The 57,671-nt window shown below is 58.9% G+C and carries 48 protein-coding genes (2 of these 48 running past the window's edge); 28 read left to right on the top strand and 20 right to left on the bottom strand.

The annotated features are described in order from the left end of the window. Positions 1-2,659, bottom strand: the 5' portion of a protein-coding gene (gene acnA / locus AK821_RS26195) for an aconitate hydratase AcnA (protein ID WP_064392842.1). The gene continues 83 nt to the left of window position 1, outside the view; only the first 2,659 of its 2,742 coding nucleotides appear in the window; the start codon lies at positions 2,657-2,659; the stop codon falls past the left edge of the window. Between the two features lie 222 nt (positions 2,660-2,881). Here acnA and rlmM point away from each other — a divergent pair, with 222 nt between their 5' ends. Further along, the gene (gene rlmM, locus AK821_RS26190; RefSeq protein ID WP_064392841.1) at positions 2,882-3,955 is read left to right on the top strand and encodes a 23S rRNA (cytidine(2498)-2'-O)-methyltransferase RlmM; all 1,074 of its coding nucleotides are present in this window, start codon (positions 2,882-2,884) and stop codon (positions 3,953-3,955) included. Positions 3,956-4,121: 166 nt separating this feature from the next. Further along, a complete protein-coding gene (gene tusA / locus AK821_RS26185) occupies positions 4,122-4,373 on the top strand; it encodes a sulfurtransferase TusA (protein WP_007910424.1) in 252 nt (83 codons plus the stop codon). 137 nt (positions 4,374-4,510) lie between these two features. Here tusA and AK821_RS26180 read toward each other — a convergent pair whose 3' ends face one another. Further along, the gene (locus AK821_RS26180) at positions 4,511-5,920 is read right to left on the bottom strand and encodes an MATE family efflux transporter (RefSeq protein WP_064392840.1); all 1,410 of its coding nucleotides are present in this window, start codon (positions 5,918-5,920) and stop codon (positions 4,511-4,513) included. 212 nt (positions 5,921-6,132) lie between these two features. Between AK821_RS26180 and pdxB the strand changes: the two genes are divergently transcribed. After that, entirely contained in the window at positions 6,133-7,275 is a 1,143-nt protein-coding gene (gene pdxB / locus AK821_RS26175) for a 4-phosphoerythronate dehydrogenase PdxB (RefSeq protein WP_064392839.1), read from the top strand. A gap of 160 nt (positions 7,276-7,435) precedes the next feature. On the opposite strand, the gene AK821_RS26170 is transcribed toward pdxB, so the two are convergent. Then, entirely contained in the window at positions 7,436-7,615 is a 180-nt protein-coding gene (locus AK821_RS26170; protein WP_064117840.1) for a PA1571 family protein, read from the bottom strand. Between the two features lie 255 nt (positions 7,616-7,870). Between AK821_RS26170 and AK821_RS26165 the strand changes: the two genes are divergently transcribed. Next, positions 7,871-9,655, top strand: a complete 1,785-nt coding sequence (locus tag AK821_RS26165; protein WP_064392838.1) for an ABC transporter transmembrane domain-containing protein — start codon at positions 7,871-7,873, stop codon at positions 9,653-9,655. Between the two features lie 153 nt (positions 9,656-9,808). Here AK821_RS26165 and AK821_RS26160 read toward each other — a convergent pair whose 3' ends face one another. After that, complete coding sequence (locus AK821_RS26160; protein WP_064392837.1) at positions 9,809-11,737, bottom strand: transglycosylase SLT domain-containing protein; 1,929 nt, start codon at positions 11,735-11,737, stop codon at positions 9,809-9,811. 214 nt (positions 11,738-11,951) lie between these two features. On the opposite strand from AK821_RS26160, the gene AK821_RS26155 reads away from it, so the two are divergent. After that, positions 11,952-13,874, top strand: a complete 1,923-nt coding sequence (locus tag AK821_RS26155) for an ATP-binding cassette domain-containing protein (RefSeq protein ID WP_064392836.1) — start codon at positions 11,952-11,954, stop codon at positions 13,872-13,874. A 174-nt stretch (positions 13,875-14,048) separates the two neighbouring features. Here the strand turns inward: AK821_RS26155 and AK821_RS26150 are convergent, their stop codons facing one another. Continuing rightward, positions 14,049-14,486, bottom strand: coding sequence for a universal stress protein (locus AK821_RS26150; RefSeq protein ID WP_007910454.1), 438 nt, complete (start codon positions 14,484-14,486; stop codon positions 14,049-14,051). 103 nt (positions 14,487-14,589) lie between these two features. On the opposite strand from AK821_RS26150, the gene AK821_RS26145 reads away from it, so the two are divergent. The 7 genes from AK821_RS26145 to AK821_RS26115 all read left to right on the top strand — a co-directional run bounded on the left by AK821_RS26145 (position 14,590) and on the right by AK821_RS26115 (position 22,989). Next, positions 14,590-15,027 (top strand): hypothetical protein, encoded by a 438-nt coding sequence (locus AK821_RS26145; protein ID WP_064392835.1) that lies wholly within the window; start codon positions 14,590-14,592, stop codon positions 15,025-15,027. A gap of 518 nt (positions 15,028-15,545) precedes the next feature. Next, the gene (gene fadB, locus AK821_RS26140; RefSeq protein ID WP_064392834.1) at positions 15,546-17,693 is read left to right on the top strand and encodes a fatty acid oxidation complex subunit alpha FadB; all 2,148 of its coding nucleotides are present in this window, start codon (positions 15,546-15,548) and stop codon (positions 17,691-17,693) included. A gap of 32 nt (positions 17,694-17,725) precedes the next feature. Beyond that, positions 17,726-18,901, top strand: a complete 1,176-nt coding sequence (gene fadA / locus AK821_RS26135; RefSeq protein ID WP_007910465.1) for an acetyl-CoA C-acyltransferase FadA — start codon at positions 17,726-17,728, stop codon at positions 18,899-18,901. A 98-nt stretch (positions 18,902-18,999) separates the two neighbouring features. Continuing rightward, positions 19,000-19,236 carry a DUF1653 domain-containing protein gene (locus AK821_RS26130; RefSeq protein WP_064392833.1) on the top strand — a complete coding sequence of 79 codons (237 nt, stop codon included), beginning with the start codon at positions 19,000-19,002 and terminating at the stop codon, positions 19,234-19,236. Positions 19,237-19,350: 114 nt separating this feature from the next. Next, positions 19,351-21,981: a type I DNA topoisomerase gene (topA, locus tag AK821_RS26125; protein ID WP_064392832.1), complete on the top strand. Its 2,631-nt coding sequence runs from the start codon at positions 19,351-19,353 to the stop codon at positions 21,979-21,981. A 143-nt stretch (positions 21,982-22,124) separates the two neighbouring features. Next, positions 22,125-22,649, top strand: a complete 525-nt coding sequence (locus AK821_RS26120; protein ID WP_064392831.1) for a DUF6586 family protein — start codon at positions 22,125-22,127, stop codon at positions 22,647-22,649. Positions 22,650-22,755: 106 nt separating this feature from the next. Next, complete coding sequence (locus AK821_RS26115) at positions 22,756-22,989, top strand: hypothetical protein (RefSeq protein ID WP_064392830.1); 234 nt, start codon at positions 22,756-22,758, stop codon at positions 22,987-22,989. Positions 22,990-23,087: 98 nt separating this feature from the next. Here the strand turns inward: AK821_RS26115 and sulA are convergent, their stop codons facing one another. After that, complete coding sequence (gene sulA / locus AK821_RS26110) at positions 23,088-23,561, bottom strand: SOS-induced cell division inhibitor SulA (RefSeq protein WP_064392829.1); 474 nt, start codon at positions 23,559-23,561, stop codon at positions 23,088-23,090. Positions 23,562-23,571: 10 nt separating this feature from the next. Continuing rightward, positions 23,572-24,180 (bottom strand): transcriptional repressor LexA, encoded by a 609-nt coding sequence (lexA, locus tag AK821_RS26105; RefSeq protein WP_064392828.1) that lies wholly within the window; start codon positions 24,178-24,180, stop codon positions 23,572-23,574. Between the two features lie 229 nt (positions 24,181-24,409). Here lexA and AK821_RS26100 point away from each other — a divergent pair, with 229 nt between their 5' ends. The 3 genes from AK821_RS26100 (at position 24,410) to AK821_RS26090 (ending at position 27,042) form a co-directional block, all read left to right on the top strand. Next, positions 24,410-25,117 carry a TetR/AcrR family transcriptional regulator gene (locus AK821_RS26100; protein ID WP_016986747.1) on the top strand — a complete coding sequence of 236 codons (708 nt, stop codon included), beginning with the start codon at positions 24,410-24,412 and terminating at the stop codon, positions 25,115-25,117. A 170-nt stretch (positions 25,118-25,287) separates the two neighbouring features. Continuing rightward, complete coding sequence (gene nagZ / locus AK821_RS26095; protein WP_177330983.1) at positions 25,288-26,286, top strand: beta-N-acetylhexosaminidase; 999 nt, start codon at positions 25,288-25,290, stop codon at positions 26,284-26,286. A gap of 12 nt (positions 26,287-26,298) precedes the next feature. Further along, a complete protein-coding gene (locus tag AK821_RS26090) occupies positions 26,299-27,042 on the top strand; it encodes an S-methyl-5'-thioinosine phosphorylase (protein ID WP_064392826.1) in 744 nt (247 codons plus the stop codon). A 133-nt stretch (positions 27,043-27,175) separates the two neighbouring features. On the opposite strand, the gene AK821_RS26085 is transcribed toward AK821_RS26090, so the two are convergent. From AK821_RS26085 to mfd, 3 genes are read right to left on the bottom strand one after another with little or no spacing between them, the layout of a single operon-like run. After that, positions 27,176-29,866, bottom strand: coding sequence for a DEAD/DEAH box helicase (locus AK821_RS26085; protein WP_064392825.1), 2,691 nt, complete (start codon positions 29,864-29,866; stop codon positions 27,176-27,178). A gap of 11 nt (positions 29,867-29,877) precedes the next feature. Next, positions 29,878-30,444: a CsiV family protein gene (locus AK821_RS26080; RefSeq protein ID WP_064392824.1), complete on the bottom strand. Its 567-nt coding sequence runs from the start codon at positions 30,442-30,444 to the stop codon at positions 29,878-29,880. Positions 30,445-30,454: 10 nt separating this feature from the next. Next, on the bottom strand, positions 30,455-33,904 hold the full coding sequence (mfd, locus tag AK821_RS26075) for a transcription-repair coupling factor (RefSeq protein WP_064392823.1): 3,450 nt from the start codon (positions 33,902-33,904) through the stop codon (positions 30,455-30,457). A gap of 354 nt (positions 33,905-34,258) precedes the next feature. Here mfd and AK821_RS26070 point away from each other — a divergent pair, with 354 nt between their 5' ends. Next, the gene (locus AK821_RS26070) at positions 34,259-35,722 is read left to right on the top strand and encodes a glyceraldehyde-3-phosphate dehydrogenase (RefSeq protein WP_064392822.1); all 1,464 of its coding nucleotides are present in this window, start codon (positions 34,259-34,261) and stop codon (positions 35,720-35,722) included. Between the two features lie 170 nt (positions 35,723-35,892). Here AK821_RS26070 and AK821_RS26065 read toward each other — a convergent pair whose 3' ends face one another. Then, positions 35,893-37,194 (bottom strand): MFS transporter, encoded by a 1,302-nt coding sequence (locus AK821_RS26065; protein WP_064392821.1) that lies wholly within the window; start codon positions 37,192-37,194, stop codon positions 35,893-35,895. An 89-nt stretch (positions 37,195-37,283) separates the two neighbouring features. Between AK821_RS26065 and AK821_RS26060 the strand changes: the two genes are divergently transcribed. After that, a complete protein-coding gene (locus AK821_RS26060; protein ID WP_064392820.1) occupies positions 37,284-38,300 on the top strand; it encodes an FAD:protein FMN transferase in 1,017 nt (338 codons plus the stop codon). A gap of 197 nt (positions 38,301-38,497) precedes the next feature. Beyond that, a complete protein-coding gene (gene sthA, locus AK821_RS26055) occupies positions 38,498-39,892 on the top strand; it encodes a Si-specific NAD(P)(+) transhydrogenase (RefSeq protein ID WP_007984277.1) in 1,395 nt (464 codons plus the stop codon). Between the two features lie 42 nt (positions 39,893-39,934). Here the strand turns inward: sthA and AK821_RS26050 are convergent, their stop codons facing one another. Together AK821_RS26050 and AK821_RS26045 are read right to left on the bottom strand one after the other, a co-directional pair. Further along, entirely contained in the window at positions 39,935-40,657 is a 723-nt protein-coding gene (locus AK821_RS26050) for a glycerophosphodiester phosphodiesterase (RefSeq protein ID WP_008087738.1), read from the bottom strand. A 14-nt stretch (positions 40,658-40,671) separates the two neighbouring features. Further along, complete coding sequence (locus AK821_RS26045; RefSeq protein WP_064392854.1) at positions 40,672-41,253, bottom strand: PilZ domain-containing protein; 582 nt, start codon at positions 41,251-41,253, stop codon at positions 40,672-40,674. 94 nt (positions 41,254-41,347) lie between these two features. Here AK821_RS26045 and AK821_RS26040 point away from each other — a divergent pair, with 94 nt between their 5' ends. The 3 genes from AK821_RS26040 (at position 41,348) to AK821_RS26030 (ending at position 44,597) form a co-directional block, all read left to right on the top strand. Further along, positions 41,348-42,598, top strand: a complete 1,251-nt coding sequence (locus AK821_RS26040; protein WP_064392819.1) for a lipoprotein-releasing ABC transporter permease subunit — start codon at positions 41,348-41,350, stop codon at positions 42,596-42,598. Next, positions 42,591-43,289 (top strand): lipoprotein-releasing ABC transporter ATP-binding protein LolD, encoded by a 699-nt coding sequence (gene lolD / locus AK821_RS26035; RefSeq protein WP_007910506.1) that lies wholly within the window; start codon positions 42,591-42,593, stop codon positions 43,287-43,289. The genes AK821_RS26040 and lolD overlap by 8 nt, the downstream gene beginning before the upstream one ends. 63 nt (positions 43,290-43,352) lie before the next feature. Continuing rightward, complete coding sequence (locus tag AK821_RS26030; protein ID WP_064392818.1) at positions 43,353-44,597, top strand: lipoprotein-releasing ABC transporter permease subunit; 1,245 nt, start codon at positions 43,353-43,355, stop codon at positions 44,595-44,597. 108 nt (positions 44,598-44,705) lie between these two features. Here AK821_RS26030 and AK821_RS26025 read toward each other — a convergent pair whose 3' ends face one another. Next, positions 44,706-46,052, bottom strand: a complete 1,347-nt coding sequence (locus AK821_RS26025) for a heavy metal sensor histidine kinase (RefSeq protein WP_064392817.1) — start codon at positions 46,050-46,052, stop codon at positions 44,706-44,708. After that, entirely contained in the window at positions 46,052-46,732 is a 681-nt protein-coding gene (locus tag AK821_RS26020) for a heavy metal response regulator transcription factor (protein WP_064392816.1), read from the bottom strand. The genes AK821_RS26025 and AK821_RS26020 overlap by 1 nt, the downstream gene beginning before the upstream one ends. A gap of 165 nt (positions 46,733-46,897) precedes the next feature. Between AK821_RS26020 and copI the strand changes: the two genes are divergently transcribed. Next, the gene (gene copI / locus AK821_RS26015) at positions 46,898-47,431 is read left to right on the top strand and encodes a copper-resistant cuproprotein CopI (protein ID WP_064392814.1); all 534 of its coding nucleotides are present in this window, start codon (positions 46,898-46,900) and stop codon (positions 47,429-47,431) included. 61 nt (positions 47,432-47,492) lie between these two features. Further along, a complete protein-coding gene (gene queF / locus AK821_RS26010; RefSeq protein ID WP_064392812.1) occupies positions 47,493-48,323 on the top strand; it encodes an NADPH-dependent 7-cyano-7-deazaguanine reductase QueF in 831 nt (276 codons plus the stop codon). Between the two features lie 172 nt (positions 48,324-48,495). On the opposite strand, the gene AK821_RS26005 is transcribed toward queF, so the two are convergent. After that, positions 48,496-48,759, bottom strand: a complete 264-nt coding sequence (locus AK821_RS26005; RefSeq protein WP_007910520.1) for a DUF4404 family protein — start codon at positions 48,757-48,759, stop codon at positions 48,496-48,498. A gap of 108 nt (positions 48,760-48,867) precedes the next feature. Beyond that, on the bottom strand, positions 48,868-49,488 hold the full coding sequence (locus AK821_RS26000) for a hypothetical protein (RefSeq protein WP_064392810.1): 621 nt from the start codon (positions 49,486-49,488) through the stop codon (positions 48,868-48,870). A gap of 198 nt (positions 49,489-49,686) precedes the next feature. Here AK821_RS26000 and AK821_RS25995 point away from each other — a divergent pair, with 198 nt between their 5' ends. Next, entirely contained in the window at positions 49,687-50,376 is a 690-nt protein-coding gene (locus tag AK821_RS25995; protein WP_064392808.1) for an MlaA family lipoprotein, read from the top strand. A 52-nt stretch (positions 50,377-50,428) separates the two neighbouring features. On the opposite strand, the gene AK821_RS25990 is transcribed toward AK821_RS25995, so the two are convergent. Then, a complete protein-coding gene (locus tag AK821_RS25990; protein ID WP_064392807.1) occupies positions 50,429-50,728 on the bottom strand; it encodes a PilZ domain-containing protein in 300 nt (99 codons plus the stop codon). Between the two features lie 276 nt (positions 50,729-51,004). Between AK821_RS25990 and rssB the strand changes: the two genes are divergently transcribed. Next, entirely contained in the window at positions 51,005-52,186 is a 1,182-nt protein-coding gene (rssB, locus tag AK821_RS25985) for a two-component system response regulator RssB (protein WP_064392805.1), read from the top strand. After that, positions 52,186-52,668, top strand: coding sequence for an anti-sigma factor antagonist RssC (rssC, locus tag AK821_RS25980; RefSeq protein ID WP_042560140.1), 483 nt, complete (start codon positions 52,186-52,188; stop codon positions 52,666-52,668). The genes rssB and rssC overlap by 1 nt, the downstream gene beginning before the upstream one ends. A 215-nt stretch (positions 52,669-52,883) precedes the next feature. On the opposite strand, the gene tal is transcribed toward rssC, so the two are convergent. Beyond that, the gene (gene tal, locus AK821_RS25975; RefSeq protein ID WP_064392803.1) at positions 52,884-53,810 is read right to left on the bottom strand and encodes a transaldolase; all 927 of its coding nucleotides are present in this window, start codon (positions 53,808-53,810) and stop codon (positions 52,884-52,886) included. 202 nt (positions 53,811-54,012) lie between these two features. After that, the gene (locus tag AK821_RS25970; RefSeq protein ID WP_064392800.1) at positions 54,013-54,969 is read right to left on the bottom strand and encodes a cellulase family glycosylhydrolase; all 957 of its coding nucleotides are present in this window, start codon (positions 54,967-54,969) and stop codon (positions 54,013-54,015) included. Between the two features lie 293 nt (positions 54,970-55,262). On the opposite strand from AK821_RS25970, the gene AK821_RS25965 reads away from it, so the two are divergent. After that, positions 55,263-55,703 (top strand): low molecular weight protein-tyrosine-phosphatase, encoded by a 441-nt coding sequence (locus tag AK821_RS25965; protein WP_064392799.1) that lies wholly within the window; start codon positions 55,263-55,265, stop codon positions 55,701-55,703. A 39-nt stretch (positions 55,704-55,742) separates the two neighbouring features. Beyond that, on the top strand, positions 55,743-57,671 hold the 5' portion of the coding sequence (locus AK821_RS25960; protein WP_064392797.1) for a polysaccharide biosynthesis tyrosine autokinase. It continues 300 nt past the right edge of the window; 1,929 of the gene's 2,229 nt are visible here — the first part of the coding sequence; the start codon lies at positions 55,743-55,745; the stop codon falls past the right edge of the window.

The following is a 57,671-nucleotide window of genomic DNA, read 5'->3' as shown; positions in this document are numbered from 1 at the left end:
GGCACAGCACATCGATTTTCTCCTGACCCCCGTCCTCACGGGTGATCACCAGCGGCAGATTCATCCGCGGTGTCAGCTCGACGCCGGTCAGGCCCTGGATCTCAAAGGTCTCCTTGCCCGTCAGGTTGAGACTCTTGCGGTTCTGATCGAGCTTGAACTGCAATGGCAGCACGCCCATGCCCACCAGGTTGGAGCGGTGGATTCGCTCGAAGCTTTCGGCGATCACCGCTTTCACCCCGAGTAGATTGGTGCCCTTGGCCGCCCAGTCACGACTGGAACCGGTGCCGTATTCTTGGCCGGCAATCACCACCAGTGGCGTGCCCGAGGCCTGATACTTCATCGCCGCATCGTAGATCGCCAGTTTCTCACCGGTAGGAATGTAGATCGTATTGCCACCTTCCTCGCCGCCGAGCATTTCATTGCGGATACGGATGTTGGCGAAGGTGCCGCGCATCATCACTTCATGGTTGCCACGGCGTGAGCCGTAGGAGTTGAAGTCCCGCGGCTCGACACCTTTTTCACGCAGATAACGCCCGGCCGGGCTGTCGGCCTTGATGTTACCGGCAGGGGAGATGTGGTCGGTCGTCACCGAGTCACCCAGCAGGGCCAATACCCGCGCACCTTTGACGTCCTTGATTGCCGGCAGCGGGCCGGAAATATCGTCAAAGAATGGCGGATGCTGAATGTAGGTCGAATCGTCCTGCCACACGTATGTCGCCGCTTGCGGCACCTCGATGGCCTGCCACTGTTCATCGCCGGCAAACACTTTGGCGTATTCCTTGTGGAACATTGCCGTGTTGACCTGACTGACCGCATCGGCGATCTCTTTGCTCGAGGGCCAGATATCGCGCAGATACACCGGATTGCCCTGTTTGTCCTCGCCCAGCGGTTCGCTGCTGATATCGCTGCGCACGCTGCCAGCCAAGGCATACGCGACTACCAGCGGTGGCGAGGCCAGCCAGTTGGTTTTCACCAACGGGTGGACGCGGCCCTCGAAGTTACGGTTGCCGGAGAGTACCGACGCGACGGTGAGATCGGCTTTCTGGATGGCCTTCTCGATTGGTTCGGGCAGCGGTCCCGAGTTGCCGATGCAAGTGGTGCAGCCATAGCCGACCAGTGAAAAACCGAGCTGGTCGAGGTATTGCGTCAATCCCGCAGCCATGTAGTAATCGGTAACCACTTTCGACCCCGGTGCCAGCGAACTCTTCACCCACGGCTTACGCGTCAGGCCTTTCTCAACGGCTTTTTTCGCCAGCAGGCCAGCAGCCATCATCACGCTCGGGTTGGAGGTGTTGGTGCATGAAGTGATCGCAGCAATGACCACCGCGCCGTTTTTCAGGCGATAGGTGTGGCCTTCGTATTCGTAATCGGTTTCACCGACCAGATCGGCGTTGCCCACTGCCACGCCGCCACCGCCCTCGCTTTCCAGGCGGCCTTCTTCCTTGCTGGTGGGTTTGAATTGCAGATCGATGAAATCGCTGAAGGCTTGCGGTACGTTCGGCAGCGAGACGCGATCCTGCGGACGTTTCGGCCCGGCCAGACTCGCTTCGACGCTGCCCATGTCCAGCGCCAGGCTGTCGGTGAATACCGGTTCCTGAGCGGGCAGACGCCACAGGCCTTGAGCCTTGGTGTACGCCTCGACCAGTTTCACCACTTCTGGCGGGCGCCCGGACAGACGCAGGTATTCCAGTGTCACGTCGTCGACCGGGAAGAAACCGCACGTCGCGCCGTATTCCGGGGCCATGTTGGCGATGGTTGCGCGGTCAGCCAGTGGCAGGTCGGCGAGGCCGTCACCGTAGAACTCGACAAATTTGCCCACCACACCTTTCTTGCGCAGCATCTGCGTGACGGTCAGTACCAGGTCGGTGGCGGTGATGCCTTCCTTGAGTTTGCCGGTGAGTTTGAAACCGATCACCTCGGGAATCAGCATCGACACCGGTTGCCCGAGCATCGCCGCTTCCGCCTCGATCCCGCCAACGCCCCAGCCGAGCACGCCGAGGCCGTTGATCATGGTGGTGTGGGAATCGGTGCCGACCAGCGTGTCGGGGAATGCGTAAGTACGGCCGTCTTCATCCTTGGTCCACACCGTTCGGCCGAGGTATTCAAGGTTGACCTGATGGCAGATGCCAGTTCCCGGCGGCACCACGCTGAAGTTGTCGAAAGCGCTCTGGCCCCAACGCAGGAACGCATAACGTTCGCCGTTGCGCTGCATTTCAATGTCGACGTTCTGCTCGAAAGCGCTCGGCGTGGCGAATTTGTCGACCATCACCGAGTGGTCGATCACCAGATCCACCGGTGACAGCGGGTTGATTCGCTGCGGATCGCCACCGGCCTTGGCCATCGCTGCACGCATGGCGGCAAGGTCAACCACGGCGGGAACGCCGGTAAAGTCTTGCATCAATACCCGGGCCGGGCGGTATTGAATCTCGCGGTCGGAGCGGCGCTCCTTGAGCCACGCGGCAATCGCCTTGAGGTCAGCGCCGGTGACGGTTTTTTCATCTTCCCAGCGCAGCAGGTTTTCCAGCAGGACTTTCAGCGACATTGGCAGCTTGTCGAGATCGCCCAGGCTTTTGGCGGCGTCCGGCAAACTGAAGTAATGGTAGGTCTTGTCGTCGATTTGCAGTGTTTTAAGGGTCTTCAGACTATCGAGGGACGGCATTACGATCACTCCTTTGAATCCGCACGGCTACGGATTGAGGGGACGGGCAGAGCTATCAACGTAGCCCTGTTTTCATTAGCTGGCTAATAACTGGACTCTATGGGCAAGTCCAAGGTTCCGACATCGGCTATCATGCGCCGGTTTTCGTGACAGGCTTTGCTGCAACGCAAGGTCTGGACATCGCGCAGGGGCCGAATGATCGCCCGCTGCCCAGGAGTAAGAATGAACACCCTATTCATGCATTGCCGGCCAGGCTTCGAAGGCGAAGTCTGTTCGGAGATTTCCGACCTCGCCGCCCAACTCAACGTGGCTGGCTACGCCAAGGCCAAAGCGGCCACCGCGTGCGCCGAGTTTGTCTGCACCGAAGAAGACGGCGCCGAGCGCCTGATGCGCGGTCAGCGTTTTGCCGAACTGATCTTCCCGCGCCAATGGGCGCGCGGCGTCTTCATCGATCTGCCGGAAACCGATCGCATCAGCGTGATCCTCGCGCACATGGCCGAGTTCCCGGTGTGCGGCAGCCTGTGGCTGGAGGTCGTCGACACCAATGACGGCAAGGAACTGTCGAACTTCTGCAAGAAATTCGAAGGCCCGCTGCGCAAGGCACTGACCGCCGCCGGCAAACTGGTGGAGGACGCGAACAAGCCGCGTCTGCTGCTGACCTTCAAGAGCGGTCGCGAAGTGTTTCTGGGTATGGCCGATGCCGGCAACTCAGCGATGTGGCCGATGGGCATTCCGCGCCTGAAGTTCCCCCGTGAAGCGCCGAGCCGTTCGACGCTGAAGCTGGAAGAAGCGTGGCACCACTTCATCCCGCGTGATCAGTGGGAAGATCGCCTGCACAGCGACATGACCGGCGTCGACCTTGGCGCCGCACCGGGCGGCTGGACCTGGCAACTGGTCAACCGCGGCATGCTGGTGACCGCCATCGACAACGGCCCGATGGCTGAAAGCCTGATGGACACCGGTCTGGTGCAGCATTTGATGGCCGACGGTTTCACCTTCAAGCCCAAGCAACCGGTGGACTGGATGGTCTGCGACATCGTCGAGAAACCGGCGCGCAACGCGGCGATGCTCGAAGAGTGGATCGGCGAGGGCCATTGCCGCGAGGCGGTGGTCAATCTGAAGTTGCCGATGAAGCAGCGGTATGCCGAAGTGAAGCGTTTGCTTGAGCGCATCGCCGATGGCTTCAAAGCGCGCGGGATCAAGGTCGATATCGGCTGCAAGCAGCTGTATCACGACCGCGAGGAAGTGACCTGCCACTTGCGCCGTCACGACATCAAAAAAACCAAATCCCGCTAAAACACCGCAATACCCTGTGTAGGAGCTGCCGAAGGCTGCGATCTCTTGATCTTAAAAAGCAAAGATCGCAGCCTTCGGCAGCTCCTGCACAGGGTGTGGATTAAAGCTATAGATGACCGAACACCCGGCAGTGCGCGACAATGCCGGCCAGTTTCAGGAGTGAATCATGAGTGAAATGATCGATACCCCGGTCGACGGCACCCTCGACGCCACCGGCCTTAATTGCCCGGAACCGGTGATGATGCTGCACCAACACATCCGTGATCTGGTACCCGGCGGCCTGCTCAAGGTGATCGCCACCGACCCGTCGACCAAACGCGACATCCCCAAGTTTTGCGTGTTTCTCGACCATGAGTTGGTGAGCCAACACGAAGAGGCTGGTACTTACCTGTACTGGATTCGCAAGAAACACGCCTGAGCCCCAGGCGAGCGCAAAACCAAATGTGGGAGCGAGCCTGCTCGCGAAAGCGGTATCTCAGTCACTATTGATGGCGACTGATACACCGCATTCGCCAGCAGGCTGGCTCCCACATTTTTTGTCCCGGTTTAAAGGGTTTAGCCCGCCGAGCGACTGATCCGAATACGTTTGCGCGCGCTGCGCGTCAGACGGATCGACAGCATCAACGCCGCACAGCTCAGGCCAACGATCAGACCCTGCCACAAACCGCTCGGGCCGCGTGGTTCACCGAGCCAATCGGTCAGACCGAGGGCGTAGCCCACTGGCAAACCAATGCCCCAATAGGCGAACAGGGTCAGGATCATCGTCACTCGCGTGTCCTGATAACCGCGCAGCGCGCCGGCAGCGGTGACCTGGATCGCGTCGGAAAACTGGAACAGCGCCGAGTACACAATCAGCATCGCCGCAATGTGAATCACCGTCGGGTCAGCGGTGTAGATCGCCGCAATCGGTTCGCGCAGCAACAGCATCATGCTCGCCGACAGGCAGGCGTAGGCCAGCGCGGTGCCCATACCGACGCCAGCGGCAAAGCGTGCCTCGCGTGGTTCTTCGCGGCCCAGCGCCTGACCGACGCGCACGGTAACGGCCATGCCCAGCGAATACGGAATCATGAACACCAGTGAGCTGACGTTCAGCGCAATCTGGTGCCCGGCGACCACGGTGGCACCGAGGCTGCCGATCAACAGCGCAATCACCGCGAAAATGCTCGACTCGGCAAACACCGCGATACCGATCGGCAGACCAATTGCCAGCAGTCGTTTGATCACTGCCCATTGTGGCCAGTCGAAACGGCTGAAAATTTCGCTGGAACGGTAGGCCGGCGCCCAGCGCTCATACCCGGCCAGCCCCAATGCCATCACCCACATCACAATCGCCGTGGCCCAGCCGCAACCAACACCGCCCATCGCTGGGACGCCGAAGTGGCCATAAATGAAGATGTAGTTCAGCGGAATGTTCAGTGCCAGGCCGCACAGACCCAACACCATGGCCGGGCGGGTACGGCCAATGCCGTCACTGGTGCAGCGCAGGACATGATAGAACGCCACGGCCGGCAGACCGCTGGCGATGCCGTGCAGGTATTGCATGCACGGGCCGATCAGCTCCGGGTCGACCTTCATCAAGTGCAACACCGGCTCGGCGGCCACCAGCATCGCCGTCGCGATCAGCCCGACCACCAGCGCCAGCCACAGCGCCTGACGCACTAGCGGGCCGATTTCGCTGTGGCTGCCAGCGCCAAAACGCTGGGCGACTTTCGGCGTGGTTGCCAGCAATGTTCCGGTCATCAGCAGAAACACCGGCACCCAGATCGAGTTGCCCAACGCCACCGCCGCCAGATCTTTTGGCCCGACACGGCCTGCCATCACTGCATCGACGAAGCCCATGGCCGTGGTCGCCAGTTGCGCGATGATGATCGGCAGCGCCAGGGCGAGCAGGTTCTTGAACTCCAGGCGAATCCGCGCTGGGCGGGTGAGGGAGGTGGCGACAGGTTGGTCAGTTACGGAATTCACAGGCAAAGCGTCCACAGAGGTTGATGCGCAAGGCGCCGCATTCTACGCCGCTGACGCCTTGGTCAGGAAAAATCCTCTGTTGCGCATTTGTAACCTCTAGGAGCTGCCGCAGGCTGCGATCTTTTGACGTTGTTTTTTTAGATCAACAGCAAAAGATCGCAGCCTGCGGCAGCTCCTGCCGTTAAACTGGTTATCCGCCCAAGGAGCCCGCCATGCTGATTGTTGCCGACGAAAATATCCCGCTGCTCGACGCTTTTTTTGCCGGTTTCGGCGAGATTCGCCGCGTGCCTGGCCGCTCGATTGACCGTGCCTCGGTCGAACAGGCCGATGTGTTGCTGGTGCGTTCGGTAACCAACGTCAATCGTGCGCTGCTTGAGGGCAGCAAGGTGCGTTTTGTCGGCACCTGCACCATTGGCACCGATCACCTGGATCTGGATTACTTCAACGAGGCGGGCATCGTCTGGTCGAGCGCACCCGGTTGCAACGCCCGCGGCGTGGTCGATTACGTGCTGGGCAGTTTGATGACGCTGGCTGAAATCGAAGGCGTCGATCTGACGCGACGCACCTACGGCGTTATCGGCGCCGGTGAAGTGGGCGGTCGACTGATCCAGGTCTTGAAGGGCCTGGGCTGGAATGTGAAAGTCTGCGATCCGCCGCGTCAGGCTGCCGAGGGCGGTGATTACGTCAGCCTTGAAGAGGTGATCGAACAGTGCGATGTGATCAGTCTGCACACACCGCTGACCCGTAGCGGTGATGGCGCGACCTGGCATCTGTTTGATCAGCAACGTTTACAGCAACTCAAACCGGGCGCCTGGCTGATCAACGCGGCCCGTGGTCCGGTGGTGGATAACGTGGCCCTGCGCGAAGTGTTGTTGGAGCGTGAAGACCTGCAGGCCGTTCTGGATGTCTGGGAGGCCGAACCCGAAGTCGATGTGGCCCTGGCCGAACTCTGTGTACTGGCCACACCGCACATCGCCGGTTACAGCCTCGATGGCAAACAGCGCGGCACGGCGCAGATCTATCAGGCGTACTGTGAATTTATCGGTCAGCCCGCGAGCATCCAGCTCAGTGACCTGCTACCGGCACCGTGGTTGTCGGAAGTTTCCCTGCACGCCGAGAGCGATCCGGCCTGGGCGCTTGCGATGTTGTGCCGTGGCGTGTACGACCCGCGCCGCGATGATGCGGATTTTCGCCGCAGCCTTGTAGGTAATGTCGGCGAGCAGCGTGCGGCGTTTGATGTGTTGCGCAAGCAGTATCCGGTGCGGCGCGAGATTGAAGGGCTGAAGGTGCGGATTGAGGGGCATTCGCCGGCGTTGGCGAAGATCGTGGCGGCGCTGGGGGCGGTGGCCGTCTAGAAACCGGGTCGGCCCTTTCGCGAGCAGGCTCGCTCCCACAGGAGATCTTCAGAGGTCCATGTGGGAGCGAGCCTGCTCGCGAAGGCCGCGCTACAAATACCTGATCTGCAGACAGAAAAAACCCGGCCAAAGGGGCCGGGTCAGGAAGACGGTGGCTATATCACTCTTGTTCGGCAGGCTTGACCAATCGCTTCTCCAGTTCGCGGCAGGCGTCCTGGATCATGTCTTCAGTGATCGGTACTTCGCGCCCATCCTTATCGATAATCGAGCAACCCAGAGTCTGGCCGGGTTTGGTGCGGATCACTTCAATCTTGTCATCGCTGCTGTGTTGCAAGGACATGGCCTGTCTCCTCATCAGGTTGTACGCCTAAGTTAAAACCGCCACGTGACCGGGCTGTGACAACTCCCTGCGGTCTGTCGATGGTGGCAACTCCACTCCAACAGAAATGACCGCTCGTCTCAACCCGGCCATTAGACCAATAGCAACTATGGCCTAGTCTTTGGGGGCATATTTAACCTGACTCATTGTGATTTACAGAGTTCCGCCCCAAGAAGGTTTAGGCTAGCCCTTTCATCAACACGGATGTGTACCTGAATGACCCCGAAGCTTTCTTCCAGGCACCGGCGCGCCCTGCGTCTGACCAGCCGATTTCTGGCCCCTTACCGCTGGCAGGTCATCGGTGCGCTGCTGGCGTTGATCGTCACTGCTGCCGTCACGTTGTCGATGGGGCAGGGGATCAAATTGTTGGTCGACCGCGGCTTCATGACCCAGTCGCCGCATCAGCTCAACCAGAGTATCGGCATCTTCATGTTGATGGTGCTGGGCCTGGCGGTCGGCACGTTCGCGCGGTTTTACTGGGTGTCGTGGATCGGCGAGCGTTGCGTGGCCGATATTCGCCGCGAGGTGTTCAACCATCTGGTTTATCTGCACCCCGGCTTCTATGAGAACAACCGCAGTTCGGAGATCCAGTCGCGGCTGACCGCCGACACGACACTCCTGCAATCGGTGATCGGCTCATCGCTGTCGATGTTCCTGCGCAACCTGCTGATGGTCATCGGCGGTGTCATCCTGTTGTTCGTGACCAACGCGAAACTCACCAGCATCGTGGTGATTGCCTTACCGTTCGTGGTTGCGCCGATCCTGATTTTCGGCCGACGCGTGCGCAATCTGTCGCGTTTGAGCCAGGACCGGGTCGCCGATATCGGCAGCTATGTGTCGGAAACCCTTGGCCAGATCAAAACCGTGCAGGCCTACAACCACCAGGTCCAGGATGAGCGCCGTTTTGCGACAACGGTCGAGGACGCTTTCGACACGGCGCGCAAACGCATCTTCCAGCGCTCGTGGATGATCACCATGGTGATCGTGCTGGTGCTCGGCGCGGTGGCGGTGATGTTGTGGGTCGGCGGCATGGACGTGATCGCCGGACGCATCACCGGTGGCGAACTGGCGGCGTTTGTCTTTTACAGCCTGATTGTCGGCAGTGCCATTGGCACCTTGAGCGAGGTGATTGGCGAACTGCAGCGAGCAGCAGGGGCCGCTGAGCGCATCGCGGAACTGCTCGGTTCGGAAAACATCATCCAGCCACCCACCACCGGGCTGGTGACCTTGCCGCAGCGCGTGCGAGGCGAACTGCAATTGCAGGACGTGCGCTTTTCCTACCCCTCGCGTCCTGAAAGCTACGCGGTCAATGGCTTGAATCTGACCATTCGGGCTGGTGAGACACTGGCACTGGTCGGGCCGTCCGGCGCCGGTAAGTCCACGGTATATGACTTGCTGTTGCGTTTTTACGACCCGCTGGAGGGGCAGATCCTCATTGATGGTGTGCCGTTGACCCGTCTTGATCCGCTGGATTTGCGCCGCCATTTCGCTTTGGTGTCACAGTCGCCGGCGCTGTTTTTCGGCAGCGTTGAAGAGAATATTCGTTACGGTAACCCCGGGGCGACGCTGGCGCAGGTCAAGGAAGCCGCAAAGATTGCTCACGCCCACGATTTTATCGAAAACATGCCCAACGGTTACCAGACCCATCTCGGCGATGGTGGTCTCGGTCTTTCCGGTGGTCAGCGTCAGCGTCTGGCGATTGCCCGGGCGTTGCTGGTCGACGCACCGATCCTGCTGCTGGACGAAGCCACCAGCGCCCTCGATGCACAGAGCGAACACCTGATTCAGGAAGCGCTGCCGAGTCTGATGCAGAATCGCACTACCCTGGTGATCGCGCATCGACTGGCCACGGTGAAAAACGCTGACCGGATTGCGGTGATGGATCAGGGCAAACTTGTGGCCATTGGTACTCATCAGGAGTTGATTGCCAGCAATCCGCTGTATGCACGGTTGGCGGCGTTGCAGTTCAATGATGGAAAAGTCACGGCTGATCAACTCTGATGGGTATTGCTTGCATCGGGGGATGATCGGTCTATAGGCACCTGTAGGAGCTGCCGCAGGCTGCGATCTTTTGATCTAAAAATGCCCGCATGAAAATGCGGGCATTTTTATAAGCAGGATCAAAAGATCGCAGCCTGCGGCAGCTCCTACAGGTCATTGATCATCGAAGTAGCGTTCGTGCCAATCCACCAGCGGCTGTGGCGAGTTGAGTTTCTGGCCGTAGATCACCGAGTACGACAGTACGTTCTGCACGTACTGGCGGGTTTCGTCGAACGGGATACTTTCCACCCAGACGTCGAAACTCAGGTGATCGGCGCCACGCAGCCATTGGCGTACGCGACCGGGGCCTGCGTTGTAGGCAGCGGAGGCGAGGACGCGGTTGCCGTTGAACTGGCTGTGCACCTGGCTCAGGTAAGCGGCGCCGAGCTGGATGTTTTTGTCCGGATCGAGCACTTGCTGCGGCGAGGCCAGCGGGATGCTGAACTTGCGCGCGGTTTCCTTGGCGGTGCCGGGCATCAGCTGCATCAGGCCGCTGGCGCCGACGCCGGAGCGCGCGTCGTCCATGAAGGCGCTTTCCTGGCGGGTGATGGCAAACACCCAGCTCGAGTGCAGGCCGCGTACCTTGGCTTCACGCACGAGGGTGTCGCGGTGGGCCATCGGGAAACGAATATCCAGATCGTCCCAGTACTGCGCCTGACTGATGGTGCGGATCGCCGGGAAGTACCATTTCAGGTCATAAGCGAGTTTTGCCTGGGCAACCATCTCATCGCGGTTGAAATGGCGGCTGACGTGATACCACTCGCGGCGACCGTCGACGATCTGCCCGCGAGCATGGAATTCCAGCGCACGGCGGACGCCCGGGGTGTTGCGCACCTTGTTGATCAGCGCCTGGCTGAGCATCAATGGCTTGTTGTTCAGCGAGTACGGCGATTGCGAGCGGTCAGCGGCGAGGAAACCGTAGAAATCACGCTCGCGCGCGAGGTTTTTGTACAGGGTTTGCGCCTCGGGGTTCTGTGGCTGCGCCAGTTCCAGACTGCGCGCCTGCCAATAGCGCCAGCGGTTGGTGGTGGCGAGGTCTTGCGGCAGACGCTTGGTCAGTTGATAGGCGTCGTCCCAGCGAGCCAGACGCAACAGCAGGCGCAGGCGCCATTCGGAAACCGTGTTGTCACGCAGCTCGGGGTCATACTTGGTCATCACGTCCAGCGCGCGACTGTCGAAACGCCGGGCCAGGGTCAGGCCGATTTCCCGAGCGATCGCGACTTTCTCATCGCGGGAGAAATGCATGCTGCTGGCGTATCCGTCCAGCATTGCCATGGCCTTGTCCGGATCCTGACGGGCGAGGCGGCGCAGGCCGAGGCTGACCACGTCGGACATCGGTTCGTCGGCCGGGGTAAAGCGCGATGGCTGATTGAGCAGCTCCGGTTTTTGCGCCACATCAACCAACAAGCGACCGCGCGGGGCGAGGGTGGTCAGACCGTTGACCAGGCTGTTTGCCAGAGGATAGTTGCGCGCCTGAGCAGCGAGCTTGGTGCGCTCCCAGCGCTTCTGTTCAGTCAGTTGGCCATCAGCGGCCCAAATGCCGAACAACGCGTCACACGCGGCGGGTTGCGATTTACCGGTCAGCCAGAGCTTTTCGGCATTGGCATAACCTTCGGCTTTCTTGTCGTGGGTGATCTGGTATTGCGCGTTGAGGCAGTCCAGTTCGGTGAAGTTGAGTTTCGGATCGTAGTATTTGACGAAGGTTGCCCAGTCGCCACGGTCGGCGAGCCAGCGCAACCAGCGCAACTTCATCCAGTTGGCCTGGGGCAGGTCACCGTGCTCGGCGAGGAATTTTTCGATCTCCGCGTTGCTTGCGGTTTTCAGGCGCGCGGTCAGTTCGTCGTAGGCCAGGTACGGTTCCAGCGGATAATCGGCCAGCGCCTGACTGTAACGGAAATACGGGCCAGTATCGCCTTTGGCCAGCGCACGCTTGGCTTCATCGTAATACTGGCGTTGGGTGGACAGGTCCACCGCCTGGGCGGATTGAACGGCAGCGGCGGTAAGTAGCAAACAGGACAAAACACTGAAAAGGCGACTGCGCATGAGACATCCGGGCAGAGAAATCATGACAAGTGCCGACACGAATCAGCACTGAATTATCTGTAGCTTAGCCTTTTGCCAGCAAGCGGCGAAAGCTTTGCCGGCCTCGCAGCACAAGTTCGCAACAATTGTTGTGCAGAGTGCTTCGACAGACAAATTGCCGGCCTGCTGAAGCCCTAACTCAGGTAGAATGCGCGCCCGGTTTTTGGAGAAGCTCATGACCCTGCTCAAATTCAGCGATGTGTCCCTTGCGTTCGGCGCTATGCCGTTGTTGGACAAGGTGTCCTGGCAGATCGCCCGTGGTGAGCGGGTGTGCATCATCGGCCGCAACGGCACTGGCAAGTCCAGCATGATGAAACTGGTCAAGGGCGACCAGAAGCCCGATGACGGCTCGGTGTGGCGTGCCCCCGGTCTGAAAATCGGCGAATTGCCGCAAGAATTGCCAGTGGCCGACGATCGGACGGTGTTCGACGTGGTCGCTGAAGGCCTTGATGGCGTGGGCGCGTTGCTCGCCGAGTACCATCACCTCGCGCAGAACTGCGTCACTGAAGAAGACCTGAACAAGCTGATGCACGTTCAGCAAGATCTCGAGGCCCGTGATGGCTGGCGTTTGCAGACTCTGGTCGAAAGCACCTTGAGCCGCTTGCAACTGCCGGCCGACAAGACCCTCGCCCAGTTGTCCGGCGGCTGGCGTCGGCGCGTGCTGCTGGCGCAGGCGCTGGTGTCCGAACCGGATCTGCTGCTGCTCGACGAACCGACCAACCACCTGGACATCGGTGCGATTGCCTGGCTCGAAGAAGCACTGAAAGATTTCCAGGGCGCCGTGCTGTTCATCACGCACGACCGTTCCTTCCTGCAAAACCTCGCGACGCGCATTCTCGAACTGGATCGCGGCGGCCTGATCGACTGGAACGGCGACTACGCCAGCTTCCTCGTGCACAAAGAAGCCGCGCTGGCCGCTGAAGAAACCGCCAACGCGCTGTTCGACAAGAAACTGGCCCAGGAAGAAGTCTGGATCCGCCAGGGCATCAAGGCCCGTCGCACCCGTAACGAAGGTCGCGTCCGCGCCCTGAAAGCGTTGCGCGTCGAGCGTAGCGAGCGTCGTGAGCGCACTGGCAAGGCCAACATTCAGCTGGACACTGCCGACAAGTCGGGCAAGCAGGTGATGGTGCTCGAGAACGTGAGTTTCGCTCACCCGGGCGGCCCGTTCCTGATCAAGGATTTCTCGATGGTACTGACGCGCGGCGACCGGATTGGTCTGCTCGGCGCCAACGGTACCGGCAAGACCACCCTGCTGAAACTGATGCTCAGCGGTCTGCAACCGACCAGCGGCAAAGTGGAGGAGGGCACACGGATCGACGTGGCGTATTTCGACCAGTTGCGTCATCAGCTGGATCTGGAAAAAACCGTGATCGACAACGTCGCCGAAGGTCGCGACTTCATCGATATCGACGGTCAGAGCCGCCACGTTCTCAGCTACCTCGGTGACTTCCTGTTCAGCCCGCAGCGTGCCCGCACGCCGGTCAAGGCGCTGTCGGGTGGTGAGCGTGCACGTCTGTTGCTGGCCAAACTGTTCAGCAAACCGGCGAATCTGCTGGTGCTCGACGAACCGACCAACGACCTCGACGTGGAAACGCTGGAACTGCTCGAAGAAGTGCTGCTGACCTTCAACGGTACCGTGCTGATGGTCAGCCACGACCGGGCATTCCTCGACAACGTGGTGACCAGCACGCTGGTCTTCGAAGGCGAAGGCAAGGTGCGTGAGTACGTCGGTGGTTATCAGGACTGGATCCGTCAGGGCGGCTCGCCGCGTCTGCTGGGCGTGACTGAAAGCAAGTCGGGCAAGGCTGATCTGAATTCGGCGGTGGTCACTGCCGAGCCAGCAGTCGTTGCAGCGCCTGCCGCCGCAGCCCCGGCCGCAAAGAAGAAGTTGAGCTACAAGCTGCAACGCGAGCTGGAAGCGTTGCCGGGCGATATCGACGCCAAGGAACAGCAGATCGCTGCCGTGGAAGCTGAAATGGCTGACGCAGGTTTCTATCAGCGTCCTGCAGCTGATACGGCCAAGGTGATTGCTTCGCTGGAGCAGTTACAGGTTGAGCTGGATGCGTTGGTGGAGCGTTGGGCCGAGCTGGATGCCTGATTGATCCTGATGTGAAAAAGCCCGGCGTTCAGTGATGAACGCCGGGCTTTTCATATGTAAACGCAGCTCCCTTGTAGGAGTGAGCCTGCTCGCGATAGCGGTTTGGCATTCAACGGATTCGTCGACTGTCAGAACGCTATCGCGAGCAGGCTCACTCCTACATGGAACGGTGTTTCAACGTTTGACCAGGTGTACTGCCAATACATCGCATGGCGCGCCGTGCAGCACGTCGTTGGCGGTCGAGCCGAGCAGCAAGGCCAGGCCGTGACGACCATGACTGCCGACCACGATCAGATCGCACGCTTGTTCCTTGGCGAAATGATGGATTTCCTGGCGTGGCTGGCCATAAGTCAGGTGGCAGTTGGCGCCTTCGAGTTCGGAGTACTTGAGCTTCAAACGCTCCAGGCGCTCCTTGGCCTGATCAAACTGCTGTTGTTGCAGTTGTGACAGATCCATCGGCACGTCGCCGCCGAACGCCATGGCCATCGGTTCGACAATATGCACCAGCGACAGCTTGGCGCCATTGCTCACGGAAAGCTCGCGGGCGCGGTGGATCACAGGGTCGCACTCTTCGGTCAGATCTACAGCGACCAGGATGTGGTGGTAGGGCATGAGGTGCTCCTCGTGAGGTTTCAATATTGTTAAGTATGGCTGGTTTCAAGCGCATTGGTTCCAAAGTGACACAATGCGCTCACCGAGAATTGGGAATAGAGATATGACGGTCTGGTTAGTGGTGTCAATCCTGCTGGTGGTTTTAAGTCCGCTGGCGTGGTTGCGTCCATCGCGCGCGCAAAGCGGTCGAATCGCCCTGCGTATGGAGGCGCGGCGCATCGGCCTGGCCATGCAGCTGGCGCCTCAGGAATGGCCGCACTGGCTGGCGCAAGAGCCACCGAATCCTTGTGCGCAGTATCATCGGCCACGTCGGAGCAAGCAGCCTGTCTGCTGGACTTACTGGCAGAAATCGCCGGGTGTATGGGTCAATCAGTGGCAGGAAGTCTGCGAGGATCAAACGCTGCTCAATCATTTCGAAAAGTTGCCGGGCAATGTTTTCAAAGTCGAGGCGGACAAGCAGATGATCGCTCTGTATTGGGGCGAGAAGGGCGAAGCCACGGTTTTGCAGGATATCGACGCCACTCTGAAAGCGCTGGCATGACGCGCGGACTTTTCGCACTGCAACGGTGTGAAACGTCCGGCAGACGCGCAATAAAAAGCCCGACATGATTCATCGGGCGGGGTTGGCCAGGCAGGCCGGAAACTCTTTTCACGTTGACTCGGTCAGCGACATCTCCGTCTAGTCACTCCAGCGTAGCCCTTTAAACAATAGCTGCGGCGAATTAGGGCGACTTTTCTAACTATTGATTCTATGAATGACTTCACATGCAGATGCGTGTTGCGGGTCTTCGTCTTACAGAAATGACCGCAAAGTCGCTTTTCAACCCGTATTTTGGGCGATTGACAATTGTCGGAAATTCCGTGAAGGTGACGTACCCAAATCAAACGGGCGTATGAATTGAGCGTTTGTCTTACAGACTGCTCCTACAGAATCCCGACTATCGCGTTGGCGGGTGTGCCGGGTGGATTGGCGTTAGCATCGACGAAAAAGCGTCCTGCCGAGCCATTCGCCTGCGTCCGACGTGTACTGTTCAGCTTCCATATCGTGGAGATCAGTTGATGATTTACGAAGGTAAAGCCATCACGGTTAAAGCTCTTGAAAGTGGCATCGTCGAATTGAAATTCGACCTCAAGGGTGAGTCCGTCAACAAGTTCAACCGTCTAACCCTGAACGAACTGCGTCAGGCCGTAGACACCATCAAGGCAGATGCTTCGATCAAGGGCGTGATCGTCAGCAGTGGCAAGGACGTGTTCATCGTCGGCGCCGACATCACCGAATTTGTCGAGAACTTCAAGCTGCCGGATGCCGAGCTGGTTGCTGGCAATCTCGAAGCCAACAAGATCTTCAGCGATTTCGAAGACCTCAATGTTCCGACTGTAGCGGCCATCAATGGCATCGCTTTGGGCGGCGGTCTGGAAATGTGCCTGGCGGCTGACTATCGCGTCATGTCGACCAAAGCCAAGATCGGTCTGCCGGAAGTCAAACTGGGCATCTACCCAGGCTTCGGCGGTACGGTGCGCCTGCCGCGTCTGATCGGTGTCGACAACGCCATCGAATGGATTGCCGCCGGCAAGGAAAACCGCCCTGAAGACGCTCTGAAAGTCAGCGCCGTCGACGCCGTGGTTGCTCCAGAGAAACTGCAGGAAGCTGCCCTCGAACTGATCAAGCGCGCCATCTCCGGCGAGTTTGACTTCAAGGCCAAGCGTCAGCCAAAACTTGAAAAACTCAAGCTGAACGCCATTGAACAAATGATGGCTTTCGAAACCGCCAAAGGTTTCGTGGCAGGGCAAGCTGGCCCGAACTACCCGGCACCGGTTGAAGCGATCAAGACCATCCAGAAAGCCGCGAACTTCGGTCGTGACAAGGCGCTGGAAGTCGAAGCCGCCGGTTTCGTCAAACTGGCCAAGACCTCTGCCGCGCAGAGCTTGATCGGTCTGTTCCTGAACGATCAGGAGCTGAAGAAAAAGGCCAAGGCTTATGACGAAATCGCCAAAGACGTGAAGCAGGCCGCTGTACTCGGCGCCGGCATCATGGGTGGCGGTATCGCTTATCAGTCGGCCTCCAAAGGCACGCCGATCCTGATGAAGGACATCAACGAGCACGGTATCGAGCAGGGGCTGGCCGAAGCCGCCAAACTGCTGGTTGGCCGCGTTGATAAAGGCCGCATGACCGCGGCGAAAATGGCTGAAGTGCTCAACGCCATTCGTCCGACCCTGTCCTACGGCGACTTCGGTCACGTCGATCTGGTGGTCGAAGCTGTGGTCGAGAACCCGAAGGTCAAGCAAGCCGTACTGGCTGAAGTCGAAGGTCAGGTCAAAGAGGACACCATCCTCGCGTCCAACACCTCGACAATTTCTATCAGTTTGCTGGCCAAGGCCCTCAAGCGTCCGGAAAACTTCGTCGGTATGCACTTCTTCAACCCGGTGCACATGATGCCGCTGGTTGAAGTGATCCGTGGCGAGAAGTCGAGTGAGCTGGCGGTTGCCACCACCGTGGCCTACGCCAAGAAAATGGGCAAGAACCCGATCGTCGTCAACGACTGCCCGGGCTTCCTGGTCAACCGCGTCCTGTTCCCGTACTTCGGCGGTTTCGCCAAGCTGGTCAGCGCCGGTGTCGACTTCGTCCGTATCGACAAGGTCATGGAAAAATTCGGCTGGCCGATGGGCCCGGCATACCTGATGGACGTGGTCGGTATCGACACCGGTCACCATGGTCGTGACGTAATGGCTGAAGGCTTCCCGGATCGCATGAAGGATGACCGTCGTTCGGCCATCGACGTGCTGTACGAAGCCAAGCGCCTGGGTCAGAAGAACGGCAAGGGCTTCTACGCCTACGAGGCCGACAAGAAAGGCAAGCAGAAGAAAGTTGCCGATCCGTCGGTACTGGAAGTGCTCAAGCCGATCGTTTACGAGCAGCGCGAAGTCACTGACGAAGACATCATCAACTGGATGATGATCCCGCTGTGCCTGGAAACCGTGCGTTGCCTGGAAGACGGCATTGTTGAAACTGCCGCCGAAGCCGACATGGGTCTGGTCTACGGTATCGGTTTCCCTCCATTCCGTGGCGGTGCGCTGCGCTACATCGACTCGATCGGTGTTGCCGAGTTCGTTGCCCTGGCTGACCAGTACGCTGATTTGGGCGCGCTGTACCACCCGACCGCGAAACTGCGTGAAATGGCCAAAACCGGCCAACGGTTCTTCGGTTAAGCGTCCCAACTTTTGAGCGAGAGTGAAATTTTATGAGCTTGAATCCAAGAGACGTCGTGATTGTCGACTTCGGTCGTACTCCGATGGGCCGCTCCAAGGGCGGCATGCACCGCAACACCCGCGCCGAAGACATGTCGGCGCACCTGATCAGCAAATTGCTGGAGCGCAACGCCAAGGTCGATCCTGCTGAAGTCGAGGACGTGATCTGGGGCTGCGTCAACCAGACCCTGGAGCAGGGCTGGAACATCGCGCGCATGGCGTCGCTGATGACCCAGATCCCGCACACCTCGGCCGGTCAGACCGTCAGCCGTCTGTGTGGCTCGTCGATGAGTGCTTTGCACACTGCTGCGCAAGCGATCATGACCGGCAACGGTGACGTGTTCGTGGTTGGCGGCGTCGAGCATATGGGTCACGTGAGCATGATGCACGGTGTCGATCCGAACCCGCACATGTCGCTGTACGCGGCAAAAGCCTCGGGCATGATGGGCCTGACCGCTGAAATGCTCGGCAAAATGCACGGCATCACTCGCGAGCAGCAAGATGCTTTCGGCGTGCGTTCCCACCAGTTGGCCCACAAGGCTACTGTGGAAGGCAAGTTCAAAGACGAAATCATCCCGATGCAGGGCTACGACGAGAACGGTTTCCTGAAACTGTTCGACTACGACGAAACCATTCGTCCGGAAACCACCCTGGAAAGTCTGGCGGCCCTCAAGCCTGCCTTCAATCCAAAGGGCGGCACCGTGACTGCCGGTACTTCGTCGCAGATCACCGATGGTGCTTCGTGCATGATCGTGATGTCGGCGCAACGTGCACAGGATCTGGGTATCCAGCCAATGGCGGTTATCCGTTCGATGGCAGTGGCGGGTGTGGATCCGGCAATCATGGGCTATGGTCCAGTTCCGGCGACACAAAAAGCGCTGAAACGCGCGGGTCTTGGCATCAACGATATCGACTTCTTCGAGCTCAACGAAGCTTTCGCCGCACAGGCCCTGCCAGTGCTGAAAGATCTGAAAGTGCTCGACAAGATGAACGAGAAGGTTAACCTGCACGGCGGCGCGATCGCCCTGGGTCACCCGTTCGGTTGCTCCGGTGCCCGTATTTCCGGCACCTTGCTGAACGTGATGAAGCAGAATAGCGGCACCTTCGGGGTGGCCACTATGTGCATTGGTCTTGGCCAAGGCATCTCCACCGTCTTCGAACGCGTCTAAGCGTCTCGTTGATGGAAGCCGGGGCCAAGTGCCCCGGTTTTTGTTTTTGTGGATTTATTTTGTTTTTATTTTGAAAAAATTTGAGTGAGCGCCAACACATGCCGATACAACCTGGGCTCTACCAACATTACAAAGGTCCGCAGTACCGCGTATTCAGTGTGGCGCGGCATTCAGAGACCGAAGAAGAAGTGGTGTTTTACCAAGCCCTGTATGGGGAATACGGCTTTTGGGTGCGCCCTCTGAGCATGTTCCTCGAGTCAGTCGAGGTTGACGGCGAGCAGGTGCCACGCTTTGCTTTGGTGCAAGCCGAGCCAAGCCTTTTTTCCAAGGCATAAGGCGAGTGCGCACAGAACCCTGTGCTTGACCTCACCTTGTATCAACTATATATAGCGGTGCCGCGTCAGGCGCCAACCGCCTTTCACTTCTAGAATTCAGGAATTTTCTGATCCATGGGCAAATCGCTGGTCATTGTGGAATCCCCGGCTAAGGCCAAGACCATCAACAAGTATCTGGGTAACCAATACGTGGTGAAGTCGAGTATCGGCCATATCCGAGACCTGCCCACCAGCGGTTCGGCTAGCGCCAGCAAAGAGCCAGCCGCCAAGCGCGGCAAGGCTGCTGCGGGCGAAGGTCCGGTGCTCTCGCCGAAAGAGAAAGCGCGCAAGCAACTGGTCTCGCGTATGGGTGTCGATCCCGATCATGGCTGGAAAGCCAAGTACGAGATCCTCCCGGGCAAAGAGAAGGTCATCGAAGAGCTGCGCCGGCTCGCCAAAGATGCTGACACCATCTATCTCGCAACCGACTTGGATCGCGAGGGGGAAGCCATTGCCTGGCACCTGCGCGAAGCCATCGGTGGTGACGACAGCCGTTACAAGCGCGTGGTGTTCAACGAGATCACCAAGAAGGCGATTCAGGAAGCGTTCTCCAAGCCGGGCGAGCTGGACATTGATCGTGTCAACGCTCAACAGGCACGTCGTTTCCTTGACCGCGTTGTCGGTTACATGGTCTCGCCGCTGCTTTGGGCGAAGATTGCCCGTGGCCTGTCCGCCGGTCGCGTGCAATCGGTAGCCGTAAAGCTGGTCGTTGAGCGTGAGCGCGAAATTCGTGCGTTCAACCCGGAAGAGTACTGGGAAGTGCATGCCGATCTCGGCACCGCCAAAGGCTCGACCGTGCGTTTCGAAGTGGCTCGCGAAAAAGGCGAAGCCTTCAAGCCGCTCAACGAAGCCCAGGCCACGGCCGCGCTGGAGAAGCTCAAGGCTTCCAGCTACAGCATCGTCAAACGCGAAGACAAGCCGACCAGCAGCAAGCCTTCGGCTCCGTTCATCACCTCGACTCTGCAACAGGCTGCAAGTAACCGCCTGGGCTTCGGTGTGAAGAAAACCATGATGATGGCCCAGCGTCTGTACGAAGCCGGCTACATCACCTATATGCGTACCGACTCGACCAACCTCTCGGCCGATGCCGTGACGATGGCGCGTGCCTATATCGAAGACGAGTTCGGCAAGAAGTACCTGCCGGAAACGCCGAACGTCTACAGCAGCAAGGAAGGCGCACAAGAGGCTCACGAAGCGATTCGTCCTTCTGACGCCAACACTATTCCAAGTAAGCTGGCGGGCATGGAGCGTGACGCTGAACGGCTCTACGAGCTGATCTGGCGCCAGTTCCTCGCTTGCCAGATGCTGCCGGCGCAATACCTGTCCACCACTGTCAGCGTCGGTGCTGGCGATTTCGAGCTGCGTGCCAAAGGCCGTATCCTCAAGTTCGACGGTTACACCCGCGTCATGCCGCAGATTGCCAAGCCGGGCGATGACGACGTTCTGCCTGATATGGCGCAGGGCGACGTGATGAAGCTGATCAAGCTCGATCCGTCCCAGCACTTCACCAAACCGCCGGCCCGTTACTCGGAAGCCAGCCTGGTGAAAGAAATGGAAAAACGCGGTATTGGTCGTCCTTCGACTTATGCAGCGATCATTTCGACCATTCAGGATCGCGGTTACGTGACCCTGCATAACCGTCGTTTCTATTCGGAAAAGATGGGCGATATCGTTACCGAGCGTCTCTCTGAAAGCTTCTCGAACCTGATGGACTACGGCTTCACCGCCGGCATGGAAGAGAATCTCGATGATGTGGCGCAGGGCGAGCGCGACTGGAAAAGCGTGCTGGACGAGTTCTACGGCGACTTCAAAAAGAAACTCGAAGTTGCGGAGAATCCGGACAACGGCATGCGTGCCAACCAGCCGGTGATGACTGACATTCCGTGCACCACCTGTGGTCGTCCGATGCAGATTCGTACCGCATCGACCGGCGTGTTCCTTGGTTGCTCGGGTTACAGCCTGCCACCGAAAGAGCGCTGCAAGGCCACCGTCAACCTGGTGCCGGGCGATGAAATCGCTGCGGACGACGAAGGTGAATCGGAATCTTTGGTACTGCGTGGCAAGCATCGTTGCCCGATCTGTAGCACGGCGATGGACGCTTACCTGCTCGACGAGAAGCGCAAGCTGCACATCTGCGGTAACAACCCGGATTGCGCGGGCTACGAAATCGAAGAGGGCAGCTATCGCATCAAGGGCTATGAAGGTCCGAGTCTGGAGTGCGATAAGTGCGGCAGTGAGATGCAACTCAAGACCGGTCGTTTCGGCAAGTTTTTCGGTTGCACCAATCCGACCTGCAAGAACACTCGCAAGCTGCTGAAGAGTGGTGACGCAGCGCCGCCGAAGATGGATCCGGTGAAGATGCCCGAGCTGAAATGCGAAAAGGTCAACGACACCTACATCCTGCGCGACGGAGCATCTGGTTTGTTCCTCGCGGCCAGTCAGTTCCCGAAAAACCGCGAGACACGTGCTCCGTTGGTGATCGAGATTCTGCCGCACAAGGACGAGATTGATCCGAAGTATCACTTCCTGTGCGAAGCACCGCAGAAGGATCCTGATGGTCTGCCTGCGGTCATCCGCTACAGCCGCAAGACCAAGGAGCAATACGTGCAGACCGAAGTCGATGGCAAACCTACCGGTTGGAAGGCTTATTACGACGGCGGCAAGTGGACGGTTGAAGACAAGCGTACGAAGGCCAAAGCTGAGTAAGCATTAGCCTGATACTGAAAGGCCGCATGAACACCCTCGGGTTTTCATGCGGCCTTTTTGTTTTGTGCTTGCGGTGGGATCGACTGATCCATGACACTGTGCGGCCTGTGTGAAGCAATTATTTCGTAGTGGAGACTGCCTTCATGGCCCACGAACTCTATACCCGTACCAACCAGAAGATCTATTTTGCCGGCCTGTCGCTGGAAGCTTTGGCTCGCGCAGAAGAGGGGCGGGCGATGAATTCTCTGGCGCTGATTCAGGCCGGGCGCGAATCCGCGTTGTTTCACCTCTACGGCGCCTTGTTGGGTCTTTGCCATGAAATTGCCGGTTTCTACCGCCTGCCACAAGCCAATGCGCCACGCGCAGAGTTGCTGCTGACGCGCGAAGTGCTGGAGTCGATCGCAATCCCGGAGCTGGCGGAAATGATCGAGTTGGCAGGCAACTCGGAAACGTGGCTGGCAAAACTGCTGGCGGCGCATTCGGCGATGTTTCAACCGCCTCGCGTGCCCCATAAGCCAAAAGGCGATGTAACTCAGCCATTGATTCAGGCCGTTAACCTTGACGAAGAAGAGGCGCCTGAAGAGTTGAGCCGAGAGGAGTTGGAAAGCTGGCGGCAAAACCTTAAAGGCTTGGCTCTCCGGTTTCGCGAAGGCTTGAACGAGTGTTGATGGGGATTGACTCGGTGGCAATCTGAAACATGCTGCTGGTCAAGATCCCGAGCGAAGCCTGAATGATGTCTATATAATCCCTGCCTTTCGTGGAGAACAGACCTATATGCCAACGTCCTTTCTAGAAATTGTCGAGTTACCAGACGGCCGAATCGAACTGCGCAGGGCTGAGGACGAAGGTTCTCTGGTGACTCTGGATTTCTCCGAGGATGCCAAAACCTTCCTGCAGGGCCAGCACGTGGAAATCGCCAAGGCGATGTTGAGCGTCGGCGTGCAGATGGCAGGTCGAATGATTGAAGGCGAATTTGATAAGGACGAGGGGCCGCGGGTTCTTCATTGATCCCTGCCTGTTTTCAGTTTTTTGTCATTGTCGCTTCAGATCGGCTTCTCTGTCCCTGGAGAAGCCCTGCGCTTCACTCAGCGCTTTTTACCAGCTAATCAACCCAAGCGAATATTCAGGCTTTGAGCGTCGCCCGTACGTGCAGCGTTGATCAGTTGTTGGCGTGAACTGCTGTTCAACGGGTTGAGCCAGGTTACCACTGTGTGGCTGCGGCCCAGGCGCAACGCTTCGCATGCCAGTTGCTGTGCGCTCTGAGTGCCTCGCGGTTGCAGCAGTAGAATACGCTCACGATTCAGGCCGGCATCCCGCAACCAGGTTTGCGTGAGACTCGCCGGTGGCGCAATCAGCGTCAGCCAGCGTGCGTCCTGATCTTCGCTCAACTCGCGGAGGATCGGGGCAAGCAGGTTCAGGCAGTTTCCGGCCGCACCGCGCAGTGACAGCTCACTGAATACTTCAGGTTCGGCATTCCACGGACGTTCGACCACTTCTTTCAGGGTCGGCGCCATCGGTTGCGCCAGAAACGCTTCGAATAAAGGCAGTTGTGTTTGCTGAGGTGTGTGTGGGAACTGCATAAAGCCTCCTTTAGCGGCGGATGACGCCGACACTCAAGCCTTCGATCACCAGTTCCTGATCTTTCAGGTCGACTTCGATAGGGGCGAATTCGGGGTTTTCAGCAATCAGCCAGACCTTGCTGCCTTCACGCTTGAAGCGTTTGACGGTCACTTCATCGCCGATGCGTGCAACGACGACCTGGCCGTTGCGTACTTCGCGGGTGGTGTGCACCGCCAGCAAATCGCCGTCGAAAATGCCTATGTCCTTCATGCTCATACCGTGAACGCGCAGCAGATAGTCGGCGCGCGGATGAAAGAAGGCTGGATTGATGTTGCAGGATTCTTCGATGTGCTGTTGGGCGAGGATGGGCGCACCGGCGGCGACCCGGCCAATGATTGGCAGGGTGGAGTCGTCAGCCTTGGCTTCGAAGCCCGGAATACGAATGCCCCGCGAGGCGCCTGGGGTCATCTCGATCGCACCTTTGCGGGCCAGGGCCTTGAGGTGTTCTTCAGCAGCATTGGGCGATTTGAAACCCAGTTCCTGAGCGATTTCCGCACGGGTTGGCGGGTAGCCATTGTCTTCGAGGCAACGTTTGATAAAGGCCAGAATCTCGGCTTGGCGTGGCGTCAGCTTTAGCATATTGATCGCTCTGTCTTTTTATACAGTGACTGGGATTATATACAGTGAAGCGGTCTTGGCAATGCCCGTTTTTTTGCAGGCCGCCGGACGGTCGGCAGCCTTGCTTACTAATGCGCGCGTCTTGTGTGGTTAAATAGCTGACCGACCATTCCCAAAACGAACCGGGAGGCTTGACAAGGCACAGGCTGAAACGTATGTTTCAAACAAGTGTTTGTCAGGCGGAGTAGCCATGGCCCAGTCGGAAACCGTTGAACGCATTCTTGATGCTGCCGAGCAGTTGTTCGCGGAGAAAGGTTTCGCTGAAACCTCATTGCGTTTGATCACCAGCAAGGCTGGCGTCAACCTGGCAGCGGTTAACTATCACTTCGGCTCGAAGAAGGCGCTGATTCAGGCGGTTTTTTCGCGCTTCCTCGGGCCGTTCTGTATCAGCCTCGATAAAGAGCTGGAGCGTCGTCAGGCCAAGCCTGAAAACAAGCCGACGCTTGAAGAACTGTTGGAGATCCTCGTCGAGCAAGCCCTTGTGGTTCAGCCGCGCAGCGGCAATGACCTGTCGATCTTCATGCGTTTGCTCGGTCTCGCGTTCAGCCAGAGCCAAGGCCACTTGCGCCGTTATCTGGAAGACATGTACGGCAAGGTATTCCGTCGCTACATGTTGCTCGTCAACGAAGCTGCGCCGCGCATCCCGCCGATCGAGCTGTTCTGGCGCGTGCACTTCATGCTCGGCGCCGCGGCATTCAGCATGTCCGGCATCAAGGCGCTGCGTGCGATTGCCGAGACCGATTTCGGCGTCAATACCTCCATCGAACAAGTCATGCGCCTGATGGTGCCGTTCCTCGCCGCTGGCATGCGCGCTGAAACCGGCGTCACCGATACGGCGATGGCCACTGCGCAACTGCGTCCGCGCAGCAAATCAACGCCGGTCGCCGCCAAGGTTTAACCGCGCACGGGTGGGCGCGCGAGCCTGTATCCGCTAAGCTAGCCGCCCATGCCGACTCTCGTTCTGAACCCGATCTTCACAGATATCGCCGACCTGCCGGGCAATGCCCCCGGTGGCGATTTCGTGCGGATCGGGTTTTTCGTTTTCAAGGAATCTCTATGACTGCTGGCCTGCAAGGCTCGTTGATGGTGGACGTCGCCGGTACCTGGCTGACGGCTGAAGATCGCCAATTGTTGCGTCAGCCCGAAGTGGGCGGTCTGATCATCTTTGCGCGCAACATTGAGCATCCACGCCAGGTGCGTGAGCTCAGCGCCGCGATCCGCGCGATTCGCCCGGATTTGCTGTTGGCCGTGGATCAGGAGGGCGGTCGTGTGCAACGCCTGCGTCAGGGCTTCGTACGCCTGCCAGCGATGCGCGCCATTGCCGACAATCCGAATGCCGAGTACCTCGCTGAGCAGTGCGGCTGGATCATGGCTACCGAAGTGCTGGCCGTCGGCCTGGACCTGAGTTTCGCCCCTGTGCTCGATCTGGATTACCAGCGCAGCGCCGTCGTCGGCACGCGTTCTTTCGAGGGTGATCCGGAGCGCGCAGCGTTGCTCGCTGGCGCGTTTATTCGCGGTATGAACAGCGCGGGCATGGCGGCCACCGGCAAGCACTTTCCCGGTCATGGCTGGGCCGAAGCCGATTCCCACGTTGCGATCCCGAATGACGAGCGCAGCCTCGACGAAATTCGCGCCAACGACCTCGTGCCCTTCGCCAGACTCAGCAGGCAACTGGCTGCGATCATGCCGGCGCACGTTATCTATCCGCAGGTTGATTCGCAGCCCGCCGGTTTCTCCCGGCGCTGGTTGCAGGACATTCTGCGCGGCGAGTTGCAGTTCGACGGCGTGATCTTCAGCGACGACCTGTCGATGGCGGGCGCCCATGTGGTCGGCGACGCCGCCAGCCGTATCGAAGCCGCGCTGACTGCTGGCTGCGACATGGGTCTGGTGTGCAACGACCGCGCCGCTGCCGAACTGGCTTTGAGCGCTGCTCAGCGCATGAAGGTCAAGCCTTCCGAGCGCATCGCTCGCATGCGTGGTCAGGCATTCGCCAGCACCGATTACCGCCAGGATCCGCGTTGGCTCACCGCCATCGGCGCGCTCAAAGACGCTCAACTGATCGATTAAGGATTTTTCGCTATGACGGTTTACGCAATCATCGGCGGCACTGGCCTGACCCAGCTCGAAGGCTTGACCATTCGCCAATCGCTGGCGGTGGACACGCCCTACGGCGCGCCGTCGGCCGACGTGCAGATTGGCGAGTACGCCGGCAAGGAAGTGTTGTTCCTCGCCCGTCACGGTCACCCGCATCGCTTCCCGCCGCACAAGGTCAACTACCGCGCCAATCTGTGGGCGTTGAAACAGGCTGGCGCCGAAGCGATCATCGCGGTGAATGCCGTGGGCGGTATTCATTCGGCCATGGGTACCGGGCATTTCTGCGTGCCGCACCAGATCGTCGACTACACCAGCGGCCGTGAGCACACTTTTTTCGCCGATGATCTGGAGCATGTCACCCACATCGACTTCAGCTTTCCTTACAGCGAACCGTTGCGCCAGCAATTGATTGCTGCGGTGGCCGCTGAAGGCTGCGAGTACAGCGATCAAGGCGTGTATGCCTGCACCCAGGGCCCGCGTCTGGAAACCGTGGCGGAGATCGTGCGTCTTGAGCGTGATGGCTGCGACATCGTCGGCATGACCGGTATGCCGGAAGCGGCGCTGGCGCGTGAGCTGGATCTGGATTACGCCTGTCTGGCGCTGGTAGTGAACCCGGCGGCGGGCAAGACCACGGAAGTGATCACCATGGCCGAAATCGAGCAGGCATTGCATGACGGGATGGGTAAGGTGAAATCGGCGTTGGCGCGGGTGCTCAAGGGCTGCAGCTGACCGAGACCGAGTTGGCCCCATCGCTGGCAAGCCAGCTCCACAGGTATCGAGTTGAATCACAGTTTTGTGTGCGACTCATAAGCCTGTGGGAACTGGCTTGCCAGCGAAAGCTATCTAACAGGCGACGCAGGTCTCAACGCTTGTCGGACTTATCCGGCAACGGTGCAAACAACGCTTCAATATCATCACTCTGCAACTTCCAGTCCCCGGCCTTGCGCCCATCCAGCACGCCCGCCGCCAAGTCGGACTTTTCCTTCTGCAGGTGCTGAATCTTCTCTTCCACCGTGCCCCGCGCGATCATCTTGTAGACGAATACCGGTTTCTCTTGACCGATCCGATAAGCACGGTCGGTTGCCTGATTTTCCGTCGCCGGGTTCCACCACGGATCGTAGTGAATCACCGTATCCGCCTCGGTCAGGTTCAAGCCGACACCGCCAGCCTTCAGGCTGATCAGAAAAATCTGCCGCTTGCCGCTCTGGAATTCCTTCACCGGTGTACGCCGATCGCGGGTCTGGCCGGTCAACAACGCGTAGGAAACGTTACGTTTTTTCAGCTCGTCTTCGATCAATGACAGCATCGAGGTGAACTGCGAAAACAGCAGAATCCGCCGGCCTTCCTCGAACAACTCCTCAAGCATTTCCATCAAACTGTCGAGCTTGCCCGAGGTGCTGCCGCGAGCGGGCAGGGTGGCGCCGTTGACCAGGCGCAAATCACAGCAAACCTGACGCAGCTTCAACAGCGCCTCAAGAATGATGATCTGGCTGCGTGCCACGCCTTTGCGGGTGATCTCGTCGCGGACTTTCTTGTCCATCGCCAGGCGCATGGTTTCGTACACATCGCGTTGCGCTTCGTTGAGATCGACCCAGTGGATGATCTCGGTTTTCGGCGGCAACTCGGTGGCCACCTGTTCCTTGGTGCGGCGCAGTAGAAACGGTTTTATTCGACCGTTAAGGTGCTGAAGTCTGACCTCGCTGCCGCGCTTTTCAATCGGTACACGGTAATCGGCGTTGAAGCTTTTTACGTCGCCGAGCCAGCCTGGCAGCAGGAAGTGAAACAGCGACCACAGTTCACCCAAGTGGTTTTCCAGCGGGGTACCACTCAGGCATAAACGCTGACGCGCGTTCAGCTCGCGCGCGGCTTGAGCGGCTTTGCTGTTCGGATTCTTGATGTACTGCGCCTCATCCAGCACCAATACGTGCAGCGGCTGCTTGGCCAGACGTTCGACGTCCTTGGGCAGCAGCGCGTAGGTGGTGAGGATCAGGTCGAAATCGGCCAGATTATCGAAATGTTTTTTACGAGTGGCGCCGTACAGCGCGACCACTTTCAGCTGCGGGGTGAAGTGCGCCGCCTCATCCAGCCAGTTCGGAATCAGGCTGGTTGGCATCACCACCATGCACGGTCGATCGAGGCGCCCGGCGTTTTTCTCGCTGAGAATATGCGCAAGCGTCTGTAGGGTTTTACCCAGACCCATGTCATCCGCAAGGATCCCGCCAACCTCCAGTTGCCGCAACGATTGCATCCAGCTCAAGCCTTCGAGCTGATAAGGACGCAGCGTCGCATTCAGGCCCTCTGGAGCTTGCGCGCTGAAATCACGAATGTCGCGCAGGCGTTGAGCAAACGTACGAATCTGCTCGCCACCCTCCCAGAGGAGCGGAATGCCTTCCAGCGAGTTCAGGCGTGTGGCGTCGGCCTTGCTCAGGCGCAAAGTGGTTTCGCCCGGTTCCTGCAAATAGAACTCGCCTAGGGTCATCAGCACCGGTTTCAACCGCCCCAGCGGCAACGCCACTTGCAGCGGCCCGTGCTCGCTGTTGCGTTGCGGAATATTGACCAGAATCAGCTCGTCATCGCGACGGCGCGCCAGGCGTTCCGGATTGAGGATTTCCGCGTGCGAGCGCATCAGATTGAGCAGGATCGGCAGCAGGCTCAGACGTTCACCATTGACGATGATCCCCAGCTCCAGATCGAACCAGTCACGCTCCGGCGCCTGCTCGACCGTGGCGTACCAGTCATCCACAGCGGTCAGGTCGAAGCCGAACTCTTCGTCGATCTGCAGCTCCCAACCTTGGCTGCGTAGTTTTGGCAGATCGTTGAGGGTAAACGTCAGCCAGGCGCTGTCATTGACCATCTCGTACAGCTCGCCCGCGCTTTCCGGCAGCGCTTTGCTCTGCCGCGTGGCGATACGAAAGCCGAGGATTCTTAACTGTTCGCGGTAGGACTGTTCGACGTCCGGGTGGCGTTTTATCCGCAGTGTCTGGGTTTCCTGGCGGATCAGGATGTCGCTGTTCTTCTGCCCGCTGACGTACTCATCCAGATAGCTGAACGACAACGCCGCGCGGTGCTGAATATAACGCTGCATCTTGCCGTTGCGCGGTTCGAAGGCGCTGAACTCGACGCTGGCCAGCCACAGGCGCGGCAAGGGTTGCACGTTGTCGACCAGCACTTGCGGTGGCGCTTTCGGGCCACGGTTTTCCAGCACGGCTTGGAGCTTCTCCAGTAATTCGGCGTCTTTGGCCGCGGCAGGGTAATCGAGGGTTTCCTGCACTTTCAGCAGGACAGCAGCGCAGTGTTTGCAGTTGCTGCGAACCGGGCAGGTACAGCCGGCATCGACCAGCAGCAAAGTGCCTTTGGCTGACTCGCGAAGATGAATCGTCTGACGGTAAACGTTACCGCCAGAGCCTTCGCAACTGGCGGTGATCGTTGCATCGCCGACCTGGGCGATGCGTACCCGGTTTTCCAGGGCGTAGCGGCGGCCACGCTCCAGGCTCTGTTCCTTGAATCGGCTGACCCAGGAGGGCGCCAACGGTTTACTCAGCGGCGGGTTCATAAGGACTTCGATCAGTCCGGAATCGCTTCAGGCGCTTCCCGTGGCGCAGGTGCGGTCAGGGAAGTGATCTTGATCAGCAGCGCCAGATGGCCGTTATCGAGATAGTTGAGTTGGCCGTTCTTGGTGTGGCTGTCCTGTTTCAGGCGCTCACTGGCGGTGACCAGGCCGTTGGTGTTGATCTTGTTGACCCAGAAATCGGCCGCGACGTCGGTGAAACGCCCGAGCTTCATCTCCAGCGTGCCCTCGATCGGGAACTGGCCGTACTGCTCCTGACCGTCGCTGACCGCGACTTTCGATGGCGCTTCACCGAGGGTTTGCTGCCAGGCTTTGTGCATCAGCACGCTGTAGTCGCCGCTGGCGGTGAGTTTTGTGACAACGTCATTCAACGCCGGCGTGCGCTGGCTGTCATCGGCCAAGCGCTGGGCGCCGGCGGCCCAGTCTTCCGGGGCGGCACGGCTGACAATTGCCGGTACAGCGTTCTGGCGAACCAGAATCATCTCGACCTGATACAGGTCATCGGCAAACGCCGTAGGCGCTACCAAGGTGAGTAGCAAAGTCAGCGAGCGAAACAGGCGCATGCGGCGTCCTTCAAACAGTTTTCGGGAGGAGGCGCTCAAACAGCGCCTCTACAGTATTAAAGCGCTCTTCCGGGCGTTCCATCGGCACCTGGAACTTGAACATCGTGGCGCCTTCGAATTTGTAGCGTTTTGGCTGGCTCTGGATCAGTTTGATCAGGGTCATCGGGTCCACTGGCGTCTGTGCTTCGAACTCGATGCGCCCACCTTGCGGCCCGCCATCGACCTTCTTGATGCCCAGTTGCTCAGCCTGCAATTTCAGCGCAGTGATACGCACCAGATTTTTCGTCGGTTCCGGCAGCAGACCGAAACGGTCGATCATCTCGACTTGCAGATCCTTCAGGCCTTCCTCGTCGGTGGCCGAAGCAATGCGCTTGTACAGAATCAGACGCGCGTGAACATCCGGCAGATAGTCTTCCGGAATCAGCGCCGGCACTCGCAGGTTGACCTCCGGGCCACCGCCCAGCGGTTGATCGAGGTTCGGTTGCTCGCCTTTGCGGATCGACTTCACCGCGCGTTCGAGCATCTCCATGTACAGCGTGAAGCCCACGGCCTGAATCTGCCCGCTCTGACCATCGCCGAGCAGTTCACCGGCGCCACGGATTTCCAGGTCGTTGGTCGCCAGCACGAAACCGGCGCCGAGATCCTGAGTGTTGGCAATCGCTTCCAGACGCTTTTCCGCATCCGAAGTGATTTGCTGGCGCGGCGGCGTCAGCAGGTAGGCGTACGCCTGGTGGTGGCTGCGACCGACACGACCGCGCAACTGGAGCAGTTGCGCCAGACCGAACTTGTCGGCGCGCTCGATGATGATGGTGTTGGCGCTTGGCACGTCGATACCGGTCTCGATGATGGTCGAGGCGATCAGCACGTTGAAGCGCTTGTGATAGAAGTCGCTCATCACCTGTTCGAGTTCGCGTTCGCGCATCTGCCCGTGACCGATGCCGATACGCGCTTCCGGCACCAGTTCGGCGAGATCGGCGGCGCATTTTTCAATGGTTTTCACATCGTTGTGCAGGTAGTAAACCTGACCGCCACGCAGCAGTTCGCGGAGCAGGGCCTCTTTGACCGTGCTCTTGTTCTGCTCCATGACGAAGGTGCGCACCGACAGGCGTCGCGCCGGCGGCGTGGCGATGATCGACAGATCGCGCATGCCCGACACCGCCATGTTCAGCGTGCGCGGAATCGGTGTGGCGGTCAGCGTAAGAATGTCGACTTCACTGCGCAGGGCCTTGAGCTGTTCTTTCTGACGCACACCGAAGCGGTGTTCTTCGTCGATAATCACCAGTCCGAGGTTTTTGATTTTTACATCGTCGGACAGCAGCTTGTGCGTGCCGATGACAATATCGATCTTGCCTTCCGCCAGATCGGCGATCGCCGCATTGACTTCCTTGGCCGACTTGAAGCGGCTCATCACTTCCACAGTCACCGGCCAGTCGGCGAAGCGGTCGCGGAAGCTGTTGTAGTGCTGCTGGGCGAGCAGGGTGGTCGGCACCAGAATCGCCACCTGGCGACCGCCGTGCACAGCGATGAACGCTGCGCGCATGGCCACTTCGGTCTTGCCGAAACCGACGTCGCCACAGACCAGTCGATCCATTGGCTTCGGCGCGAGCATGTCTTCGCGCACGGCTTCGATGGTCGATTGCTGGTCCGGGGTTTCTTCGAACGGGAAGCCAGCGCTGAATGTGGCGTAATCGGCTTTCGGGTCGGCAAATGCGTAGCCTTCGCGAGCGGCGCGGCGGGCATAGATGTCGAGCAATTCAGCAGCAACATCGCGCACCTGTTCGGCGGCTTTGCGTTTGGCTTTCTGCCAAACCTCGGAGCCGAGGCGGTGCAGCGGGGCCAGCGCATCGTCGCTGCCGGTGTAACGGGCGATCAGATGCAGGTTGGCCACCGGCACGTAGAGCTTGGCGTTCTCGGCATATTCCAGGGTGAGGAATTCGGCAGCCTGATTGTCGATTTCCAGAATCGTCAGGCCCAGATAGCGGCCGACACCGTGGTCGATGTGCACCACCGGCGCGCCTTCGCGCAGCTCGGTGAGGTTTTTGATCACTGCATCGTTGTTGCCGTCGGCACGCTTCTCGCGGCGGCGACGCTGCATGACGCGTTGGCCGAACAGCGGACTTTCCGCGACCAGTGCCAGCGCCGGATCGTCGAGCATCAGGCCTTCGTCGAGCGGGGCGATGGTGATCGCCAGGCGATCCTTGCTCGCGACGAAGTCCGGCCAGCTGTCGACGGTTTTCGGTCGCAGCTTCAGACGCTCCAGCAACTCCAGCAGCACTTCGCGACGGCCGGCGGATTCGGCGGTGAACAGCACGCGACCGGGGAATTCATCGAGGAAGGCAGAAAGCGCGGCCAGCGGTTGCGTGGCTTTGGCTTCAATCGCCAGATTCGGCAGTGCTTGTGCAGGAAAGCGCTCACGACCGACGCCGCTTTCCACGTCTTGCTGGCTGGCGACCACGCGTGGCCAGCTCTTCAGGCGCGCGAAGCAGTCTTCCACCGGCAGGAACAATTCGGCGGGTGGCAATAAAGGACGCGATGGATCGACGCGGCGCTCTTCATAACGATTGCGCACGTCGTTCCAGAAATTCTCCGCTGCTTGCTCGATACCCGGCAACGAGAACACCTGGGTGTCCTGCGGCAAATAATCGAACAGCGTCGAGGTTTCGTCGAAGAACAGCGGCAGGTAGTACTCGATACCGGCCGGAGTGATGCCGCTGCTCAGATCCTGAAAGATCGGGCAGCGCCGGAAGTCGACGTCGAAACGCTCGCGAAAGCGCGCCTTGAAGCGGGTGACCGCATCTTTCTGCAGCGGAAACTCACGAGCCGGCAGCAGCTTGACCGAATCGACCTTGTCGATGGAGCGCTGGTTTTCCGGATCGAAGGTGCGCAGGGTTTCGATTTCGTCGTCGAACAGGTCGATGCGATAGGGCAGTTTGCTGCCCATCGGGAACAGGTCGATCAGCGCGCCGCGTACGGTGAATTCGCCGTGTTCGTACACCGTGTCGACGTAGCGATAGCCGCTGGCTTCAAGCCGCGAGCGCATCTGTTCGACATCGAGTTTCTGCCCGACATCCAGTACCAGACTGCTGCCGAGCAAAAACTTGGTCGGCGCCAGGCGGTGCAACGCCGTGGTGATCGGCACCACCAGCACGCCATGTTCCAGCTCGGGCAGCCTATATAAGCTGGCGATGCGCTGGGAAATGATGTCCTGGTGCGGCGAGAACAGGTCGTACGGCAGGGTTTCCCAGTCGGGGAAATGCAGAACGGGCAAATCCGGGGCGAAGAAACTCAGCTCCTGTTCCAGTCGTTCAGCACTCTGGCTGTCGGCGGTCAGTAGCAGGGTGAAGCGCTTGGCAGCGCTGGCAGCCTCGGCAATCGCCAGGCTGAGGGCAGCACCGGGCAAATTGCCCCAATGCTGTTTACCTGCCTCGGCAGGGAGTTGCGGTAGACGCAGAACGGGCACGGAAGGTTGAGCTCCAGGCTTTGCGACAAAGTCGGTAATTGTAGCGGCGTCCGGTGCCGCCTGTCAGTTGCAGACTACGTCTATCTTCGCTGTTTTGGCGAAATGTAGTGGTAACCATAAAAACGAGCACTTTTTTAGTGGTTATGTAGTGCCGAAATTGGCTCGTGTTACGGAGGGTTACAGACATCGTCTAACAGTCGACGAAAAATTGACTGCGCTGGAAGCCGCGTATTTACTGGGCTGGCGCGAGGCGTTATTTTTTTGAAAGGAATTTTGTTACCGATTTCGCGACAAGCGCGCATTGCTGAATGAGGTTGTCGGCGGCATAATGTAGCCCCTTTTTTCTGCCCCTACATGTGGAAGGTTACCGTGACTCAGAAGCCCGACCAGTGTCTTGGTGAATGGATCGACCGTGAAGCACTCGCAGAAGCGATGATTCCGCTAATCGGTCAGCTCTACCGCAATAACAACGTGGTGAGCTCGATCTATGGCCGCAGCCTGATCAACCAGTCTGTCATCGCGATTCTCAAAGCTCACCGCTTTGCTCGCCACCGTTCTTCCGACGACAGCGAACTCTCCGTCCACGAAACATTCCCACTGCTCAAAGCCATGAGCGAGCTCAAGCTCGGCGCGGCTTCGGTAGATCTGGGCAAGTTGGCGTTCAAATTCCGTAACGAAGGCAATGGCCGCAGCGCCGAGCAATTCGTTCGTGAAGAAATGGCTGACGTGGTTGGCCAGCAAAACGCTTCCGCACGTAAAGGCACCGACGTTGTGCTGTACGGCTTCGGTCGTATCGGCCGTCTGCTGGCGCGCATCCTGATCGAGAAAACCGGTGGTGGCGACGGTCTGCGTCTGCGTGCCATCGTCGTGCGCAAAGGCGCCGAAAACGACCTGACCAAACGCGCCAGCCTGCTGCGTCGCGATTCGGTACACGGTTCGTTCAACGGCACCATTACCATCGACGAAGAAAACAACACCATCACCGCCAACGGTAACCTGATCCAGGTGATCTACGCGAAGAACCCGACTGAAGTGGATTACACCCAGTACGGCATCAAAGACGCGCTGCTGGTGGACAACACCGGTGTATGGCGTGACGCCGATGGCCTCGGTCAGCACCTGGCGTGCCCGGGTATCGACCGCGTTGTTCTGACCGCGCCTGGCAAAGGCAAGCTGAAGAACATCGTGCACGGTATCAACCACGGTGAAATCACCGCTGAAGACAAGATCGTGTCCGCCGCTTCCTGCACCACCAACGCCATCGTGCCGGTGCTGAAGGCTGTGAATGACAAGTTCGGCATCATCAACGGTCACGTCGAAACCGTTCACTCGTACACCAACGACCAGAACCTGATCGACAACTTCCACAAGGGCGATCGCCGTGGCCGTAGCGCTGCGCTGAACATGGTCATCACCGAAACCGGTGCTGCCACCGCTGCTGCCAAGGCCCTGCCTGAGCTGGCCGGCAAGCTGACCGGTAACGCGATCCGTGTGCCGACGCCGAACGTGTCGATGGCCATTCTCAACCTCAACCTCGAGAAAGCCGCCACCCGTGAAGAGATGAACGAGTACCTGCGCTACATGGCGCTGCACTCCGATCTGCACAAGCAAATCGACTTCGTCAATTCGCAGGAAGTGGTTTCGACCGACTTCGTTGGCTCGCGCCACGCCGGTGTAGTCGACGCTGAAGCGACCATCGTTCAGGACAACCGCGTTGTTCTGTACGTCTGGTACGACAACGAGTTCGGTTACAGCTGCCAGGTGGTTCGCGTGATGGAAGACATGGCTGATGTAAATCCGCCAGCATTCCCGCGCTAAGCGATAGCTGCACATGAAAACGCCCCGACTTTGGTCGGGGCGTTTTTGTTTGTGGGCCTTTTAGAAGTGTGTTGTCAGTACCGGCCTCATCGCGAGCAGGCTCACTCCTACATGGGGATTTGTGAACGACACAGATCCAATGTAGGAGTGAGCCTGCTCGCGATAGCTATTTAACGAGCGCCGCCGGGTATGGCCGCTTGCGCAGTGCGCAACTCATGCTTGTTGCCCCGGAACAACACCAATGTCGCCAACAGCCCCAACACCGCCGCACCACTCAGCCAGATCCCCGGTGCTGCCTTGTTATCCAGCACATGAATCAGATACGTACACGCCGCCGGGGTAAAACCGCCAAACGTCGCCGTCGCCAAGCTGTAGGCCAGCGAAAACCCGGTAGTACGCACTTCCACCGGCATGATCTCGGTCAGCGCCACCACCATCGCGCCGTTGTACGAGCCGTACAGGAACGACAACCACAGTTCGACAATCAGCAAATGACTGAAGCTCGGATTTGCCACCAACCACGACAGCGCAGGATAGGCGGTAAGAATCGCCAGAATCGTCGCCGCAAGCAGTAGGGGCTTTCTCCCGATTTTATCGGACACCGCACCCATCACCGGCAACCAGAAAAAGTTCGACAGGCCGATGCACACCGTCACCAGCAGCGCATCGAGATCCGACAGATGCAGCTCTGCCTTGCCGAAGGTCGGGGTGTAAGCGGTGATCAGATAGAAGGACACGGTGGTCATCACCACCAGCGCCATGCCGGCGATGACGATGCCAAAGTTCTGACCGATCGAGCGGACAATTTCCCGCAGGGTAGGGCGATGTTTCCGCGCCTGGAATTCCGGGGTTTCTTCCAGTGAGCGACGAATGACAAAGATCACCGGCACAATCATGCAGCCGATCAGGAACGGCACGCGCCAGCCCCAATCACCCATTTGTTCCGGGCTTAGCCAGTGATTGAGGCCGACGCCGAGCAGGCCGGCGAAGACGACCGCCGCTTGCTGGCTCGCGGATTGCCAACTGACGAAAAAGCCCTTGCGACCCGGGGTGGCAATTTCTGCCAGATACACCGACACGCCGCCGAGTTCGACGCCCGCCGAGAAACCTTGCAGCAGTCGGCCGAACAGAACGAGCAAAGGTGCGGCGACACCGAGGGTGGCATAACCCGGAACGCAGGCAATCAGCACCGTACCGGCAGCCATCAACGCCAGCGTGATGATCAAGCCTTGGCGACGGCCATGACGGTCAATGTAGGCGCCGAGGAAAATCGCCCCCAGTGGACGCATCAGGAAGCCAGCGCCAAAAGTCGCCAGTGAAAGCATCAGCGAGGCGAAGGCACTGTCGGTGGGAAAGAACGTTTTAGCGATGGCTGTGGCATAAAAGCCGTAGACCATAAAGTCGAACATTTCGAGGAAATTGCCGCTGACAACGCGAAAGATCGCTTTGCCTTTGCCCGTGGTGGAGGACATGGTCAGGTCTCACTATTGGATTTTGTATAAAGATGTTGCAGATCCTTTAATTCATAATGGCCGTCGCGGTTTTACGGAGAGATGAATAATTGTTCACTGGACGGTTGCTTGGGCTCGTGATTCTTGCGGGCATATTGGCTGGCTGCGGCAATGGCGATTCCACGGAAGGTTTCGGTGGGCCGACCATGGGCAGCACGTACTCGATCAAGTACGTGCGCCACGCCGGCATGCCTGACGCGACGCAGGTTCGCCGTGAAGTGGAGAGCATCCTTGGCGAAGTCGATCGGCAGTTATCGACTTATCGCAATGATTCGGACATTGAGCGCTTCAACGCTTTGCCCGCGAACAGCTGTCAGAAAATGCCTGCCTCGGTGCTGGAATTGGTCCTTGTGGGCGAGCAACTGTCAGCGCAAAGCGAAGGTTCCTACGATCTCACCGTGGAGCCGCTGATGAATCTCTGGGGCTTCGGCCCGCAAGGGCGCGAAGAGAAAGTCCCTGACGCCGAGGCACTGGCTGAGGTGATGTCGCGCATTGGTCATCAGCACTTGCACGCCAATGGCGATCAGTTGTGCAAAGACGCCGCCGTCGAAGTCGATTTCAACAGCATTGCTGCCGGTTATGCCGTCGACACTATCGCGGCGAGGCTCGACGCCATGGGCATTCAAGACTACTTGGCCGAAGCCACCGGTGAATTGAAGGCCAAAGGCAGAAAACTCGACGGCTCACCCTGGCGCATCGCTCTGGAAGAACCCCGTGATGATCAACAGGTCGCCGAACGCGTCATTAATGTCGATGGCTACGGCGTCTCCACGTCCGGCGACTATCGCAATTATTTCCTGCAGGATGGCCGGCGTTATTCCCACACCTTTGATGCACGCAGCGGTGCACCCGTCCTACACGACCTGGCGTCAGTCACAGTGATTCATCCTTCAGCGTTGATGGCCGATGGACTATCGACGCTGTTGCTGATTCTTGGCCCGGAAAGGGCGTGGGACTATGCCGAAAAACATGACATTGGTGCATTCTTTGTCATTCGTGCCGATACAGGTTTTGTCGTCCGCACCAACAAGGCTTTCGAACGCCTCAGCGGCGAAAAAACTGACTGAGAACAATACGAAAGCTGGCGTTGTAGTGCAGGCAAAAGTAGCCTACGACGCGACCAAGGGTTAATGTGCGCGGCGTTGACGCTTCTATAGACTGTGTCCGGGTTCTTGATTGACCCCCAATTGTTCCTTCGCGCCGCTGTTCGGCGTGATTTAGCCGTAGGTGCTGCTGGCACCGCGGCCTGTTCTGAGGAGTACGCATGGCTGTCTACAACTACGACGTGGTGGTGCTGGGTTCCGGCCCGGCGGGAGAAGGCGCGGCAATGAACGCCGCCAAAGCAGGGCGCAAGGTCGCGATGGTCGACAGCCGTCGCCAGGTCGGCGGCAACTGCACCCACCTCGGTACCATCCCGTCCAAGGCACTGCGTCACTCGGTGCGGCAGATCATGCAGTTCAACACCAATCCGATGTTCCGGGCGATCGGCGAGCCACGCTGGTTCTCCTTCCCGGACGTGTTGAAAAGCGCCGAGAAGGTCATTTCCAAACAAGTTGCTTCGCGCACCGGGTACTACGCCCGTAACCGCGTCGACGTGTTCTTCGGTACCGGCAGCTTCGCTGACGAGCAAACCATCGAAGTGGTCTGCGCCAACGGCGTGGTCGAAAAACTGGTGGCCAAGCACATCATCATCGCCACCGGTTCGCGTCCTTATCGCCCGGCGGACATCGATTTCCACCACCCGCGTATCTACGATAGCGACACCATCCTCAGCCTCGGCCACACCCCGCGCAAACTGATCGTTTACGGCGCCGGCGTGATCGGTTGCGAGTATGCGTCGATCTTCAGTGGTCTGGGTGTATTGGTTGAGCTGGTCGATAACCGTGGCCAGTTGCTGAGCTTCCTCGACTCGGAAATCTCCCAGGCGTTGAGCTACCACTTCAGCAACAACAACATCACTGTGCGCCACAACGAAGATTACGATCGCGTTGAAGGTGTCGATAACGGCGTAATCCTGCACCTGAAGTCGGGCAAGAAGATCAAGGCCGACGCCTTGCTCTGGTGCAACGGCCGTACCGGTAACACCGATCAATTGGGTCTGGAAAACATCGGCGTCAAGGTCAACAGCCGTGGCCAGATCGAAGTCGACGAGGCTTACCGCACCTGCGTACCGAACATCTATGGTGCCGGTGACGTGATCGGCTGGCCGAGCCTGGCCAGTGCTGCCCACGACCAGGGCCGTTCGGCCGCTGGCAGCATCGTTGATAACGGTAGCTGGCGTTTCGTGAATGACGTGCCGACCGGCATCTACACGATTCCGGAGATCAGTTCGATCGGCAAGAACGAGCAGGAACTGACCCAGGCCAAAGTGCCCTACGAAGTCGGCAAGGCGTTCTTCAAGAGCATGGCGCGTGCGCAGATCGCCGGCGAGCCGCAAGGCATGCTGAAGATCCTGTTCCACCGTGAAACCCTGGAAGTGCTGGGCGTTCACTGCTTCGGTTATCAGGCGTCGGAGATCGTCCACATCGGTCAGGCGATCATGAACCAGCCGGGCGAGCTGAACACGCTGAAGTACTTCGTCAACACCACGTTCAACTACCCGACCATGGCCGAAGCCTATCGGGTAGCAGCGTACGACGGCCTCAACCGGCTTTTTTGACGGGCTCCGGCCGGTGGCCTGAGCCGGCCGGGGAGACCGAATTCAGCAATTCTCGAGGGTGGCAGTGGCCAAACCGGGAAAGTCTGTAATCAGGCTGTCAACGCCGAAGTCGGCGAGCCTGCGCATCAGCGCAGGTTCGTTGACGGTCCACACCGACACGTGCAGCCCCTGACGCTGCGCCTTCTGCAGGCGTTCCGGCGTACACAGCGTCCAGTTCAACGCGAGAATCTCACAGCCATAACTGGCCGCGACCTTCAACGGATCGAGCCAGGCGTATTCGGCGACCAACCCCCGCGACACATCCGGCACCAGATCCAGCGCCGCTTTCAGCACTTCCCGCGAACTCGAAGTGATGGTCACCTTGTCGAGCAGGCCGTGGCGTTGGGCCATTTCACGAATCGCCAGCACCGTGGTTGCGGCGCGAGTACGCGATGCGCTTTTCACTTCGAGCTGCCAGTGCTCGAAATCACACTGCTCGAACAACTCTTCCAGCGTCGGAATCGGGCACGGCTTGATCCAGCCCGGGCCACCCTTGCGCGCGTCGTACGTCACCAGTTCGGCGGCGGTGTGCTCGACGACCTTGCCACGGCGGTCCGTGGTGCGTTTGAGGGTCGGGTCGTGGATGACCATCAACTCGCCGTCCTTGGACAGGTGCAGATCGAGTTCGCAACGGCGCACGCCGTGCTTGAGACATTCCTGAAAGCTGCTCAGGGTGTTTTCCGGTGCTTCGCCCTTGGCGCCGCGGTGGCCGTAGATGAGGGTCACGGTTCTTCCTTAAATTAAATGCCTGATTCGTTCTGTTCGCGGGCCAGACGTCGTTCCTGGGCCTGCTTCTGCAAGATATAGCGGGCGAGCAACTGGCGCTGGGCATCGGTCAAGTGTTCGAACTCGGTGCCGACGTCATAACCCTCGCCCTTGCGGTCGCAATGGGTGACACGGGCGCGCAGCAACAGGCCCAGCGCTTGCGGCATCAGCACCAGTTTCACCGACAGGTGTGCACCGGCGGCAATCGGCGTCGGGTACTGAAAGTCGATTCCACCCTCGGAGATGATCACCGGTTGCGGCTCGCCGATATGGCCGAGCACGGTCAGGGCGACCACCTGACTGAGCAGGTCAATGCGCTTGTTCTGCGATTTCAGGAAGGCCGCGATGGCCCGATCGCGCTCGCTGATCTGGCGCAACAGGTGCTGCGACTCGAATTCGCTCAGGTGCAGTTCGCTGAGCAGGTTGAACAGTGGGGAAGCATCCTGCAACACTTCCTGGCCTGCGGCTTCGGGAGCGGACAGGGGCCGAATTTCCAGTGCGATCGTGTCCTCGATACGGTAGTATTCGCGGCGATCTTCTTCATCTAATGCCGACAGGGCGAACCCATGGTAGCGGCGGTGGTGTGAGTGAAAGGCTGGTACCCCCCCCCCGCCACAAGGACGTTCCTTTTCCCTCCGAACAAGCCCCGACATGTTCAGACCTCTCTTCGTATTTATCGGCACGCGTTATACCCGTGCAAAGCGTCGCAATCATTTTGTGTCATTCATTTCCCTGACTTCGATGATCGGGCTCGCCCTTGGCGTGGTCGTGATGATCGTCGTGCTGTCGGTGATGAATGGCTTCGATCATGAGATGCGCACCCGCGTGCTGGGCATGGTGCCCCACGCGACCATTGAATCCACTGAACCGATCAACGATTGGCAAAGCCTGGCCACCAAGGTCAAGCAGAACCCGCAGGTGACGGCGGTTGCGCCGTTCACCCAGATGCAGGGCCTGCTGACCAATAACGGTCAGGTGTCCAAGGTGTTGCTCAATGCCATCGACCCGGCGCTGGAGCGCAACGTGTCGATCATCGACAACTTCATGAAGCAGGGCAAACTCGACGATCTGACGCCGGGCAGCTTCGGCATCGTCATCGGCGACAAGGCGGCGACCAAGCTCGGCGTCGGCATTGGTGACAAGGTCACCTTCGTCGCACCGGAGGTCAGCCTGACCCCGGCCGGCATGTTCCCGCGCATGAAGCGCTTCACCGTTGTCGGCATTTTCCATGTCGGCGCTGGCGAACTCGATGGCTATCTGGGCGTCACCAACCTGCAGGATCTGGCGAAGATGCACCGCTGGAAGCCTGATCAGGTACAGGGCATCCGCCTGAAGTTCGACGACCTGTTCCAGGCACCGCGCGTAGCATGGAACATCGCCCAGCAACTCGGCGAAGACCATTACTACGCCCGCGACTGGACGCGCACCCACGGCAATCTGTATCAGGCGATCCGCATGGAAAAGGCCATGATCGGCCTGCTGTTGTTGCTGATCGTTGCCGTGGCTGCGTTCAACATCATTTCCACGCTGGTGATGGTGGTCAACGACAAGAAGGGCGACATCGCCATCCTGCGCACCTTGGGCGCGACGCCGGGCACGATCATGCGCACGTTCATGGTGCAAGGCACGGTGATCGGTGTGGTCGGCACGGCGATTGGTGCGGTAGTCGGCATTTTTGCGGCGCTTAATGTCAGCGCTGCGATCTCGGCACTGGAAGGCCTGATCGGCCACAAATTCCTTAATGCTGACGTGTATTTCATTGATTATCTTCCGTCGCAGGTGCAGAGCCAGGATGTGATCATGGTCTGCGCTGCTGCGTTGGTCCTGAGTTTCCTCGCCACCCTGTATCCAGCCTGGCGTGCCGCGCGCACCCAGCCGGCGGAGGCGCTACGTTATGAGTGAGTCGGGCATGAGTGAACAAGCAATCCTGAGCTGCCGCAACCTGGGCAAATCCTATGAAGAAGGCCCGGAATCGGTAGAAGTACTGGCCGGCCTGCAACTGGAGCTGCACCCTGGCGAGCGTGTGGCGATCGTCGGCACCTCGGGTTCGGGCAAAAGTACTTTGCTCAACCTGCTCGGCGGCCTCGATACGCCAACCAAGGGCAGCGTCTGGCTCGACGGTGAAGAACTGTCGGCGCTGAGCGAGAAGAAGCGTGGCCTGCTGCGCAACCGTGCACTCGGTTTCGTTTACCAGTTCCACCACTTGCTGCCGGAATTCACCGCGCTGGAAAACGTCTGCATGCCGCTGCTGATCGGCAAGACGCCGATCCCGGAAGCCCGTCAGCGCGCCACGGCATTGCTGGAACGCGTCGGCCTCGGCCATCGTCTGGAGCACAAACCGGCGGAACTGTCCGGTGGCGAGCGTCAACGTGTGGCGATTGCCCGCGCCTTGGTCAACAAGCCAGGCCTGGTGATGCTCGACGAGCCAACCGGCAACCTCGACTCCCACACCGCCCAGGGCATTCAGGATTTGATGCTGGAACTCAGCACCTCGATGCGCACCGCGTTTCTGGTAGTGACTCACGACATGAACCTGGCCCGCCAGATGGATCGCGTATTGCACCTGCAAGAAGGTTGCCTCACGCCTATCTGATTGGCTGAAACCCGGCGCCTGCAAAGGTGTCGGGTCTTTTATTTTTATACGGTGCCCCAGCGAATGTTCAGACCGTTATCGATCTTTATCGGCACGCGCTATACCCGCGCCAAGCGCCGCAATCGCTTCGTTTCGTTCATTTCGATGACCTCGATGATCGGCCTCGCCCTTGGCGTGCTGGCGATGATCGTGGTGTTGTCGGTAATGAACGGCTTCCAGCGCGAAATGAGTTCGCGCATCCTCGGCATGGTGCCGCACGCAACCATCGTTGGCGTCAAGCCGATCGATGACTGGCAGCCGGTGGCCGCCGCCGCGATGAAAAATCCAGAAGTGACCGCCGCCGTGCCGTTCACCGAGATGGAAGGCATGCTCTCTTACAAGGGCTTGATGCAGCCGATCCAGATCAGCGGCGTCGATCCGGCGCAGGAAGGCAAGGTCTCGATCGTTGCCCAGCACATTGTGCAGGGGCGTCTTGATGCGTTGAAGCCAGGCGAGTTCGGCGTAGTGATTGGTGAAATCACCGCGCGACGTTTCCGCCTCAACGTCGGCGACAAAATCACCCTGATCGTCCCGGAAGTCAGTACCGCACCGGGCGGCATCACCCCGCGCATGCAGCGCCTGAACGTGGTCGGCGTGTTCAAGGTGGGTGCTGAACTGGACGGCTCGATGGGCCTGATCCACGTGGCAGATGCCGCGACCATGCAGCATTGGCAGCCGAATCAGGTGCAGAGTGTGCGTCTGGCGGTCAAAGACCTGTACGCGGCGCCGAAAGTCTCCTCGGACATCGCCGCCGGTCTGGGCGCCGATTTCAAGGCTGACGACTGGACCCACACCCAGGGCAGTCTGTTCAGCGCGATGAAAATGGAAAAAACCATGATCGGCCTGCTGTTGCTGATGATCGTCGCGGTGGCGGCGTTCAACATCATCGCGACCCTGATCATGGTAGTGAACGACAAGGGCGCTGACATCGCGATCCTGCGTACCATCGGTGCCACGCCTCGGCAGATCATGGCGATCTTCATGGTCCAGGGCACGGTGATCGGTATTGTCGGCACGATCATTGGCGGCGTGTTGGGCGTGATCGCCGCGCTGAATGTCAGTCAGATCGTGGGCTGGATCGAGCGCGTGAGCGGCCAGCATATTTTCAGCTCGGACGTGTATTTCGTCAGCAATCTGCCGTCGGAATTGCAGGGTGGGGATGTGCTGTTGATTTGCTCGGCGGGCTTTATCCTGAGCTTTTTGGCGACGGTGTATCCGGCCTGGCGGGCGGCGAAGATCGAGCCGGCTCACGCCCTGAGATACTCTTAAGCAGACAGGCCGCTTTCGCGAGCAGGCTCGCTCCCACAGGGGATTTGTGAACGACGCAGATCCAATGTGGGAGCGAGCCTGCTCGCGAAGGGGGCGGAACTGTTGGCCTCAATCTCCCTTGGGCAACTCAATCACAAACCGCGTCCATCCCGCCTCCGATTCGCAATGAATCTGCCCACCATGGGCGCGGATGATGGATTGAGTAATCGCCAACCCCAACCCCGCATGCTCACTGCTGCCTTCCTGCCGCGCCGGATCAGCCCGATAAAAGCGGTCGAACAAGCGTGGTAGCAACTGCGCTGAAATCCCCTCGCCACTGTTTTCGACTGAAATACGCACAGCGCTCGCTTGATCAACGATCCGCAAACTCACGTAGCCCTCAGCGGGGGTAAAGCGCAGCGCGTTATCCAGCAAATTCGACAAGGCCCGGCGCAACATGCTGCGATCACCCTCGATCCGCGCATGGCCCTCGCGCGTCAGCTTGACCCCGGCGTCCTCCGCCAGCGGCGCAAAAAACTCCAAAAGCACATCCGTTTCATCCGCCAGCTCCAGCGGTTCACGCTTGGGCATCAGCAAACCGTGATCGGCCTTGGCCAGGTACAACATGTCGTTGACCAGTTGCGCCATCCATTGCAGCTCTTCGAGGTTGCTGTGCAGGGCTTCGCGATAATCTTCGATCGGCCGTGGGCGGGTGAGGGTGACCTGAGTGTGAGTCAGCAGGTTCGACAGCGGCGTGCGCAGTTCATGGGCGATGTCGGCAGAAAACGCCGAGAGCCGCTGAAACGAGTCGTCGAGGCGTGCGAGCATGGCGTTGAAGCTGTGGGCCATTTCCGCAAGCTCGGGCGGCATTTGCGCTTCTGGCAGTCGGGCGTTGAGCGATTGTGCGGAAATCCCACGGGCAACCGCGCTCATACGCCGCAATGGCCGCAAGCCGCTGCGTGCGGCCCAGGCACCGAGCAAAGCGGTGGCCAGCGCTGACAGCCCGACCGTCAGCCAGATCAGATGCTGCATGCGTTGCAGGAAATGCTGGTGATGGGTGATGTCCAGCAGCAAGGTCAATCGCGGCGAGTCGGTTTGGTCGGGGTAGAGCGGGGCGTTGAGCACGCGATAGTCGGTGCCGGCATGACTCACGGTTGACAGGCCTGATTGTGGCGGCAAATCCTTGGGGATCTGCGAACTGTCATACCAGCGTTGGCCGTCAGTGCCGGTGATGCGCAGTGACAGATCGGCCTGACGACTCAGCTCATCCGCCAGTCGCGCTTCACGCTGAGCAGGCTGAAGATCCTGCAGCGCGCGGCGCAGGCCGATCAGCTTGCCGTCCAGTTGTTGCTGGTCGAGTTCAATGAAGTGCGCTTCGCTGGCGCGGTTGAACAGCACCCCGGCGAACAGTGAAACCACAGCGGTGCAAGCGGCGAACAACAAGGCCAGGCGCGAGCTCAATGACAGCCGACGCATCAGGCGCCACGCTCTTCGAGCACGTAACCCATGCCGCGCACGGTGTGGATCAGTTTGTTGGGGAATTCGTCGTCGATCTTCAGGCGCAAACGGCGGATCGCCACTTCAATGACATTGGTGTCGCTGTCGAAATTCATGTCCCAGACTTGCGAGGCGATCAGCGATTTCGGCAGCACTTCTCCCTGGCGACGCAGGAGCATTTCCAATAACGCAAATTCTTTGGCGGTCAGGTCGATGCGTTGGCCGGAGCGTTCGACGCGGCGGCGGATCAGATCCAGGCGCAGATCGGCCAGTTGCAGACTGGTTTCCTGGGTTGTAGCGCTGCCGCGACGCAACAGACTGCGCACCCGCGCCAGCAGTTCCGAGAAGGCGAAAGGCTTGACCAGATAGTCGTCGGCACCGAGTTCGAGGCCATGAACCCTGTCTTCCACGGCGTCTTTGGCCGTGAGAAAAAGTACCGGCGTATCCAGCCCGGCGCTGCGCACCGCTTGCAGAATCTGCCATCCGCTGCGACCGGGCAGCATCACGTCGAGGATCAGCAGCGCGTAATCACCGCTCAGCGCCAGTTGCTGACCGCTGTTGCCGTCGGCCACCAGTTCCGTATTGAACCCGGCCTCGGTCAGGCCTTGGCGCAGGTATTGGCCGGTTTTCGCTTGGTCTTCGACGATCAACAGTTTCATGGGCGACTCGGGTTTGTTCGGGGGTGTAGAAACGAAAGCTTTATACCGTGAGCGCAGGCGACAAACGCCAACCTGACAAAGTTGTAATCTGCCTGTCAGGTAGATGCCAGCGCAGGCCGGCTAAAGTTTCCCATAAGCTGAACCTTATCTTGTTGGAGAACGACCATGTTTTTACGCCAATCCTTGACGTTGGCTGCCTGTCTGTTGGCGCTGAGCTCGCCAGTGTGGGCCGCGCCAGCGCACACCTACGATTTCGGCCAGCCAGCGCCTGCCGCCCAAGCCACACGCAGCATTGAAGTGGTGCTAAACGATATGTCCTTCGATCCCAAGGCCATTCAGATCAAGGCCGGTGAGACCGTTCGTTTTGTCTTGGTGAATAAAGGCCAGTTGTTGCACGAATTCAACCTCGGTGACGCGGCGATGCACGCCAAACACCAGCAGGAAATGTTGCAGATGCAGCAAAGCGGCATGCTTACGCCTACCGGCATGAAGGAAATGTCCCACGATATGGCCGGCATGGATCACGCAGCGATGGGCCATGGCATGAAGCACGATGATCCGAACAGCGTGTTGGTCGAGCCAGGTAAAACCGCCGAGCTGACCTGGACCTTCAGTAAGGCCACCAGTCTGGAATTTGCCTGCAATATTCCCGGGCATTATCAGGCGGGTATGGTCGGCAAACTGACGGTCAGTCAGTAAGCACTCAAAGGCGCGGGCAAAGGCTGGTAGAATCCGCTGATTATTCAGTCAGGTTTCCGCCATGCATCCCGCAGCCGAACATTCGCCGCTGGGCAAATCCAGCGAATACATCGCCACTTACACGCCGTCCCTGCTGTTCCCGATTCCGCGCACCGCGAAATGGGCCGAGCTGGGCCTGACCGCCGAAACCCTGCCGTATAAAGGTGTGGATTTCTGGAACTGCTTCGAGTTGTCGTGGCTGCTGCCGTCGGGTAAACCGGTGGTGGCGATCGGCGAATTCAGCATCCCGGCGGATTCGCCGAATATCATCGAGTCGAAGTCGTTCAAGTTGTATCTGAACTCGCTGAACCAGACGGCGTTTGCCGACGTGGTGTCCTTGGAAGCGACCCTGATCAAGGATTTGTCGGCCGCCGCCGGCAAACCGGTGGGGGTGCGCGTTCGCAGCCTGAAGGACGTTGAAGCGGAAGGCGTTGTGGCGTTGCCGGGCGTATGCATCGACGATCTGGATATCAGCGTCAGCAACTATGAACATCCGCGCCCGGAATTGCTGCGTTGCGATGATTCGCGGATTGTCGAGGAGACGGTGTATAGCCATCTGCTCAAATCCAACTGCCCGGTCACCAGTCAGCCGGACTGGGGCAGCGTTGTGGTGGAGTACCGCGGCTCGGCGCTGGATCATGCGAGTCTGCTCGAATACATCGTCAGCTTCCGCCAGCACTCGGACTTCCATGAGCAGTGTGTGGAGCGGATTTTCCTCGATCTGCAGCGGTTGCTGAAACCTGAGAAGCTCACGGTATTTGCCCGTTACGTGCGTCGCGGCGGTCTGGATATCAACCCGTATCGCAGCACCGAAAGCGTACAGCTGCCGAACCACCGGCTCGTGCGTCAATAAAGATCAACTGTAGGAGTGAGCCTGCTCGCGATAGCGGTGTGTCAGCAGACGATGATGTTAACTGACACACCGCTATCGCGAGCAGGCTCACTCCTACAGGGGAATGCATTGCCAAAGTTGAAATGAAAAAGCCCTGCCAGTGATGGCAGGGCTTTTTGCGTTTCGGGGGGAGTCAGATCCCCATGCTGCCCAGCGCGTTGACGATGTTGCGCAAGGTGCCGGCAATGGCCGGGTGTTCGAGTTCAAAGCGATCAACCGCCAGATTGACGCCGTCAGCGATGCTGGCGTCTTGTGTGGCAGTCTCCAGTTGAATTTCGGATTCAATCTGCGCCATCAGCGCATGCAAATCCTCACGCTCGGCTTCCGACAGTGGCGGATTCTGCTCCAGCTGCTCGCGCAGGGTATCGAGCTGTTTTTGCAGTTCTTGGGCGGGCATGGTGTTTTCCTTTTATCGATAGGCACTGGCATTGACCGCAGCCGCGCGCCAAAGGTCTATGGCTGACCTTTAGATTAATCCACTCCCGGCAAACCTGCATGATCCCGATCAGGGCTTTTCGCCTTTGAACCGGCGCAAGCTGATATCCGCCAGGCAAGTGTCGAGTTCGCCCAGATGATCGATCACCGAATGCACGCCCAGCCCGAAGAGTTGCACGGTGGCCTTGCCACGCAGGTGTTCGCGTTCTTTCTGGGTCAAGGCTTGCCATTCACCTGGCGCCAGGCCACACAGCGAGCCGCAGGAGGCCAGGCCGATGGTCCACAGCCCGGCATTCAGGCCAGCCTGCAACAGCCGCGGCTCACCGCTGACCAATACGCAGCCGTCCAGACTGGCGACGTTCAACTCCATCAGGGCTTGCCAGCAGGCATTCGGCGCAGGCCACGGATTGAGTGTTGCCGAATGTTGCGCAGGTTTGATCGACGCCGGCAGTGAGGCCGACAACGATTGGGCGAGGGCAGGGGGCAGTTCATCCAGCCAGGCGCAGGGAATCTGCTGGCGCTGCAAACTGTGCAGACTGTCGAGCGCGCCCGGTGTCGCCTCGGCATGCTCGGGCCGGGCGACGGTATTTAGACGAGCGCGAGCACCGAAATCCACCAGACAACCGCTGAGTCCAAACAGTACGGCGGTCAGGCTGGACGCAGTGAGGGGCAAGGTTTCGGCGTGAGTCATGGCAGCGTCCCTGAAATACCGATAAGGCTAGTCATTGCAGGTGACAGTAGCGTGACGGCTATGTGAAGCGCGGCGTGGGAAGCGTCCTACAACTTTGCACAATTGGCCGACTGTCCAAACCGGCGTTTACGCTTATACTAGCGACCTTAATGCCCGGGCCCCGATGTCCGCGACAGTACAAATCCAAGGAGTTTTTCTATGCGCTGGAGCTATCCGCTCGCTCAGCTAAGTGTATGTGCCGGCCTGTTGCTGGCGCCGTTCGCCACTCAGGCGGCAACAGAAGAAGACCCTTGGGAAAGCGTCAACCGCCCGATTTTCCAGTTCAACGACTTCGTTGACACTTACGCGCTGAAGCCTCTTGCGCAGGGTTACGAGTTCGTTACTCCGCAGTTTCTGGAAGACGGCATTCACAACATGTTCCGCAACGTTGGTGACGTCACCAACCTGGCGAACAACGTTTTGCAGGGTAAACCGGCTGCTGCTGGCGTCGACACCGCACGTCTGATCTTCAACACCACCTTCGGTCTGCTCGGCTTCTTCGACGTCGGCACCAAGATGGGCCTGAATCGCAGCGACGAAGACTTCGGCCAGACTCTGGGCTACTGGGGTGTGGGCAGCGGTCCGTACGTGATGCTGCCGCTGATGGGCCCGAGCACTCTGCGTGATGCGCCGTCGAAATACGTCGACAGCTACACCGGCATGTACCGCTACATCGACCACGTACCTACGCGTAACTCGATCTTCGGTCTGAACATCGTCGACACCCGCGCCAGCCTGCTGTCGAGCGAGAAGCTGATCAGCGGCGACAAGTACACCTTCATCCGCAATGCTTACCTGCAGAACCGCGAGTTCAAGGTGAAGGATGGCCAGGTCGAAGACGATTTTTAATCTCGACCGGTAAAAAGAAAGGCGACCTTCGGGTCGCCTTTTTTGTGTGTAGCTATTTCATCTTTACAATGATCAGGCCGAGCTTCTGGCCGCCGCCGTCCTGTGCCCGGACCCAGACCACTTCGGTGTCAGCTTCAAGGCCGCTGAGTGCCGCGTGATCGGAGTCGATGCGTACGCTCAATCGGTCGCCGACCGCAAAGAGCTGCGGCGCTTCGACCTGCATGCCGCTGCTGGAGAGGTCGATGCAAACGCCTGAAACTTCATCTCCTTCATGAATCAACACGACATCGGCATCGACCCGCATGCGGATGAAATCGCGCTTTTCGCTGTAGTCCCGACTGGTTTGACTCATAGGTTCGTCCTTCCATTGGGTTACGGTTTGAGCTGTTCTTATAACTCTCGGTGATTTGACAAGTAAAGTCGTCAAGCGACCATCGGCGCATGCTTGAAACGCTCTGCGGATGGGAGTACCGTCTGCGCCTTAGAAGGGCACCTCTGGTGCAACCGCGTTCAAGGCCTATGCCCGAAAGCGGTGCAGCAGAGAGGCTAGAAAGCGAATCCAGTAGTCAGTGCAGGGCCATTAAGCTCCGCCAACTACGCCAACCTAATTCTGGCGCCGTTTGCCCACATGCCAAAAACCAGTGCCACGCTGCTGATAATCGATGATGACGAAGTAGTGCGCGCGAGCCTCGCGGCCTATTTGGAAGACAGTGGTTTCAGCGTCCTGCAGGCCAGCAACGGCCAACAGGGTCTTCAGGTATTCGAGCAAGACACGCCCGACCTGGTCATCTGCGATCTGCGCATGCCGCAGATGGGCGGTCTCGAACTCATCCGTCAGGTCACCGAGCTCTCACCGCAAACGCCGGTGATTGTGGTCTCGGGTGCCGGCGTGATGAACGACGCGGTCGAGGCCCTGCGCCTGGGCGCGGCGGATTACCTGATCAAGCCTCTCGAAGATCTGGCTGTGCTCGAGCACTCTGTGCGCCGGGCCCTGGATCGTGCGCGCCTGCTGCTGGAAAACCAGCGCTACCGCGAGAAGCTGGAAAAGGCCAACCGCGAGCTTGAGGCCAGCCTGAACCTGCTCCAGGAAGACCAGAACGCCGGTCGCCAGGTGCAGATGAACATGCTGCCGGAAAGTCCGTGGAGCATCGACGAGTTCAAGTTTGCCCACCAGATCATCCCGTCGTTGTACCTGTCGGGTGATTTTGTCGACTACTTCCGTGTCGACGAGCGCCGGGTCGCATTCTACCTGGCGGATGTATCCGGGCATGGCGCCTCTTCAGCCTTCGTCACCGTGCTGCTGAAGTTCATGACCACGCGCTTGCTGTTCGAATCCAAGCGCAACGGCACATTGCCGGAATTCAAGCCTTCGGAAGTCCTTGGTCATATCAACCGGGGGCTGATCAGTTGTAAGCTGGGTAAACACGTCACAATGGTCGGTGGAGTCATCGACGAGGAGACCGGTTTGTTGACCTATAGCATCGGCGGCCATCTGCCGTTGCCTGTGTTGTACACGCCTGACAGTGTTCGTTATCTGGAAGGACGTGGTCTGCCGGTGGGGCTCTTCAATGAAGCCACCTACGAAGATCACGTGCTTGAGCTGCCGCCGACGTTCAGCCTGACGCTGATGTCCGATGGCATTCTGGATCTTTTGCCAGAACCTACGCTCAAAGAAAAAGAAGCCGCTTTGCCTCAACGGGTGAAGTCGGCGGGCGGCAGCCTGGATGGTCTGCGGCAAGTGTTTGGATTGGCCACGCTAGGGGAGATGCCGGATGATATCGCCCTGTTGGTGTTGAGCAGGAATCTTTAATGAGTACCGGTAGAATCCAGTTCGCCGAGCAGGACGGCACCTTCGTCCTGAAGTTCGTCGGTGAAGTTCGCCTGACCCTGTGTTCGGCGTTGGATGCGACTATTGAGAAAATCTTCACCGCGCTGAATTTCAACGCGATCGTGATCGATTTGACCGAAACCCGCAGCATCGACAGCACGACATTGGGCCTGCTGGCCAAACTGTCGATCCTGTCGCGGCAGAAGGTCGGGCTGTTGCCGACCGTCGTCACCACCCACGATGACATCACTCGTCTGCTGCAATCGATGGGATTCGAGCAGGTGTTCAACATCGTCAATCACCCGGTGCCATGCCCGGAGTGTCTGGACGACCTGCCGGATCAGGACCAGTCGGAAGAAGTGGTGCGGATCAAGGTGCTCGAAGCGCACAAGATCCTCATGGGCCTGAACGATTCCAATCGTGAGGCGTTCCATGACCTGGTGAATGCCCTCGAAAGACATTAATGGCCTGAAATGGGGTAGGGACTGCTGGCCCTATCGCGAGCAGGCTCACTCCTACAGGGTTCTTCATTCAACACACAATCGCAATCACTCCACAGATCCCCTGTAGGAGTGAGCCTGCTCGCGATAGCTTCGGCAAGAACGCCGAATATTTCCAGCAGCCACTAAAAAGGGCGAACCCTCACAGGTTCGCCCTTTTTGCATTTCACCAACTCAAATCACAGCTTGGCCTGCAACAGCGCCTCAAGCTTCTCCTGGTCGCGAGCGAACTGACGAATGCCCTCAGCCAGCTTCTCGGTGGCCATCGCGTCTTCGTTGGACAACCAGCGGAATTGCGCCTCGTTGAGGCTCAGACGCGCTTCACCGGCATGTCCCGGCGCCAGTTTGCGTTCCAGCTTGCCGGTATCGGCTGCCAGCTTGTCGATCAGGTCCGGGCTGATGGTCAGGCGGTCGCAACCGGCCAGTTGCTCGATCTGGTTGAGGTTGCGGAAGCTCGCGCCCATGACCACAGTCTTGTAGTCATTGGCTTTGTAGTAGTTGTAGATGCGCGTCACCGACTGCACGCCCGGGTCATCGGCGCCGGTGTAGTCGTTGCCGTTGGCCTTCTTGTACCAGTCATAGATGCGGCCCACGAACGGCGAAATCAGGAACACGCCGGCATCGGCGCATGCAGCGGCCTGGGCGAAGGAGAACAGCAGGGTCAGGTTGGTCTGGATGCCTTCCTTCTCCAGCACTTCGGCGGCGCGGATGCCTTCCCAGGTGGAGGCGATCTTGATCAGTACGCGATCACGGCCAATGCCGGCCTTGTCGTACAGCTCGATCAGGCGATGCGCGCGTTTCAGCACGGCATCCTTGTCGAACGACAGGCGCGCATCCACTTCAGTGGAGATACGGCCCGGAATCACTTTGAGAATTTCCTGACCTACCGCGACGCCGAAACGGTCGCTGGCCAGGCCGACATCGCCCTTGCAGTCGCTGACGCAAGCATTCAGCAGCTCGGCATAGGCCGGAATCGCCGCGGCTTTGAGTAGCAGGGAAGGGTTGGTGGTGGCGTCTACCGGCTTGACCCGGGAGATCGCTTCGAAGTCGCCAGTGTCGGCAACAACGGTGGTGAACTGTTTGAGTTGTTCCAGCTTGGAAGTCATGGGTGTGCTCTATCCTATGGGTCTGATGACATTACCCGAGCGTTGGCGGTCACTCAAGGGCGTGTGCGTGTATCGATGGCCCCTGCGGCAACAACCTGAAAACAATTGTTTGAAAGGCGGGGCGCGCTATCGATGAATACGATGCCAAAACGACCAACAGGTTCAAAGCAACCGACCTGCGTACAGATCGGTTGCACAAGCGCTATTGGGCGTTCAGCAGGGTTTCGACCGACATTCGCGCCGGTTTGGGTTGCCCATCGGACGTCAGCAGGCCGAAGTTCTTCTCGCGTTCATTGCTGCCCGAAGCGCTGTTCTTCCATTCATAGATGGACGTCAGCGGGATGTTGAGTTTTTTAACATCGCCGATAAACGCGTTGATCTTGCTCGCCTGACCTTCGGCACCGCCATTGGACGCGAGTGCCGAGATGCCCCATTCACTGATGACCCCCGGCAGATGAAAGTTCTGCTGAATGAATGCCTGCGCATTGCTGATCTGCGTGGCCGTCATGCCATACGGGTGATAGGACACGGCATTCAGGCATTTCGGGTATTCGCTGACGATACGGCTCAGTGCCACGGTGGAGGCCGAACCTGCGCTGGGTGGCCGGGCGAAGCCGTAACCGACCACCGGCGTCGATGACGGTTGTCCTTGCAGCGTCTTGCACACCGCGCTCATGAACGGCACAAACGTGGTGTCGAACTTGCCCGTCGGCCAATAGGTTTCCAGATCGGGTTCATTCCATAGTTCGATCGCCACCAGTTGCGCGCTGTACGACTGTTGCAACCCTGTCACTGCTTTGGCAAAGCCTTCACCGGCCGTCGCCAGATCGGCAGCAGACCCGGCGGGCAACGGTTTGATGGCGCGAACCGTCAGCAGAACCGGCAGGCCCGCCGACCTGGCCGCGGCAAAAGCGTCACTGACTTGTTGCTGATAAGCCTTGGCCGTCAGGCTGTCGCTCCACACACCGAAGCGTACAAAGCCGAAGCCAGCCGTTTTGATCTGTGCAGCATCGGCGGCGGAGAAGTTCTGAATCTTCACCTGAACGCCGATGTTCTTCGCAGGGAGATTGGGGAACGTTTCACTGGCGTGAAGTTGAGTCGTTGCACCCAGTGTCATCAGCGCCAGCGCGCCGAGTCGTTTGAGATGTGCTGATTTCATGTCTGCTCTCCCGAAGAGAAGTGACAACTACGAATATTGATCTCGTTACCCCGTTTTCGAACAAGATGATGGCACTTAGTGCGCGAATGTTATTTTTTGTCGGAAATCAAACAGCCGAAAATCACAGTTATTTTTAGTCCGCTAATTGTGGTTGGGGTGCTTTTAAACGCTGTGGTACTTAATGCTTCGGTACTAACAGGGCGAATCTATTTCTGAGTGCAGGAAGTTCTTGAGGGTTCACTCAAATGCTCTCTGGATGTTGGCCGTTTGACATTACACAGGAAAGTAAAACCTTGTTCAGAAAGATCCTAGTCGTCTGCGTTGGCAATATATGCAGAAGTCCGACGGCAGAGCTGTTATTGCGCAATGCGTTGGCCTCCTCGGCGATTACCGTGACGTCCGCAGGCCTTGCCGCACGGGTCGGCGAAGGTGTCGAGGCGTCGGCCCGGCAGGTCCTCGAAGATCACGGGCACAGTGCCGAAACGTTCAAGGCGCGGCAACTCACAGCCGACATCGTCAATGAATCGGATTTGATTCTGGTGATGGAAAAGCAGCATGTAAATCAAGTGCTGAACATTGCCTCTCACGCCAGAGGCAAAGTGTTTCTGCTCGGCAAGTGGCAGAGCGAGCGCGAAATACAAGATCCGTATCGTCAAGGCAAGGCCGCTTTTATTCATGCCCATGCATTGATTGAAGATGCTGTCAGCTCATGGGCACAACGCCTCGCGCGTTGATGAATATTCTTCAGATCAATGAATGGTAAGAACAGACTTATGCAGTTACCGTCCGTAATCGGCACCCGCGACAATGATCAAGACAGTATTGATCTGCTCGGTATATTCGGCAGTTTGATCGACCAGAAATGGTTGATCGGCGCACTGACCGGAGCCTTTATGGTCACCGGTGTGGCCTACGCGGTGTTGGCCACGCCCGTGTACCTGGCGAACGCGCTGGTGCAGGTCGAACCGAAAAAGAACGACATGCTCGGTTTCTCCGACCTCAACAGCATGCTCGGTGGGCAATCGCCGTCGGTGACCGAAATCGGCATCATCAAATCCCGCGCGGTGATCGGCAAAACCGTCGACGACCTGCGCTTGGACATCGATGTCACCCCCAACACCTTCCCGATGATTGGCGGTTTTCTCGCCCGGCGTTATCGCGGTGAAACCGAGACCAGCGTCGCCGCGCCGCGTTTCGGCTTGAACAGTTACGCCTGGGGCGGTGAGCGTCTGGAGTTTGCCCGACTGAACCTGCCGAAAGAACTGCTGGGCAAGAAACTCACCCTGATCGCGGGTGAACAGAAGCACTTCCAGTTGCTCGATGACAACGACAACCTGCTGGTCGACGGCGTCGCCGGTGAAGCCTTCGCACAAGACGGCATAGAAGGGCAGATCACCCAATTGCAGGCCAACCCCGGCACCCGTTTCGAAGTGGTGCGCAACCCACGGATCGTGACCATTCAGGGTTATCAGGACGCGCTGGATATCTCCGAGCAGGGCAAGGAATCGGGGATTATCAAACTGGCGCTGGCCAGCAGCGACGCCGCTGAAGCGGTGAAGATTCTCAACAAGATCGCCGCACTTTATGTCGATCAGAACGTGCGTCGCACCTCGGCGGAAGCGGCGCAGAGTCTGGCCTTCCTGCGAAGCCAGTTGCCGCAGGTCAAACGTGATCTGGCCAAGGCCAGCGATGCGCTGAACGCCTACCAGACCCACGGCAAAACCGTGAACATCTCCCTGGAAACCCAGTCGGTACTCGGTCAGTCGGTGGCGCTGGAAACACGGATTTCCGAGCTGAAAATGCAGCAGGCGGAGATGGATCGCAAGTTCACCAAACAGCACCCGGCCTATCGCGCGTTGATGAGCCAGATCGGCGAACTGACCCAGCAACAGAAGTCGCTGGAAGGCAAGGTCGGCGATCTGCCCGCTACACAACAGGAATTGCTCAACCTGACCCGCGATGTCGAAGTCGCCTCGCAGATCTACACGCAGTTGCTGAACAAATCCCAGGAGCTGGACATCGTCCGCGCCGGCGCCGTGGGTAATGTGCGTTTGGTCGATGCGGCGGATGTCGACCTCACCAGTCCGGTCAAACCGAAGAAGGCTTTGATCGTGCTGATCGCCACCTTCCTCGGTGCCTTCGTCGGCGTGGCGCTGGTGCTCCTGCGCAAATCCCTGAGCCGTGGCCTTGAAGGCCCGGAAGCCATCGAACAACTCGGCTTGCCGGTGTATGCGTCGATTCCGTACAGCGCCTTGCAGGATGAAGAAGACAACAAAAAAGGTCGCGCCCGCGACGGCGTCGATAAGCCGGCGTACTTGCTGGCCCTGCGTAATCCCACGGATCTGTCGATCGAATCGATCCGCAGCCTGCGCACCTGCCTGCATTTCGCCGGGCTCGATTCGACCAACAACCGCATCATGATTTCCGGGCCGAGCCCGCAAGTCGGCAAGACCTTCGTCTCGTCCAACCTCGCCGCGGTCATGGCGTTGAGCGGTCAGCGCGTGGTGCTGATCGATGCCGACATGCGCAAAGGCCACCTGCATAAAACCCTCAACACGCCGATCACCAACGGCTTGTCCGACCTGCTGGTCAAGCGCTGCAGCATCGATCAGGCGATCAACAAAGTCGAAATCGACAACCTGCACTTCATCAGTCGCGGCCAGGTGCCGCCGAATCCTTCCGAGCTGTTGATGCACGCCAAT

Origin of the sequence: Pseudomonas sp. RIT-PI-r, from assembly GCF_001297015.1 — a bacterium.
GTDB lineage: Bacteria > Pseudomonadota > Gammaproteobacteria > Pseudomonadales > Pseudomonadaceae > Aquipseudomonas.
Note: the sequence above shows the minus strand (reverse complement) of the source record. Positions and strands in the feature narration are given on the sequence as shown.

Excerpts from the sequence above, each read along its gene's own strand:
- tal (WP_064392803.1), bottom strand. The coding sequence starts at position 53,810 with ATGACTTCCAAGCTGGAACAACTCAAACAGTTCACCACCGTTGTTGCC.
- AK821_RS26150 (WP_007910454.1), bottom strand. The coding sequence starts at position 14,486 with ATGCCCTACCACCACATCCTGGTCGCTGTAGATCTGACCGAAGAGTGC.
- AK821_RS26020 (WP_064392816.1), bottom strand. The coding sequence starts at position 46,732 with ATGAAACTGTTGATCGTCGAAGACCAAGCGAAAACCGGCCAATACCTG.
- lolD (WP_007910506.1), top strand. The coding sequence starts at position 42,591 with ATGAGTGAGTCGGGCATGAGTGAACAAGCAATCCTGAGCTGCCGCAAC.
- AK821_RS26000 (WP_064392810.1), bottom strand. The coding sequence starts at position 49,488 with ATGACTCACGCCGAAACCTTGCCCCTCACTGCGTCCAGCCTGACCGCC.
- AK821_RS26115 (WP_064392830.1), top strand. The coding sequence starts at position 22,756 with ATGCCAACGTCCTTTCTAGAAATTGTCGAGTTACCAGACGGCCGAATC.
- rlmM (WP_064392841.1), top strand. The coding sequence starts at position 2,882 with ATGAACACCCTATTCATGCATTGCCGGCCAGGCTTCGAAGGCGAAGTC.
- AK821_RS26080 (WP_064392824.1), bottom strand. The coding sequence starts at position 30,444 with ATGCGCCTGTTTCGCTCGCTGACTTTGCTACTCACCTTGGTAGCGCCT.
- rssC (WP_042560140.1), top strand. The coding sequence starts at position 52,186 with ATGAGTACCGGTAGAATCCAGTTCGCCGAGCAGGACGGCACCTTCGTC.
- AK821_RS26025 (WP_064392817.1), bottom strand. The coding sequence starts at position 46,052 with ATGCGTCGGCTGTCATTGAGCTCGCGCCTGGCCTTGTTGTTCGCCGCT.
- AK821_RS26145 (WP_064392835.1), top strand. The coding sequence starts at position 14,590 with ATGACGGTCTGGTTAGTGGTGTCAATCCTGCTGGTGGTTTTAAGTCCG.
- fadA (WP_007910465.1), top strand. The coding sequence starts at position 17,726 with ATGAGCTTGAATCCAAGAGACGTCGTGATTGTCGACTTCGGTCGTACT.
- queF (WP_064392812.1), top strand. The coding sequence starts at position 47,493 with ATGCATCCCGCAGCCGAACATTCGCCGCTGGGCAAATCCAGCGAATAC.
- AK821_RS26040 (WP_064392819.1), top strand. The coding sequence starts at position 41,348 with ATGTTCAGACCTCTCTTCGTATTTATCGGCACGCGTTATACCCGTGCA.
- AK821_RS26120 (WP_064392831.1), top strand. The coding sequence starts at position 22,125 with ATGGCCCACGAACTCTATACCCGTACCAACCAGAAGATCTATTTTGCC.
- AK821_RS26065 (WP_064392821.1), bottom strand. The coding sequence starts at position 37,194 with ATGTCCTCCACCACGGGCAAAGGCAAAGCGATCTTTCGCGTTGTCAGC.
- sthA (WP_007984277.1), top strand. The coding sequence starts at position 38,498 with ATGGCTGTCTACAACTACGACGTGGTGGTGCTGGGTTCCGGCCCGGCG.
- pdxB (WP_064392839.1), top strand. The coding sequence starts at position 6,133 with ATGCTGATTGTTGCCGACGAAAATATCCCGCTGCTCGACGCTTTTTTT.
- AK821_RS26100 (WP_016986747.1), top strand. The coding sequence starts at position 24,410 with ATGGCCCAGTCGGAAACCGTTGAACGCATTCTTGATGCTGCCGAGCAG.
- AK821_RS25995 (WP_064392808.1), top strand. The coding sequence starts at position 49,687 with ATGCGCTGGAGCTATCCGCTCGCTCAGCTAAGTGTATGTGCCGGCCTG.
- copI (WP_064392814.1), top strand. The coding sequence starts at position 46,898 with ATGTTTTTACGCCAATCCTTGACGTTGGCTGCCTGTCTGTTGGCGCTG.
- AK821_RS26165 (WP_064392838.1), top strand. The coding sequence starts at position 7,871 with ATGACCCCGAAGCTTTCTTCCAGGCACCGGCGCGCCCTGCGTCTGACC.
- topA (WP_064392832.1), top strand. The coding sequence starts at position 19,351 with ATGGGCAAATCGCTGGTCATTGTGGAATCCCCGGCTAAGGCCAAGACC.
- AK821_RS26030 (WP_064392818.1), top strand. The coding sequence starts at position 43,353 with ATGTTCAGACCGTTATCGATCTTTATCGGCACGCGCTATACCCGCGCC.
- AK821_RS26085 (WP_064392825.1), bottom strand. The coding sequence starts at position 29,866 with ATGAACCCGCCGCTGAGTAAACCGTTGGCGCCCTCCTGGGTCAGCCGA.
- AK821_RS26170 (WP_064117840.1), bottom strand. The coding sequence starts at position 7,615 with ATGTCCTTGCAACACAGCAGCGATGACAAGATTGAAGTGATCCGCACC.
- fadB (WP_064392834.1), top strand. The coding sequence starts at position 15,546 with ATGATTTACGAAGGTAAAGCCATCACGGTTAAAGCTCTTGAAAGTGGC.
- AK821_RS25990 (WP_064392807.1), bottom strand. The coding sequence starts at position 50,728 with ATGAGTCAAACCAGTCGGGACTACAGCGAAAAGCGCGATTTCATCCGC.
- AK821_RS26130 (WP_064392833.1), top strand. The coding sequence starts at position 19,000 with ATGCCGATACAACCTGGGCTCTACCAACATTACAAAGGTCCGCAGTAC.
- AK821_RS26090 (WP_064392826.1), top strand. The coding sequence starts at position 26,299 with ATGACGGTTTACGCAATCATCGGCGGCACTGGCCTGACCCAGCTCGAA.
- AK821_RS26005 (WP_007910520.1), bottom strand. The coding sequence starts at position 48,759 with ATGCCCGCCCAAGAACTGCAAAAACAGCTCGATACCCTGCGCGAGCAG.
- AK821_RS25970 (WP_064392800.1), bottom strand. The coding sequence starts at position 54,969 with ATGAAATCAGCACATCTCAAACGACTCGGCGCGCTGGCGCTGATGACA.
- rssB (WP_064392805.1), top strand. The coding sequence starts at position 51,005 with ATGCCAAAAACCAGTGCCACGCTGCTGATAATCGATGATGACGAAGTA.
- AK821_RS26160 (WP_064392837.1), bottom strand. The coding sequence starts at position 11,737 with ATGCGCAGTCGCCTTTTCAGTGTTTTGTCCTGTTTGCTACTTACCGCC.
- tusA (WP_007910424.1), top strand. The coding sequence starts at position 4,122 with ATGAGTGAAATGATCGATACCCCGGTCGACGGCACCCTCGACGCCACC.
- AK821_RS26155 (WP_064392836.1), top strand. The coding sequence starts at position 11,952 with ATGACCCTGCTCAAATTCAGCGATGTGTCCCTTGCGTTCGGCGCTATG.
- sulA (WP_064392829.1), bottom strand. The coding sequence starts at position 23,561 with ATGCAGTTCCCACACACACCTCAGCAAACACAACTGCCTTTATTCGAA.
- lexA (WP_064392828.1), bottom strand. The coding sequence starts at position 24,180 with ATGCTAAAGCTGACGCCACGCCAAGCCGAGATTCTGGCCTTTATCAAA.
- AK821_RS26070 (WP_064392822.1), top strand. The coding sequence starts at position 34,259 with ATGTGGAAGGTTACCGTGACTCAGAAGCCCGACCAGTGTCTTGGTGAA.